Annotated in this window: 42 protein-coding genes and 1 riboswitch (1 of these 43 running past the window's edge); of the genes, 19 read left to right on the top strand and 23 right to left on the bottom strand. The window is 36.4% G+C overall.

All coding sequences use genetic code 11. The features are described from left to right. Both BC008_RS35860 and BC008_RS35855 read left to right on the top strand, forming a co-directional pair. Window positions 1–693, top strand: the 3' portion of a protein-coding gene (locus BC008_RS35860; protein ID WP_027844612.1) for a glycosyltransferase. It extends 447 nt beyond the left edge of the window; 693 of the gene's 1,140 nt are visible here — the last part of the coding sequence; its start codon lies off the left edge, out of view; the stop codon is at window positions 691–693. A 216-nt stretch (window positions 694–909) separates the two neighbouring features. Beyond that, window positions 910–3,072 carry an MHYT domain-containing protein gene (locus tag BC008_RS35855; protein WP_058184379.1) on the top strand — a complete coding sequence of 721 codons (2,163 nt, stop codon included), beginning with the start codon at window positions 910–912 and terminating at the stop codon, window positions 3,070–3,072. A gap of 754 nt (window positions 3,073–3,826) precedes the next feature. On the opposite strand, the gene BC008_RS35850 is transcribed toward BC008_RS35855, so the two are convergent. Next, the gene (locus BC008_RS35850; RefSeq protein ID WP_027842726.1) at window positions 3,827–4,861 is read right to left on the bottom strand and encodes a bifunctional heptose 7-phosphate kinase/heptose 1-phosphate adenyltransferase; all 1,035 of its coding nucleotides are present in this window, start codon (window positions 4,859–4,861) and stop codon (window positions 3,827–3,829) included. A gap of 326 nt (window positions 4,862–5,187) precedes the next feature. On the opposite strand from BC008_RS35850, the gene BC008_RS35845 reads away from it, so the two are divergent. Continuing rightward, a complete protein-coding gene (locus BC008_RS35845; protein ID WP_027842727.1) occupies window positions 5,188–6,012 on the top strand; it encodes a MerR family transcriptional regulator in 825 nt (274 codons plus the stop codon). Between the two features lie 125 nt (window positions 6,013–6,137). Here the strand turns inward: BC008_RS35845 and BC008_RS35840 are convergent, their stop codons facing one another. The 10 genes from BC008_RS35840 to BC008_RS35795 form a co-directional block, all read right to left on the bottom strand. Then, window positions 6,138–8,249, bottom strand: a complete 2,112-nt coding sequence (locus BC008_RS35840; RefSeq protein ID WP_058184376.1) for a GumC family protein — start codon at window positions 8,247–8,249, stop codon at window positions 6,138–6,140. Window positions 8,250–8,713: 464 nt separating this feature from the next. Further along, complete coding sequence (locus BC008_RS35835) at window positions 8,714–9,865, bottom strand: DegT/DnrJ/EryC1/StrS family aminotransferase (protein WP_027842728.1); 1,152 nt, start codon at window positions 9,863–9,865, stop codon at window positions 8,714–8,716. 112 nt (window positions 9,866–9,977) lie between these two features. Beyond that, complete coding sequence (locus tag BC008_RS35830) at window positions 9,978–10,655, bottom strand: PIG-L deacetylase family protein (RefSeq protein WP_027842729.1); 678 nt, start codon at window positions 10,653–10,655, stop codon at window positions 9,978–9,980. Window positions 10,656–10,712: 57 nt separating this feature from the next. Then, the gene (locus BC008_RS35825; RefSeq protein ID WP_058184374.1) at window positions 10,713–11,414 is read right to left on the bottom strand and encodes a WbqC family protein; all 702 of its coding nucleotides are present in this window, start codon (window positions 11,412–11,414) and stop codon (window positions 10,713–10,715) included. Between the two features lie 119 nt (window positions 11,415–11,533). Further along, complete coding sequence (locus tag BC008_RS35820) at window positions 11,534–12,172, bottom strand: sugar transferase (protein WP_027842731.1); 639 nt, start codon at window positions 12,170–12,172, stop codon at window positions 11,534–11,536. Window positions 12,173–12,264: 92 nt separating this feature from the next. Next, entirely contained in the window at window positions 12,265–12,969 is a 705-nt protein-coding gene (locus tag BC008_RS35815; RefSeq protein ID WP_027842732.1) for a class I SAM-dependent methyltransferase, read from the bottom strand. Window positions 12,970–13,081: 112 nt separating this feature from the next. Continuing rightward, window positions 13,082–14,236, bottom strand: coding sequence for a glycosyltransferase family 4 protein (locus tag BC008_RS35810; RefSeq protein WP_058184372.1), 1,155 nt, complete (start codon window positions 14,234–14,236; stop codon window positions 13,082–13,084). Between the two features lie 18 nt (window positions 14,237–14,254). Beyond that, complete coding sequence (locus tag BC008_RS35805) at window positions 14,255–15,490, bottom strand: O-antigen ligase family protein (RefSeq protein WP_027842733.1); 1,236 nt, start codon at window positions 15,488–15,490, stop codon at window positions 14,255–14,257. Window positions 15,491–15,519: 29 nt separating this feature from the next. Beyond that, entirely contained in the window at window positions 15,520–16,827 is a 1,308-nt protein-coding gene (locus tag BC008_RS35800; RefSeq protein ID WP_027842734.1) for a lipopolysaccharide biosynthesis protein, read from the bottom strand. A 578-nt stretch (window positions 16,828–17,405) separates the two neighbouring features. Further along, window positions 17,406–19,466: a polysaccharide biosynthesis protein gene (locus BC008_RS35795; protein ID WP_082650712.1), complete on the bottom strand. Its 2,061-nt coding sequence runs from the start codon at window positions 19,464–19,466 to the stop codon at window positions 17,406–17,408. Window positions 19,467–21,303: 1,837 nt separating this feature from the next. Between BC008_RS35795 and BC008_RS35790 the strand changes: the two genes are divergently transcribed. Beyond that, window positions 21,304–22,293, top strand: a complete 990-nt coding sequence (locus BC008_RS35790; protein ID WP_027842735.1) for an NAD-dependent epimerase — start codon at window positions 21,304–21,306, stop codon at window positions 22,291–22,293. Window positions 22,294–22,402: 109 nt separating this feature from the next. Here BC008_RS35790 and prmA read toward each other — a convergent pair whose 3' ends face one another. Further along, a complete protein-coding gene (gene prmA / locus BC008_RS35785) occupies window positions 22,403–23,320 on the bottom strand; it encodes a 50S ribosomal protein L11 methyltransferase (protein WP_027842736.1) in 918 nt (305 codons plus the stop codon). 314 nt (window positions 23,321–23,634) lie between these two features. On the opposite strand from prmA, the gene BC008_RS35780 reads away from it, so the two are divergent. The 4 genes from BC008_RS35780 (at window position 23,635) to BC008_RS35765 (ending at window position 26,845) form a co-directional block, all read left to right on the top strand. Next, window positions 23,635–23,973: a hypothetical protein gene (locus BC008_RS35780; protein ID WP_027842737.1), complete on the top strand. Its 339-nt coding sequence runs from the start codon at window positions 23,635–23,637 to the stop codon at window positions 23,971–23,973. A 67-nt stretch (window positions 23,974–24,040) separates the two neighbouring features. Continuing rightward, window positions 24,041–24,982, top strand: a complete 942-nt coding sequence (locus BC008_RS35775) for an ABC transporter substrate-binding protein (RefSeq protein WP_027842738.1) — start codon at window positions 24,041–24,043, stop codon at window positions 24,980–24,982. A gap of 5 nt (window positions 24,983–24,987) precedes the next feature. Then, the gene (gene tsaA, locus BC008_RS35770) at window positions 24,988–25,548 is read left to right on the top strand and encodes a tRNA (N6-threonylcarbamoyladenosine(37)-N6)-methyltransferase TrmO (RefSeq protein ID WP_027842739.1); all 561 of its coding nucleotides are present in this window, start codon (window positions 24,988–24,990) and stop codon (window positions 25,546–25,548) included. 736 nt (window positions 25,549–26,284) lie between these two features. Next, window positions 26,285–26,845 carry a YbjN domain-containing protein gene (locus BC008_RS35765; RefSeq protein WP_058184370.1) on the top strand — a complete coding sequence of 187 codons (561 nt, stop codon included), beginning with the start codon at window positions 26,285–26,287 and terminating at the stop codon, window positions 26,843–26,845. Between the two features lie 232 nt (window positions 26,846–27,077). On the opposite strand, the gene BC008_RS35760 is transcribed toward BC008_RS35765, so the two are convergent. The 3 genes from BC008_RS35760 to BC008_RS35750 form a co-directional block, all read right to left on the bottom strand. Then, entirely contained in the window at window positions 27,078–27,992 is a 915-nt protein-coding gene (locus tag BC008_RS35760; protein ID WP_027842741.1) for a branched-chain amino acid transaminase, read from the bottom strand. Between the two features lie 450 nt (window positions 27,993–28,442). After that, window positions 28,443–29,258, bottom strand: coding sequence for a hypothetical protein (locus BC008_RS35755; RefSeq protein WP_058184368.1), 816 nt, complete (start codon window positions 29,256–29,258; stop codon window positions 28,443–28,445). Then, complete coding sequence (locus tag BC008_RS35750; protein ID WP_027842742.1) at window positions 29,258–29,890, bottom strand: ParA family protein; 633 nt, start codon at window positions 29,888–29,890, stop codon at window positions 29,258–29,260. The genes BC008_RS35755 and BC008_RS35750 overlap by 1 nt, the downstream gene beginning before the upstream one ends. A 354-nt stretch (window positions 29,891–30,244) precedes the next feature. Between BC008_RS35750 and BC008_RS35745 the strand changes: the two genes are divergently transcribed. Next, complete coding sequence (locus tag BC008_RS35745) at window positions 30,245–31,627, top strand: cytochrome P450 (protein WP_027842743.1); 1,383 nt, start codon at window positions 30,245–30,247, stop codon at window positions 31,625–31,627. A gap of 227 nt (window positions 31,628–31,854) precedes the next feature. Here the strand turns inward: BC008_RS35745 and BC008_RS35740 are convergent, their stop codons facing one another. Then, window positions 31,855–33,330 (bottom strand): hybrid sensor histidine kinase/response regulator, encoded by a 1,476-nt coding sequence (locus BC008_RS35740; RefSeq protein ID WP_058184366.1) that lies wholly within the window; start codon window positions 33,328–33,330, stop codon window positions 31,855–31,857. Window positions 33,331–33,654: 324 nt separating this feature from the next. Between BC008_RS35740 and BC008_RS49950 the strand changes: the two genes are divergently transcribed. Next, window positions 33,655–33,867, top strand: coding sequence for a hypothetical protein (locus BC008_RS49950; RefSeq protein ID WP_036269011.1), 213 nt, complete (start codon window positions 33,655–33,657; stop codon window positions 33,865–33,867). A gap of 92 nt (window positions 33,868–33,959) precedes the next feature. Here BC008_RS49950 and BC008_RS35730 read toward each other — a convergent pair whose 3' ends face one another. The 4 genes from BC008_RS35730 to BC008_RS35715 form a co-directional block, all read right to left on the bottom strand. Further along, window positions 33,960–38,417, bottom strand: a complete 4,458-nt coding sequence (locus BC008_RS35730; protein WP_058184364.1) for a chemotaxis protein CheB — start codon at window positions 38,415–38,417, stop codon at window positions 33,960–33,962. A 327-nt stretch (window positions 38,418–38,744) separates the two neighbouring features. Then, complete coding sequence (locus BC008_RS35725; protein WP_058184362.1) at window positions 38,745–43,820, bottom strand: chemotaxis protein CheB; 5,076 nt, start codon at window positions 43,818–43,820, stop codon at window positions 38,745–38,747. Between the two features lie 353 nt (window positions 43,821–44,173). Then, window positions 44,174–44,779 carry a GDSL-type esterase/lipase family protein gene (locus BC008_RS35720; protein WP_036265867.1) on the bottom strand — a complete coding sequence of 202 codons (606 nt, stop codon included), beginning with the start codon at window positions 44,777–44,779 and terminating at the stop codon, window positions 44,174–44,176. A 2-nt stretch (window positions 44,780–44,781) separates the two neighbouring features. Further along, window positions 44,782–45,525, bottom strand: a complete 744-nt coding sequence (locus tag BC008_RS35715) for a class I SAM-dependent methyltransferase (RefSeq protein ID WP_027843969.1) — start codon at window positions 45,523–45,525, stop codon at window positions 44,782–44,784. A 191-nt stretch (window positions 45,526–45,716) separates the two neighbouring features. On the opposite strand from BC008_RS35715, the gene BC008_RS35710 reads away from it, so the two are divergent. Next, window positions 45,717–47,039, top strand: coding sequence for a CapA family protein (locus BC008_RS35710; protein ID WP_058184360.1), 1,323 nt, complete (start codon window positions 45,717–45,719; stop codon window positions 47,037–47,039). Between the two features lie 52 nt (window positions 47,040–47,091). Here the strand turns inward: BC008_RS35710 and BC008_RS35705 are convergent, their stop codons facing one another. Further along, window positions 47,092–48,462, bottom strand: coding sequence for a hypothetical protein (locus BC008_RS35705; RefSeq protein ID WP_027843971.1), 1,371 nt, complete (start codon window positions 48,460–48,462; stop codon window positions 47,092–47,094). A gap of 388 nt (window positions 48,463–48,850) precedes the next feature. After that, window positions 48,851–49,062, top strand: a riboswitch (cobalamin riboswitch). Between the two features lie 448 nt (window positions 49,063–49,510). Between BC008_RS35705 and BC008_RS35700 the strand changes: the two genes are divergently transcribed. From BC008_RS35700 to BC008_RS35680, 5 genes are all read left to right on the top strand, one after another. Continuing rightward, window positions 49,511–50,296, top strand: a complete 786-nt coding sequence (locus BC008_RS35700; RefSeq protein WP_027843972.1) for an energy-coupling factor ABC transporter permease — start codon at window positions 49,511–49,513, stop codon at window positions 50,294–50,296. Beyond that, entirely contained in the window at window positions 50,274–50,600 is a 327-nt protein-coding gene (locus BC008_RS35695) for an energy-coupling factor ABC transporter substrate-binding protein (protein WP_027843973.1), read from the top strand. Before BC008_RS35700 ends, BC008_RS35695 begins: the two co-directional genes overlap by 23 nt. A gap of 9 nt (window positions 50,601–50,609) precedes the next feature. Beyond that, entirely contained in the window at window positions 50,610–51,416 is an 807-nt protein-coding gene (cbiQ, locus tag BC008_RS35690; protein ID WP_058184358.1) for a cobalt ECF transporter T component CbiQ, read from the top strand. After that, complete coding sequence (locus tag BC008_RS35685; protein WP_027843974.1) at window positions 51,397–52,218, top strand: energy-coupling factor ABC transporter ATP-binding protein; 822 nt, start codon at window positions 51,397–51,399, stop codon at window positions 52,216–52,218. Before cbiQ ends, BC008_RS35685 begins: the two co-directional genes overlap by 20 nt. A gap of 210 nt (window positions 52,219–52,428) precedes the next feature. Next, entirely contained in the window at window positions 52,429–52,776 is a 348-nt protein-coding gene (locus BC008_RS35680; RefSeq protein ID WP_027843975.1) for a hypothetical protein, read from the top strand. A gap of 508 nt (window positions 52,777–53,284) precedes the next feature. On the opposite strand, the gene hpf is transcribed toward BC008_RS35680, so the two are convergent. Further along, window positions 53,285–53,956: a ribosome hibernation-promoting factor, HPF/YfiA family gene (gene hpf / locus BC008_RS35675; RefSeq protein ID WP_027843976.1), complete on the bottom strand. Its 672-nt coding sequence runs from the start codon at window positions 53,954–53,956 to the stop codon at window positions 53,285–53,287. Between the two features lie 628 nt (window positions 53,957–54,584). Here hpf and lipB point away from each other — a divergent pair. Together lipB and BC008_RS35665 are read left to right on the top strand one after the other, a co-directional pair. Beyond that, window positions 54,585–55,313, top strand: coding sequence for a lipoyl(octanoyl) transferase LipB (gene lipB / locus BC008_RS35670; protein ID WP_027843977.1), 729 nt, complete (start codon window positions 54,585–54,587; stop codon window positions 55,311–55,313). A gap of 589 nt (window positions 55,314–55,902) precedes the next feature. Continuing rightward, window positions 55,903–56,142 carry a hypothetical protein gene (locus BC008_RS35665; RefSeq protein ID WP_036269270.1) on the top strand — a complete coding sequence of 80 codons (240 nt, stop codon included), beginning with the start codon at window positions 55,903–55,905 and terminating at the stop codon, window positions 56,140–56,142. A gap of 15 nt (window positions 56,143–56,157) precedes the next feature. Here the strand turns inward: BC008_RS35665 and BC008_RS35660 are convergent, their stop codons facing one another. Beyond that, window positions 56,158–57,123, bottom strand: a complete 966-nt coding sequence (locus tag BC008_RS35660) for an MDR/zinc-dependent alcohol dehydrogenase-like family protein (RefSeq protein WP_027846993.1) — start codon at window positions 57,121–57,123, stop codon at window positions 56,158–56,160. Between the two features lie 320 nt (window positions 57,124–57,443). Between BC008_RS35660 and BC008_RS35655 the strand changes: the two genes are divergently transcribed. Next, a partial coding sequence (locus BC008_RS35655; RefSeq protein WP_153009509.1) for a DUF4277 domain-containing protein occupies window positions 57,444–57,671 on the top strand: 228 nt, incomplete at its 3' end.

The following is a 57,671-nucleotide window of genomic DNA, read 5'->3' as shown; positions in this document are numbered from 1 at the left end:
GAAATAAGAATAATTATTAGTATTCATGATATTATATCTCATTCTTTTTTAAGAAAATCTGTACATAATCCTTTATTGGGAATAGAATTAGCTAGAATATTTCACTACGAAAATAAATTATATTCCGCTGCAAGTAAATTATGGGTTCTATCTGAAAAAGACCGTAATATTCTTACTTCTTTATTTACAATTCCAGTTGATAAAATAATCGTTAATCCTCCCAAGTTAAGTAGTTTTCTTAGTAATATTCATCGGGAACCAGAAAAAATAGAACCAAGGACTTTACTTTTTTGGGCAGCCATGAATCGCCCAGAAAATGAAAGAGGAATTATTATCTTTGTCGAGAAATGCTTCCGGAAAATTTTAGAAAAATTTCCTGACTTCAAATTATATATTGTTGGTTATAAGCCTTCGAAAAAAATTTTGAAACTTGCAGATAAAAATATCATAGTTACTGGTTTTGTTGAAGACCCAAGACAATTCTTTGAAAAAGCAGAAATTGGTATTGTTCCATTATTAGAAGGAGCCGGAATTAAATTAAAAACTTTAGAAATGCTTCATGTTAACATGCCTGTAATTAGTACCAGTATCGGTGCAGAGGGGATAGATGTTAAAAATCAATATTTGCTAATAAATAATAATTTTGATGAATGGGTGAATTTAATCGGAAATATTACCTTGAGTAAATGCTAAGTGAATCGGTTATTACTCTTCTGAGCAGGTTAAAAATATTTTAAACAATTAAGTCAGAGTAAGAAAAAATACATTTAATCATTCTCGAATATTCTTCTGCCATAAGTATTTATTAAAGTAGAAGTAATATTGATTTGAAAAGTGGCATTATAAAGAATTAGGATAGAAGAATTAAGATGAGATTTTATAACTAAAATAAATTTAAACTTTAAAGCGATGAATTATCATTTAATTGACAGTTATAACCTCTATTTAGTAACAATTTCAGTTGTCATCGCTATTTTGGCATCTTATACCGTCCTGAAATTAGCAGGAAGAATAGCAGTCGCAAAGGGATGGTTGCGACGCTGTTGGCTAGTTGGTGGAGCTGTAGGAATGGGTTCAGGGATTTGGTCGATGCATTTTATAGGGATGCTTGCATTTAAGGCTCCGGTACCGATCGATTATGATTTTGTGTTGGTTTTGATTTCTACGTTGCCGGCAATTTTCGCATCTGGATTAGTGCTATTTATTGTTAGTAATCCTACGATCGGCTCTTTGGAGTTGATTGGCGGTAGTCTATGTATGGGAGGAGGAATCACCACTACCCATTACTTGGGGATGGCTGCGATGCAAACCCCAGCAATAATGCATTATGATTTGACCTTAGTGTTAATTTCAGTATTTATTGCGTTCTTGGTTTCCTCAATTGCACTTTTTCTCACTTTTCAACTCCGTTCTGAATCAATACCTAAACGTCGACTAAAGCAGGTTTTTGCAGCTATCATTATGGGCTTTGCAATTGCCAGCATGCATTACACCGGAATGTTAGCCCTAAGTTTTCAAGCGTCAAGTGATGTTGCATTAAGTACATTTTTATTAACAACAAAAGATGCGAACTTGTTAGCAACTGGGGTTACGATAGGGACCTTAATTATATTGGGTTTAGCCTTACTCACTACTTTATTCGACCGACAACTTTCCGCAAAAGAAGAAAGTCATCAACAATTAAAAACCATTCTTGAGGGAATTAAGGTTGGTGTTTTAGTCGTTGGTTCTGACTCAAAAATTTATATGAGCAACCAAGCAGTTTGCGATCTGTTGGGAAAGACTGAAATAGAGTTACGGAATCTTTGGGAAACCTTTTGTCAAAATTATCATATTCAAGAACTTGAAACTTTCAACCTCTCAAAAATTCAAACTTTATCAAAATATGATTGGGCTCTGCATGAAGTTTTTTGTGCAATTGTTTCATCCCAAACTGTTGACAACGCAGTGATGAGCCTAACGAGGACAGAACTTGAGAAGCAGAACTGGTTGTTAGTCAATATAGTTCCTCAATTAAATAGCGACAGTAAAATAGAGAAGGTTGTCTGTACTTTTAGCGATATCACCAATCTTAAGCACAAGGAAGAAGCTCTGCGAGCAAGTGAAGCTAAAAACCGTGTATTAGCTGAAGTTGCAACAGCCCAAGCCCAAGAATTAGAAAATACTTTAAACAAACTCAAATTAACCCAGACTCAACTTATTCAGCAGGAAAAAATGTCTAGTTTGGGACAAATGGTCGCAGGAATTGCCCATGAGGTTAATAATCCCATCAGTGTTATTTACGGCAATTTAACCCATGCAAAAAAATATACAAAAGACTTAGTTGAATTACTCCATATTTATCAAAATGAATATCCTCAAGGGAGCCCAAAAATTCAAGCCAAACTTGAAGAGGTAGAGTTTGACTATATTATTGAGGATTTAAATAAGTTATTCACATCAATGAAATTTGGTAGTGACAGAATGCGGAAAATAGTCTTATCTCTGCGGAATTTTTCTCGCTTAGATGAGGCAACAATGAAAAAAGTTGATATTCATGAAGGTTTGGATAATACTTTACTTTTGCTAGCACATAGATTAAAGCCAGAATATAATTTACCACAAATAATTATTTATAAACACTATGGTGAGTTACCCAGAATTAACTGTTATGCAGGACAGTTAAATCAAGTATTCAAAAATATCCTTGACAACGCCATTGATGCTCTGAGAGATTCTTTCGAATTTTATGATTGGACTATTGCAGAAAAAAAATATTTTGCTCCAGATAAAAATAATTTTTTGAATGGATACACAGAACAATTATTCAACTTACCTTCTATTTATATTTATACAAAATTGATTGATAAATCTAGAATTATAATTGATATTGCTAACAATGGTCCTAGTATTCCTGAATCTATTCGACTGAGAATTTTCGACCCGTTTTTCACTACGAAACCAGTTGGTCGTGGTACGGGTTTAGGCTTATCAATTAGTTATCAAATTATTCACAAACACTCTGGAATATTGGAGTGTATTTCTCAGCCAGGATGGGGAACAAAGTTTCGGATAGAACTGCCCATAATATAACGCTATATTGTAATTCAAAATTCATTAGCATCGCGTGTCCGTAGGACATAAGGAAAAAGTCAAAATTCAAAATATGACCTGCGGTCACGCAATACCTACGGTACGCTATCGCTAGCCGCTAACAAAATTCAAAATTGTATTACTCATAATTTCCAAGATTTATAAATCTCTTAAATTAATTAGAGTTACACATACTAAAATGTAATTATTTTATAGTTATTGATTCATWACCAATTACCAATTACCAATTACCAATTACCAATTACCAATTACCAATTACCAATTACCAATTACCAATTACCAATTACCAATTACCAATCATAAACAACTAATTTTCAGTTTTGTAATTCCTCTGATAATAATACTGATATTCTGGGGAAAGTAGAGGTTCCCACCATTCACGATAATTAGGGTACCACTGCACGGTTAAAAGTCCGCTTAATTAGTTCCCATATAACCCTATTGAAAAGACGGCGGTTATTACCTAATAATCCTTTTACTCATTACTCATTACTGTGCGCTGTGTACACTTACGTGTCCCGCTAGACCGCGCCGCGAGCGGCGAATGCTAACGCACCCCGCAATACCTTACGGTACGCTTGCGCTAGGCGCTAACATTACTCACTACTTATTACTTGTTACTCATTACTCATTACTCATTACTTCTACAGGATATAGCGATTAATAAAAAACTCAACCTATTAATTGATACAGATCGATGCAATTAGCAATTTATAACCTAAAAGTTTTACCTTTAATGATTCTTCTCCTGCAAAATTTTTTCTAGTTCTACTTTCATCTCTGTATTGCTTACATGTTTTGTTCCCAACTGTCGCATCATAACACCAGTTGATAAACTTGCTAGTATTGCAGCCTCCCAACTAGACGCACCAGTTGCTAAGCCTAAAGAAAATAAAGTTGTTAAAGTATCTTGAATGTCTGTAATATATAGTACTTTGTTCTGATTGAAACTAGGTATGTGATGTTTACTGCCATTACGTTCCAACAAAACCATTCCATTTGCAGTACCTGTAATTAAAATATGTTGTCCTTGGGTTAATGCAAATAAATCTTTGCCGGCTTCAGTTAATTTCTTTTCATTGTTGATAGTATATCCTACTGATTTCTCCGCTTCTCTTAAATTCAAAACAAATGCCCTTGCACCGCGATATCTTTCCAAATGCTTTTGGGTATTAACAATTGTTTGAGGAGCAGAAACTGCAGCGGAAATTACTGGTTTAGTCATAGTTCCATCTCCGCGATCGCAGCAAACAATTACATCCACTGATGCTATTTGTTGTTTGATATATTCTGCTAATTCTAATTGCGCGTCTGGTTGAGGAAATTCATCTGATTTGCGATCAATTGCAACTATTTGCTGCTTAAAAGATGGTTGAGAATAACTTAAAATCCTTGTTCTGGTAACTGTAACTCTACTTGGATCGCAGAAAATACCATCAATATTAATATTTTCGGTTTTTAATAAATTACGTAACGCTTTTCCTTCGTCATCCTTTCCTATTAAGCCTACAGCTTTAACTTGCGCGCCCAAATGAGCCAGTTTATATGCTATATTTCCAGCATTTCCTGGGGTTCTGGATGTTTCTTTGTGACGGAGAATTAATATTGGGGCTTCAGAAGAAATATCTTCTACTTTACCAATGAGGTATTCATCCAAGGTTAAATCTCCCATGATGAGAATTTTTGCTTGGGTGAAGTTATTTAACAAATGTAATAAACGCTCTTCGGAAATACGTAATTTGTGAAGAAAATCAGAGTCAAAAGGCATGATTGGGCAAATAATCTAGAATTCATAAATTAAATATCAGCATCAGATTCTACACTTACATATAAAAAGTAAGAGTGATCTAGAAAACATGAGTTTTTAAAACCTTCTTTTCCCCTACCCGATATATTTGTTTGTCAAACTGCTACTTAATACAGTACCAAAAAATCATGAGACATAAATTATACTCCTGTATCAGAATTTTCCCTACACCTCTCACACTTCTTCCCCTCCCCTCTCCCTCTCATTCTTAAAGGGTGCGATCTAGGGCTTGACTTTGTCCTTAGGGTAAAGTGTTCGATTAAATAGAAGCGATTTGAGGTTTTCCCATGCTTAGAATTAGTGACTTTGCTCAGCTTAGTCGTGTTTCGCCAAAGGCGTTACGTCTCTATGACCGCATGGGTTTACTCAAACCGATAAAAGTGGACAGCTTTACCGGTTATCGCTATTACTCAGCAATTCAATTACCCCGTCTTAACCGAATCCTGGTCTTTAAGGAATTGGGATTTTCTCTAGAACAAATAGCTAAATTACTAGATGAAAATATTCCTGCTGAAGAAATTAGAGGAATGTTACGTATTAAACATCTCGAAATTCAGCAGCGATTGTTAGAAGACCAAGTTCGGTTAGCGCGGGTAGAGATGCGGTTAAGTGAAATCGAACAGGAGAAAAAAATGCCAAACTATGAAGTTATTCTTAAGCCCGTGGAATCTCAACTTGTGGCTGTAACGGTTGGAGTTATTCCCAATTATCAAGATTGTGGACCAATATTTGAACGTCTATTTGGTGAAGCATACGCTTATGTATCTCGTCACAATCTAAAACAGTCTGGAAATGGTATTTCTATCTATCACGATACTAAATTGCGCGATCGCTATATTCCTGTTGAAGCTGCTGTACCAATATACGAAAAAATTCCCAGTAATGAAAAAGTTTTAGTTTATGAATTACCGGGGGTTGAAGATATGGCTTGTACAGTACATCAAGGGTCATTCGCTAGTTTAGGACAAGCATACAATATTTTACTCGAATGGGTAGAAAAAAATGGATATCGAATCATTGGTTCTACCCGAGAAATTTATTTGCAGTACGAACAAGGTGGGGATGAATCACAGTATGTAACAGAGGTTCAGATTCCTGTGGAGAAAATCTAGACATTTACATAAAAATGTGGAGACGTAAGTTCTTATATATCGTTTACCAACCGATATTACGTCTCTGCACCAAAAACTATTACACATTTAGTTTACTGGAAGAAGGTTAATTAACAGATGTTAAGTTAATTTTGAGGAACCACTCCATTAACTATTTGTCCGATCGCATTTTGACCGGATTGCTGCAAAAGTTCTCGAGTAATATTTGCGTTCACAGAATTAACAACTCCAGGTCGTACCAAGATTAATACCCCGTCAACCATCTGACCCAAGATAGCAGCATCAGCACCAACCGTTAGTGCAGGAGCATCAATAATTACAAATTCATATCCATCATTAAAACTTTTAATCAAAGCAGTCATACGCTTGGAATCAAGTAAAGAGGCTGAATTAGATGGTACAGTTCCAGATGTGAGTACATTTAAATTATCTGCGACTTTTGTAATTACTTGAGCGATGTCAGAATCTTCGAGAATTATGTTACTTAGCCCCTCATTATTGTCTAAATCCCAGATTTTATGTTGACATGGACTGCGTAGATTTCCATCTATCAGCAATACTTTAGTTCCCATTTGTGCCATTGTTAAAGCTAAATTTGCTGCTACAGTCGACTTACCTTCTCCACTTACAGAGCTAGTAATCGCAATTACTTTTAATTTTTTATCTGCAATTATGAAGCTTAAATTTGCCCGCAACATTCGGTAAGCTTCACTAATCGGGGAATGAGGAATATCCCTAAGAATAAGTCTTGAGGTGAATGATTCTGATTCTTTACGAGCGCGAATAATTTTTTTAGGCTTGCTAAACGAAGGAATAACCCCCAATAGAGTTAATCCCATTAATTCCTTTGCTTCATCTAAGGTTTTGATAGTTTTATCTCTTACTTCGAAAATATACATAGCCGCTAACGCAACTAGAACAGATACAAAGGCTCCAGCTAAGTAGTAAAACTTAGGAGATAAAACAGGCGAACGAGGGATTTGAGCTTCTGATATCTTGCTTGCATTACCTACTATCTGATTTTCTGCAATTCGACTCTCTTGTAATTTTTGTAGCAATAATGAATAAGTAGACCGAGCTGCTTGTACTTTACCTTCTAACTGGCGTTGTTTCTCCTCTAATCTAGGAATACTGCGGAGTCGTTGTTGGTAATTAGCCTCATAATTTGATGAATAAGCTAATTCGCTAACCAAACCAAGGCGAGTAGACTCTAGTTCTATCAGTTTAGCGGTTAGTTGTTGTTTGATCTGTCCCGGTTGCAAACTACTATTTATTTGGATTTGCGGACTATTTGAAAGCTTCTGAATCCGCCCCTGTAGTATATTTTTTAAGGAGCTTAGTTTACCTTGCAAATAAATAACTTCAGGATGGTTATCTTGAAAAGTAATCTGCTTATCTGCTAATTGAGCCTCAAGCTGCTGAATCTCTTTAAGAGTATCTTGAATGCCCGCAGACTGGCTTACAGAAGTTATTGCTAATGCTTGCTGAGGGTCCATACCCAATTGTTTGCTAATTAGTTCAGCTTGGGAACGATTATTTACAATCTTACCCTTTATATCACCAATTTTACTTTGCAGTTCTGTAATTTTTCTCACTGCTTCTTGTTTCTCATCTTGCAAAGAAACAATATTATTTTTTTCTCTAAAAATAGCTAAATTAGCTTCTGCTTTTTGAAGAAACGTTTCAGCTTTTGGTAATTGCTTTTCTAAAAACTGGCGAGCTACAGAAATTTCTTTCTTATGCAATGATTCATAATGTTCCAAGTAAACATCCATTAGCTTATTCACAACCACTGCGGCTCTCACAGGCTCTGGATCTCGGTAACTAACTGCAAGAATATCGGAACCCTCAATAGCTTTTACACTCAAGTTTTTGATAAATCCATCGATGGTCAGGGATTTACCTTTATTGTCTTTTAAGCCGAGTTGATTTATAGTTTTCTGAACAATAGAGACTGAACGGATAACTTCTGCTTCCGTATTTAAAGGACTTGTATCTTTACCTTGTAATGTTTCTAATTTACCAATTTGCGTTCCCACTCCTGTGAGAGAAGATATCGCGTTTGTTTTTTTTAAGAGTAACTTACCTTCGGCTTTATACAAAGGTTTTGTCAAAGAAGCAGCCAGAGTTATAAACAAGAATACTATAGTAAATACTCCTAAACCACTTATCCAGCGCTGCCTCAGGAATTGCCAGTATCGGTCGAGTGTAATATAAGATTTAGAAGAAGATTCCATAATTAAATTAATTTTCGTTTATAACTTTATGGCATTCTCGAGCGAAAGCATAAGGATCTTATATATAAGTAGAATTTCCTGCGAAATATCTACAAAATTAATTTGTATGCTTATACAGCCTCAAAAATAAGATTTTTACTGTTTAGGCATACAAGTAACTTGGCAATTTACTCAAAAATGTAAAAATTTTGAATTTTTGCGTTTAAGAATTCTCGACTTATTTGCTTAAGTAGATTTTTGACCTGAATCCTACATGCGTGTTTTTCTTGTTAGTAAATTTGCCAAAAAAGTTCTAAATCACTTATTGATTAATATTTTTTGCCTTGAAGCATCGTGCAAAAATCAAGTTACCGATAAAATTTATTTGAAAGCTTATTTATTCCGCTTTCCTATTGAAGCTAGGTACCCGGATTTCTGCGCAAGCTTCAGGACAAAGTCAAGTTAAAAAAATTAGGTTAGAAAAATTAAGTTAAAGTTTTTTTCACCGCCTCAATTACACGAGTTTGCTCTGCTGGGGTCATTTTTGTATAAATCGGTAGACTCACTATACGTTCGTAGGCATAGGAGGCGCAAGGAAAATCTTCTGAGCGTAGTTTATAAGTGTCACGCCAGTAGGGATGCAAGTGTAAGGGGATGTAATGGACACTACAACCAACTCCTTTAGCTGCTAGTTGCTCAATAAATGTGTTACGGCTCACTTTTGCTGAGTCATCTAAACGAATTACATAGAGATGCCATGATTGAATATCATCGTTGACTACTTTTGCTGGTAAGTGTAAAGGTAAACCTTTTAGTTCTGCGTCATATCTGTTAGCGATCGCAGCCCGTTTTTTCTGGAGCAACCAAGCTTTTTTCAATTGATGAATTCCCAGGGAAGCAGCGATATCGGTCATGTTATATTTAAAACCTGGTGCAACCACTTCATAGTGCCAAGATGGCTTAGTAGAAGTATAGCGGTCGAAGGCATCTCGGTTAATTCCGTGCAGTCGCATAATTCTTGCTCGTTTAGCAACTTCCGGATGACGGGTAACGATCATCCCACCTTCGCCAGTAGCAACAGTCTTAGTGGCATAAAAACTATAGACAGTTGCATCGCTACTAAGGTTCCCAATTAATTGGCCCTGATAAGTTGTAGGAATAGCATGGGCAGCATCTTCAACTACCTTTAAATTATACTTCTGAGCTACTTCTAAGATAGCCTGCATATCGCAGGCAAGTCCACCAAAATGTACCGGGACAATTGCTTTGGTGCGAGGGGTAATAGCTGCCTCGATTTTAGTAGTATCTATATTGAAAGTAGCTAAATTTATATCTACAAAAACTGGATCTGCGCCAAGATAGCGAACTACCTCTGCAGTAGCGGTGAAAGTATGAGTAGTGGTAATTACCTCATCTCCGGGACCAATTCCTAATGCTTCTAAAGCTAAATGCAATCCTGATGTTGCAGAATTGACGGCAATCGTTTCTATATCTTGACCGAGAAATTCGCTAAATTCCTTTTCGAAGCGTTTGGTTTTGGGACCGGTGGTAAGCCAGCCAGAAGACAAAGAATCAACTACTTCCCTAATTTCTTCTTCTCCGATATCAGGGAGAGCAAATGGTATAAATTTATTCATTTAAAATATATACTCCACTAACGATTTACAATTTTTTATTTTTTGGTGATACTATTTGCTAGTAGATTCTATAAACTTTTTTTGTTTCATTATCTAAGTTTTATACACTTGCCTATCGTTGAATTTCACGCACCAGCATAAATGGTTCTGCTGCTGCAACACCAATAATGCTACCCCAGTAACTTGCACGGATACGTAGAGACTCTAAGGAACGAGGATGGGGAAAGGGGCGTAGCTCAGTCGTATATGCTGACATAGCAATTAATTTATTTTCCAGATAAGCTGTAATATCCATATAAACATTGGGGATAAAGTTGTTTTCAAGATACGGTCCAGCCCACTCAGTTGCTGATGGTGTTTCGTAGCAAAGAATACGTTCAATAAAGGATGTACTATAGGGACGAGCAGCAGTTAAAGTTGCTTCATGAACAATTTGATGATCTTTGTTAATATCCCCCCGATGATGGGTATATATAATTTGTGGCTTAACCTCTTGTACTACTCGTTCGATCCATTGTGTAATTTTAAGAATGGGTAAAGTGTCTAGCACCTGATCGGCGAAGCCTGCAAATTTTATATTTGTTTCGGCAATTCCGATTTGATTGATAGCTTTAATCGCACAGCCTTTGACAAAATCTATCGTGTCATTTTTGTAACGCGCAGTACCACTGTCAGCAATGAATGCGATTACAATTTGGTCGCCTTGGCTAATGTGTCGAGCAATGGTACCTCCTATACCCAAGATTTCATCATCTGGGTGTGCAGCAATAACTAAAATCTGTTTTGACATTTTTGAATATCTCGTCTAAATATTTACTTTTTTCGCTTTTTGAGTAGTAAAATCCAATTAACTCAGTGAAGTAATTTTACCGCCAGCCATTACTTTTTCTGGCTCTAAACCAACGTTGAAGAGCATATCGAGATAGCTAAGAAATGTTACAAAATCGCCATAGGGTTGTTTATAAATCGGATATTCATATTCGTGAAATCTAACTTCAACTCCTTGGGTTAGAAATTCTTCCACATTGAGATACTTTTTGCCAAATCCACCAGAAAGGTATGTGTCTGAACCAAGATACTTACAAATATCTAATAATAGTTTAGGTCCCTTACCTGATACTGGGATTTCAGAAGCTAGGACAAATTTACAGTTAATTCCTAGCAGCTTTAATGCAGGTCCCCAAGACGCACGATCTAATTCAGTTAACCTTTCATAAGGTCTTTCCAAAATATTCAATATCTCGGGCTCGTAAGTTTTGTAATGTGGGGTTTTACCGTAAAGAGTTTTAAGGGTTCCTTTTATTTTAGACTGCCAGGATTGATTATTGTTGAGGTGCGTATCAATAATCAGTTGTTCTCTGTGAATTTTATGCATCGGTACAGTAAGCCACTGTGTCCCTTTGCTAGTCTTTATTTTTGCTCGGTTTTCCTCATGGCGTGGATTAAATTGAACGGTATCTAAAATAACAAATATATCTGCCATCATCATTCGATGAAGATAATGGATTCCAGGAAAGAAACGTGGTTGACTAATAACACAAACAGACATTAAACACCTTCTCTATCTAATTAAATTAGGAGTACGTTGAAATATCCAAATTTTCCTAAATCAGAGAGTCTCAGGAAATCCAATCGTTTTACAAAATTCACCTTAGACTCTAACTAATTTTAAGAAAGTGGCTGCTTTTTAGCTGGGAACCAAGAGTGAATTAATATGCAATAAAAAGTTTGAATAATTATTTTCAAATCAAGAAAAATGTTCTGTTGTTCTACATAACGCAGTCCTTCGTTCAACTGTACTGGAAGATGTTTTTCAAGATAGTGTTTTTGCATTGATACACCCTCAGGGGGTCGGTCGTGATACGTTAAGTCAGGATACCAACGTACTTCAACCGGTGAAGTTATACCCGGTCGAACTTTTAGTATGTGTCTTTGTTCCGGCGTATAATAGTTTTGGACTATATCGTAGTCTTCGGGACGGGGACCAACAATTGACATATCTCCCTTAAGTACATTCCAAAACTGAGGAAACTCATCTATCTTAAGTTTGCGTAACCATTTGCCCACAGGAGTAATGCGATCGTCTTCTGGGTCTGTAATTTTACGGTTTAAAGTATCTGTGTTGACATGCATTGTTCGCAGTTTGAACATATAAAATTCCTTACCTTCTAATCCAGCCCGTTTGGCTTTATAAAAAGCTGGTCCTGGAGAGGTTAAATTTACAACTAAGGCTCCCAGCAAGAATAATGGAGAAGTTATTAGTAGCACGCAGCTAGCAAAAACAATATCGAATAGACGCTTGACCATTTATGAACTCCTAATTAGAAGATAAATTTAATTAGTAGTATTTGGATTTATAGAGATTTGAGATAGGTTTCAATTATTGTTCTCGTTGAAAATTAAGGCTTTTGAATCCAACACAATACATGGGTACGCAAAAAATACATCAAATTAAATAAAATGTAGAGATTTGGATGAATTTTTGTGACTCTCCTACTGATGGGTGGTGCCAATATTAATTTCCATGTCTTAATATTCCCTTGGGGAAATAACTCATGAATGCGGCTAATTGGTACTCCTCTTATATCTGAATTACTAGGATTATTAAACACAAAATCGAACCAAAGTATACCTCCTCCCGGTCTGACCATTGACCACATGTGATTTGCTAACTTTTGCTGGAAACTATCATTTAAAATTGAAGTAAAAACAGTTGCCTGTAAAACAACATCAAAGGATTCCTTTGGTAAATTAAGCACTGAAGCATCCCCAACTAAAATCTGAGTTGCAGCTGGTAACAATCTTTGTGCATAAAAAGCTCGTTCTTCTAGAAGTTCGTTTCCTACTAAATTTTCCGGTTGGAAACCCAAGGTTAGAAGTTGAAGTAAATTATCCCCATAACCACATCCAATTTCCAAAACTCGTTTATTTCTAACAGGTTCTAATCCAGAATATTTAATCCAACGAATAAATGCACTCCTTTTATCTTGATATGCCATGTAACGATCTGGATTTAAAGGGTTATATAGGGAGAATTCTGGAATTTTCCTGCGTCGGTGATAACGTTGACGGATTTCCTCTAATTCATTTAACTCACTGTTCATAAAATTCTTTGATTTTGCTAATCATAATTAGTTTGGAGAGTTATATATTTGCGAAATCAACTTATGGTTGGAAGCTGCAAAAATTTCAATTTTAATTTTACTTTTCCATCGCTTAGGCGGCTTGTTGCAAAACCCGATAGTAGATTTCAGTATATCGATCTGCTACATGTTTGAGACTAAATTTCTCTCGTACGTGCAACTCACTCCTAGCACCCATAAGAGTTCTTGTATTTTTAGATCTCAGGAGTTGCATTATACTCCCAGATAAGGCTTGCGCATCTTTAGGAGGAACCAGTAAACCATTCCAACCATGTTTTACTGCCTCATTACAACCCGGCATATCAGTTGCAACTAAAGGAAGTTTCATGGCACCAGCTTCTAGCAAAACCCGTGGTACACCCTCACGGTAATAACTCGGCAAAACAAAGATATCGGTTAAATTTAATAGAGTTGGTATGTCACTACGAGGACCCAAGTACTTAACAACCCCAGCTTGTCTCTCAATTTCTTTTATTGATACTGCCTGTCTTCCCTCTGAAGATAAAGGACCAATCAAGAGAAATGTGACATTTTTCATTTCCCGACAAACGATACTAGCAGCCTGAAGATATTCTCTCACGCCTTTAGAAACCACAAGACGTGAAATCATTGTAACTACAAGCTGATTTTCTTCTATATTTAGCTCTCGTCGTATCTTAGTTATTTCCTCTGGAGTAGAGTAATTTTGAGTCAGTTGTTCTACCTCAACACCAGAACCCAATACTAAATCTTCATACCCCTCCTGTACCATCTTGTGAGTATAAAAATATTGGCGATCGTCCCGATTTTGAAATACTGTAATTCCTGCTGCTGTTGAAGCTTGTCCTTGGAGATAATTATATACAGGTCTGAGTGCAAGTGCTAATGGAGAGTTAGAGGAAAAAATATACCCCATTCCGGTAATTGTACACACTCGTCCAGGAATTCCTGCTTTCCTTGCCACAAGAGGCACTGCAATCGCTGGTTTAGTATCAAAACCATGAACAATATCTGGTTTGTACCTAGTAAATAAATCGAAAAGTTGCTTACAGCTACGTATATCACTCCACGGACCTATTCCCCGTTCTAGAGTATATGAAAAGTAAGGTATATTATGACCCACAAAGGCATTACCACTTGCAGAACCAACTGCTCCCACTTGAAAGCCTTTTTCTCTTAGTTTAAGCAGCAGAGGAATGCGCATATGAATATCCTCTCCCCCTACATGCCAAATATTGATTACAGACATTTGGTACCACCGTTTTCTTTACAAAACTTTTTTTGGCAATTTAATGGAATCCTTAGAGGAATCTGTAACTGAACTCAATGTAGCGATCGCGAATAAATCAAACCAAAAAATTGGCTGACGCAATACATAATGAAATAAACTATGTCCCATTAAAGATATGAAAGCTGCATTCATTACAATCGATCCACTACGCCAAGCTTTAGAAGTAATCCATACCAACAGAGCAATTAATGCAATCAAACCAATAATCCCAGAGGCACTTGCTAATTCTACGAATGTATTGTGACTCTCTATTGTCCCTAATGAATCTAGGGTTTCACCGGAATGAGGACCTGGACCAAGTCCAAATAATGGTGAGTGCAACATTGCAATAATCCCATTTGTCCATAGAGTCACGCGAAGGCTGCCTTGAGAATTTTTATTATATAATTCTCCAATAACCCCACTAACTTTTTCATATAATAGAAAAGCTATTAATAAAAGAACTATTATTACTAATAAAATCAAAGCTTGCTTCTTCGCAAAACGTACTATACTTATGTCTTTTTTACTAGATATGAAGTTTAGTAAAAACTTATATATACCCCAAGATGCTATCAATAATATTCCCATGAACCATCCTAAAAATAGTGAGTCGGAATCAGTTTCTATGCCCACTATAAAAATAGAAATAATTATTGAAGTATAAAATATCCTTTGTTGATGGTTATTGCTTTTAATTAGAAAATATAAAGCAAAGAAAGGAAATCCGCTTAATAACAGACCCAGTTGATTTGCATTCTCCGCCCAGCCTTTGAATCTTACCCCATATTGCCAAGGACTAAAAAATGGAAAAATAGCAGGTACGAGTAAGATGCTTAACAAAGTAAAAGCGGAAAATGAAATTAATAATATAACTGTTCTCTCAACATCTTCTTTAGAATATATGGAAGTTGTTAAAGCGATTCCCAAAATAAATGAAAATACGTAAGCCAATAGATCGTGTAAAAACTCAGGAGATGCAAAATCTATTGACAAAGCGATCCAAAATCCAAATCCCAAAGCGATAAAAATTGTCATCCAAAACAAGAAAAATGCTTTAGTAATTGGCGTGATAAAATGACGTTTAGTAATCGATATATTAAGTAATACAAATAATATCCAACTGACCAACATAGCTTCGCCTACTCCAATGGGAATGCTTCCAGGTCTTAATTGAGTGGCGGTTGTCAGTGCTATTCCCACTGCAATCCAGATTCTCTCCCTGTTATCCATGACTAACACATCCCTAAGACTTCCCAACCTTAAACACATGTTTTACTTTTATGGAGTTTGTATATTGCATTCGCGATAACTGCCGAACTAAAAATAACTTTTATAATAGCGGCTACAATTAAGGCAAAAGCTGCACCTTTAGTACCAAAGATGGGTATTAGCCACAGACAAGCGAAACAAAGAACTATCGTAGTTAATGTGAATAAAGGTATCTGAATCCATAAGGCTCTAGCTGCTGTCATCCCATAGTTAAGGAATGATGATACGTAGTCAATTGCTCCTGCAAACATGAGTAATACGAATAAGTCTGCTTCCTGTCCGTACTCAGGTTTATAAAGAAGAGTCAGGATATTCTCCCCGGCAAAAAGAGCTATTATCACGCCTACACTACCTAGAAGAATACCAACGATCGCTAATTGAAAAATTAGCTTGCGGAAAGCTTTGATATTATATGCTACGTAGTATTTTCCTAGCTTGGGAGACGCTGATTGACCCAGGGCTCTGACAACTATTTTCCCTGCGACCATAATATAGGCTATACCGGCAAAGACACCTACTTCTCTCACCCCGAGCAAACCTACGACAGCGTAACGGGGAATATTAGTATTGAGTGTGATTAACATGTTGGCAAAACCCAAAGGTAGAGCCAACCTCACCAGCTTTCTTAATGATTTCCAATGCCATCGTGAAGGTATTAGAATTGCTAATCTTAATTTTCCCAAAGCTGTGTTTAGTTGCGTTTCTAGATTACTGCATAACATCAAGCTTCCACTACGCACATCATAAGCAAGTAAAACCAGACTCCAAGCAATTACTAAACCAACTACTCCCCCTAATACACTACCTGAGAAATAAACGCCTGCGCCTAATAATAATAGCGACAAACAACCTTTTATCATCATTGACGTAGCAATACGATCCATTCGTTCGTGCTGCTGTAGCAGCCCATAGAATATATCGCTGATAGATTCTAATGCTTTGGCTAAACCAACTAATAAGATGACAAGAGTTGTTTCCCAAGGATATCCAATTAAGAAAGTTATTACTGAAATAAATATAAGAGCTACCCCTGTGGATATGATTCTCACTCCTAAGTAGTCATCGAAAATATATTGACGATCAGCATCTGTTGCTTGGACTGTTCGTAACTGAAGATTTGCAAATTCGATCACAGGTGCAGTAATTGCAGTCCCCAAAATAAATTTCCCTACCATCTCGGGACCACCAATTTTTGCTAATACTACTAGCATTCCCCACTGACAACCCACATAAACTATATTGCCGGCGAAAGTCCAAGAAAAATTACTGCGTAGTGTTAGTGGTTTATCCTGTAACATTTTATATTATGTATCATCTCAAAAGCAACAATATACCGATGAATTAGACAAATTTTCTCACAATCTACAGCAGAATAGTGCGCGGTAGCGCACCGCTTTGCGAACAGGACAGACCGCATCTTGACAGATGTAGACACTTAGCGGATCTGTAGGTAGTGCAGCACCTGGTCTGCTTAAGGGCGTTTTAGCTTTGCCTCACTTACTTATAATCTGCGATAAATTGCATCCCATAGGCTTTAGCGTGCGCTACTGATAGTTTGACACACAGACTGATTTGGTTTGGTGACTATAAACAGTAGAAGATAAAAACACAATAAACTGGTAACGTATGGCTATTTAGAATAGACAATTACTTATTAGTTTTATTATGCATTTTATACCTTTAATTATCAATGGAAAACTATGAAACAATAGTAAAAGTATCTATTTTTTTATAGACAAACTATGAAGTTAAATAAAATTTGATACTAGCATTCGATCTATTTGATATTGTTATTAGTGACTATCCAGCTCGTATTAATATCTTTACTGCTATGATTTTAACTCACATCATAATCATAGCCTTTGAGATATATTTTCTATGAACTCCTGGTGTTATTCCTTATAAACTTCTGGGACTTAAATCTCTGCGATTGGAGATATTTAAAATTAGTGTATTTATCTGCTGATGTCTGCTTCAAATCTTTATTTTTTGGGTATCTAGGTTTATATTCTGGTACTAGTTGCTCCAGTAAAAAGATGATTGATTTACTGTCATTTCCGTATGCAGCTTGGGAAATTGCTTCTAATTTGCGTTCAATATTTCCTACTACAAAATTGCTAGCATTCTGGACAATTAAAATCTTTTCGTGTTTGGTTTTTTGGTATTCTTCACCAGGGATAAATAATTCTTCAAATAATTTTTCTCCTGGTCTTAGACCTGTAAAGACAATATCAATATCTCCGCCCACTTCGTATCCTGAGAGGCAAATTAAGTCTTTTGCTAAATCAACAATTTTTACTGGTTGACCCATATCTAGCATGAAAATCTCACTACCACGACCGAGTACTGCAGCTTGTAAAACTAGTTGTACTGCTTCGGGAATCGTCATGAAATAACGACATATATCTGGGTGAGTAATAGTTACAGGACCACCTGCAATAATTTGCTTCCTAAAAGTAGGAACAACACTACCTCTACTACCAAGTACATTACCAAAGCGTACTACGGAGAACGCCTTACGGCTTTTTTGTGCGGCTCTTAACACTAACATCTCTGCAACTCTTTTACTAGCTCCCATGACATTGGTTGGATTCACTGCCTTATCCGTCGAGATCATGACAAAATGTTTTACATCATATACCAACGCCATATCTAATAGGTTTTTAGTTCCTATCACATTATTGGTCACCGCTTCTGGAGAGTTTAACTCCATCAAAGGTACATGCTTGTGAGCAGCAGCATGAAAAACTATTTCTGGCTGAAATATTTCAAAAGTATATTGGAGTCTATCTATAGATCTTAGGTCTGCAATCAATGTGACTATATTTGGTATAGTTCCTTGTTGTAGATTATCTTTCTGAGAAATTTGTGAAGCTCTGTGCAATTCTTGTTGGATACTAAATACAGAATTTTCTCCATGTCCCAATAAAATGATTTCGGCTGGTTGACATTTATAAATTTGCCGGCAAAGTTCGCTTCCTATTGACCCACCAGCACCTGTAATTAATACTTTTCTACCTTGGATGAGTTCAAAAACTTGCTCAATATCTGTTTGTATGGGTTCTCTTCTTAGTAAATCCTCAATTCTGACACTGCGAATACTATCTAGACGTACTCGATTATTGAGGAGTTCGTGTATGCCTGGTATTGTACTGGTTTTTATTCTATTGCTTTTGCATATCTTGAGAATTTCCCGAATCACTCTTCCTGTTACCATTGGCATAGCGATGATTACTTTATCAACTTTCAAAGATTTGCTAATTTCAGGGATTTGGAAGCGACCACCAATCACAGGAATTCCAAGAATTCGTAAGTTTAGTTTATGGGGATCGTCATCAATGAAAGCAACTGGATTGAACCCTAGTTGGGGGTTTCTTTGCATCTCTTTAACTAGAGAAACCCCTGCGCTACCAGCACCTACAACTAAGACATTTTCTCTGGCTTGAGATTCTGTCTGTTTGTGATAAATTCCCTCGAATGCTCTGACGCTAAAACGCAATCCTCCGATAGTAATAAAGGAAAGAAGACCATCAATTAACGGTAGTGATTTTGGTAATTGATATGTTGTGAAATTTGGTACGTAGGACATCGTATCAAATAGTAGAGTTTGGATGGCAATAGCTGCGATCGCTAACATCCCTATATATACGAGTTCTTCAATACTTGCATAGCGCCAATAACGTCGATAAAAACCACAAAACCAAAGTATAGTTATTTTGACTATTAAAAACAGAATTACTGTATAAACTATTTCATGCTTGTATATTTCTAAAGCAAGATTCCCATCATGACGCACAAGTAACGCCAAAAGTGGCGTGAATAAAAATGTAAATATATCAATAATAAACCAATGTTTATTCCTCAATTTTACTAATTTTTTTAGCACTAATTGCAATGATTGCTGTAAGTTTAATTTAAACATAAACAATATATTCATGCTTGAATCCTTTTCTATGTTTATAATTCCAAATTATATTCAATCATTTGTTGCTGATTTAATTTTTTCCAAATAGGTAGATATAGTAACGAGGAAAATTTATCCACATTGCTGTGGAGATAACTTCCAGTGCGAAGTTATCAAGTAAATAAAATTTATTTTCTTGATACACATATAAAAGTTTTATATAAAATAGAGTTGCGATCTATTTTCACTGATACACAAATCTTTCCAGCAGTTTAAGTTCAATGACAATGAATAACAAAAAACTATATTTTAGTACCAATTTCCTTTATTGCTATACTGCATTTACTAAAGGGAACGGAAAATAGATTCAGAGAATCGATGTATAGTAGTATCTTTTCAGATTGGTATAAGAAAAGTCTGAATTAGCTTTTTTCACATGGCTAGGATTTATGGATTAACAAGACAATCAAGCTATTATGTATCGTATTCATATATAAAGTAATGATTCAGATACGAAGTAATATTTTACACTTTATTGTCTCCCTTCAGTACAGATTATTTAAGAATTATACTTGTGACGGATTTCAAAATTACTATTAACGATCTTAACTGGAGTATTTCTATAAAATAGATTTTATACTAAATCCATAGTGTTTAAGTATATTCAAAGCAATAGTATTATTTGACTAAATTTTAACTACATAAATACGGGAGATATCAGATTTGCTTGTGACATATTTTTATTTATAGATCTCCAATAGGCTTATAAAGTAGGTATTCGAGAATTTATTCTTCCCATTCAATTTCCAAGGAATCATATCAGTAATCTCATTGACCCATTTACTGTAGCAGTACCAATTATTTTTATTTTGGCAAACATGCTGAGTCAGTATTTCGAAAAAATACTGAGCAGTATGATTTTATTTTTATATAAAAACTACATTGTCATTCGCGTTTAAAACCCAGTGAAAATAATATATGGTAATTTGGTATACGAAATCACTATTTCCAGAAAACTTTATCATAGGTTTACGTTCTAATTAAGCTTTATAGTAGGTTTCTATTAAACTCAGACATTGCGAAACAAGTAACTATTCGTAGTTCTATGTCCCCGAACTAAGAATAATTATTTTTAAGATAGTATATAAAAAGCTTGATTTATCTTTTTCTACACTTAATAAAGCTAAGTTTTGTTACACAGATTTTATTCGTGAATATAGGATTGTTTGCCAATATTTAAATTGACTACGGAGAAAATTTTTAAATTATTAATGTTCTATAAAATATATGTACTCTGTTACATTGCTATTAAACATATATTTAAAGCATTTTTTGACCAATATTTTTCGATATATTTATAATGCTTCGCAAAAATAGTATTTTAATACAAATGATTTTCCGTATACTTCTAACATGAAAAGTACTGTAGCATTAATTGTAAATAATTTTACATGCAATACTTTTTGCAACTTATTTATATAAACTTATAAAAGCACCTTGAATCTTGCTAAATACTTTACACCTTAAAGGGTAATTTATTTTACAATTTATTGAAGTGACCTATCATAAATTATGGGTTAGTACCAAGCAGAAAACTATAATTTCGAGGAATATAGATAGTATCTCGATTATTATTTACAGTTTTTTAATAAGCAATTAAGTGGGGATTTAAATTATTTAATTAATACTAATTTCAAAGAATACGCTACACATCGATTTTTTGAACCTGCTCCCCATTCTCTACCCTCTACTTTTTTAGAAAGGAAGTGTAGCGTTCTTAAAGATACTTGGTTAAACATACTAATTCTGATTCTATATCTTCTAAATGTACGGAATTTATTCAAAAATTAAGATAGGATTGCAATAAATTATGAGAACAATATTAATCACGGGTGCAGCAGGTTTTATTGGCTTTCATCTAACTCAAAAATTACTGTTAAATGATAATAATATTATTGGTATTGATAACTTAAACGATTATTATGACACTAGTTTGAAGAAAGCACGATTAGGACAACTATCTGATAATCCTAATTTTCAGTTTTTTCAATTGGATATCGCAAATAGGGATAAAATTGCCGATCTTTTTGCTAATTACAAACCAGAAGTAGTTGTTAATCTTGCTGCTCAAGCAGGTGTTCGCTATTCTCTGACTCATCCCCATGCATATATTGATAGTAACTTAGTGGGATTCACAAATATTTTAGAAGGATGTCGTCATGCTGGGGTAGAACATTTGGTATATGCTTCCTCCAGTTCGGTTTATGGTGCAAATACCAAAATTCCCTTTGCTGTTGGCGATCGCGTCGAACATCCAGTAAGTTTGTATGCAGCAACTAAAAGAGCCAATGAACTAATGGCTTATACTTACAGTCACCTATACGATATACCAACAACAGGTCTGAGATTTTTTACAGTCTATGGTCCTTGGGGTAGACCTGACATGGCATATTTTTCCTTTACAAACTTAATTTTAAATAGAAAACCAATAAAAGTGTTTAATTATGGTAAGATGCGCCGTGATTTTACTTATATTGATGACATTGTGGAAGGAATAATTCGAGTCATTAATCAAAAGCCCCAAAGCAGCTTAATGGTAAATAATAAATTATTACCTTACAAAATTTATAATATTGGTAATAATCAACCAGTAAATCTCATTGACTTTATTGAAATTTTAGAAAAGCATATTGGTATCGTTGCAAAGAAAGAATTACTTCCCCTACAAGCAGGAGATGTTGAGGAAACATATGCTGATATTGATAATTTAGTAGAGGATACGGGTTTTAAACCCAATACACCAATTGATGTCGGTTTAAAATATTTTATTGATTGGTACCGTCACTATTACTGTATCTAAAGCTGATGTAAGAATAGTACTTCAATATTAGTTTTTTATCCCAACCTAAACTGTTAATAGTGAATTGATAACACTACTAAATATTTACGTTAAAGTTTTGTAATACCATTTAGGAACGCCGCACATTTAAACAGCACCATTGTTGACGCTTCCAAAGTGTCGCAACCTTCCAACCATGTTTTTCTAACACATCGCTAACTGCGTTAGATTGCTCCAATAAAATACCGCTAAAAATAGCCCAAGTTGTAGGTTTGACGATTTTACTCATTCCTGGGATTAGATCCATAATGACATCAGCCAAAATATTACAAACAATTCCATCTACCTCTTGAACTAAATTACTTACAGTTTCTACACTTCCCTGCTCTACGACTAATTTCTCTGGTGCAATTTGATTTAACTCTCGGTTTTCATTGGTTGCTTTAATTGTTATAGGGTCCGTATCGACAGCATAAATTTTCTTTGCACCCAGCAATAATGCTCCAATTGAAAGTATTCCTGAACCACAACCAATATCAGCAATCACCACATCATTATTTGCTGTTTGTTCTCCAACAAAAGATGTTTGACCTCCACCCAATCTCATTTCTAATGACTCCAAACATAATTGGGTAGTAGCATGGGCTCCAGTACCAAAAGCGACTCCTGGGTCTAATCTAATAATTAAGCGATCGCTATTTTCTGGAATGGGTAACCATGCAGGATTAATTAAAAAGCGGTCGCCAATTTCTTGGGGTTTCCAATATTGTTTCCAACTGCTTGACCAATCTTCTTCATCAATTAAATGCCATTGTACTTGGGGTGGAGATAGTTCCATGGACAAAGCATCTTGACGTAATTGTAGCGATAATGCCGACAAGTCTAATAATTCGGCTTGAATTTGGGGCAAGTAAGCTTTTACCCAACGTCGATTATCTTTGGTTTCGCTAACTGTACCGCGACAGCCAAAATTTCCCAATCGCCAAAAAATAGTTTCTTCTAAATCTGGCTCGCATAATATTTGTATTTCCCACCAGCTATTTGCCATAGTTACACCAAATCACTCATCCATTTTAAGGCTTATGCTATGCACTGGTGAGAAAAACAAGAGATTGAAGTGCTAAATTTTATACCCTTCCATTATCAGAATACAGCAAAATCAATATTTTTGCGAAATAATACCGAAAAAAGAATTTTGTTACTTGTAGTAGTTGTTGTTCTCCCCGAACGGTTGCTGTTTCATTTTGATTAACGCCAGTTAACTTGGGTTTTAACTGCGATTAAGTCAATAACCATAGGAAACTCTTATCACAGCAAAATTTTATTAGTAAACAGATTAATTAGGACTTTTAGAAAAATAGAATGCTGACATCTACGAAAAAAATCACGACATCGTCTCAAATACTACAGATAAAAGACTATGAAGAAGAGCGAATTAATGATGTTCTTCTCATACTAGAAAATGTAGTAACTCGTGAAGAATCAAACATCAAGCTAATTTTAGATTGTCTTTACGATGTGGGAATGGCTAACCTCATCGACCGAAAATTTAATCACGGAACTCTTAAAGGAAGTTTAAAAATTATTGCCAAAATATCTAAACCAGCTTGCAAAGAAATTGCTTGGCGTTGGTTGAGAAAAAAAATTCCCCCGTTAATAACTAATTTGTTACACGAAGAAGTTTGTTTCAAAGACAATTAATATTCATCGATATGGAAAACTTGATTAGTAGATAATTGATATCATACAAATAAACTTAGGTTAAAGTATGTTAGCTTCTATTCGTATTTTTCTATCTAGCTTATTAATAGTATTATTTGTAACTGGCTGCACGACGACTACTGATAAGCCAAATTCAACAATTACTAGCGATCCCGAGGTTGCTCTTACCAAATCATCACAAACAACAAATTCTCCCGTTCAAAGAGTCGTATCACTTTCTCCTTTAGTTGCTGATATTATTTACCAACTAGATAGTACAAAACTAGTAGGTATCCCTGGTTCTAGTCTCCTGAAAAAAAATTCTGCACTTGATAATGTTACCCGCGTGAGTCAAGGTACAACTCCACCAGATCTAGAAAAGATTGTTTCTCTCAAACCCGATTTGGTAATTGGTGCGGAAGGTTTTTCTAACCAAACAACTACAAAACTGGAAAAATTGGGTATAGCAACTTTACTGACAAAAGTTAATACTTGGGAATCCTTAGAAGAATTAACGAAAAATCTTGCTCAAACTATAGGTGCAGACCCTAAACCGTTACTTAAGCGCTATCAAACTTTCTTACCAGAAAACAATCAAGGTAATAAACTTCAAGGGGAAAAAGTATCTGGTCTCGTACTAGTGAGCACGCAACCAATTTTAAGCCCAAATAAAAATAGTTGGGCAGGCGATCTACTGACAAAATTTCAAGTGAAAAATGTAGCAGCAGATTTACAAAGTAAAAGTCCAATCGCTGGTTACGTAACCCTCTCAGCGGAAAAAATCCTGCAACAGAACCCGGATACATTATTTATTATTAATCCGCCATCAGGACAAGATGAAACAGAACTGCTAAAATCTTTTCAAAAACAATCTTTCTGGAGTGAATTACAAGCAACTCAGAATAAGCGCGTTTACATTTTTGATTACCATGGTTTAATCAATCCTGGAAGTATTGATTCAATTGAAGCAGCTTGTGAAAAATTAAAGCAAGCAGTCAATTCAAAATAGTATTTATGCCCAAACTACCCCCAAAAGACTACGTTCAATCTATTTCCTTCCCCGAAGATATTACTTTGCGCCCCATCGGTGTAGTACATTCTCCCTACAAAGAAAGATACGGTACACCACGACAATCGGAGCTTAGATCTGCACCATCTAATTATCAGCCAGCGATCGCACAAATTGAAATGTTTCCCGATGTTATACCTTCGATCGCATTGAAAGATATGGATGGTTTTGAACGTATTTGGGTAATTTCATGGTTACACCTCAATAAACACTGGAACCCGACCGTTTTACCTCCGCGCGGTCCAAGAATTCGCCGAGGAACTTTGGCTACTCGAGCTCCACATCGTCCTAATCCCATTGGGATTAGCGCACCTAAACTTATCAAGGTAGAAGGTTTGGTCTTACATGTGGAAGGAATCGATCTACTGGACCAAACACCCGTATTAGATATTAAGCCCTATGTAACATATTGCGATTCTTTTGCTGATGTGAAATGTGGTTATGTAAATGACATGGAAGACGCTTTAGAACATGAAGTTGATGTGTTTGGAAAAACAGAACGTTGACGAAAAATAAATGATAAAAACACTCCTTGACAAGGAATAATTTAAATCAAAGCAAAATGCAATACAGCAATATATTGCAAATCAAGGATAAATTGGTAAACAGGGAATAGTGCTTGGAAAAGTAAGAGCCGAATATTTAATTGTAAGTAAGTAATTGATTGTTTTCTTATTGTACAAAAAATAGAAATTAGGCTTAAGCTGTTACGCATCTAATTTGTACATTATTCTATTCGATAGCAAAGTCTCAAACTTTCTTCACTTTTGACTTTTGATTTTTGACTTTTGACTTGCTGTTGTGCATTCAAAATGCACAACAGCTTATTCCCTATCTTTATCGAAAGATAGAATATTCCTTGTTTTATAGGAAGGATATCAATTTATGTAAGTTTGATTCATGGATATAAATTAATATATCCCATAAAAATTCTGATACCGGTCAATTAATTTTTCTATCCAATTATCGTATTCTAAAATTCAATGTATTGAAAGTATGTTGTGAGTTGCAATTCTTACCTTTACTCAATCAAGGGTATTACGAACGTTAAAAAATAAAAGTCTACTACTAACTATATTAGTCATTCATTTTAAGTAATTATGCAAAATTAATTTGATATTTTTCTATCAAAAATTATATCTAAATAATTTTGCTCGACCAATTAATACTTGACAAATTACTAACTTTTGGCATCTGACTTTTTGGTATTGTTCCCAATCAACACCACCAATATTCATCAATATGAGTACTGAACAAACAGTCAATCAAATAGTTGATTTATCCGAACAACTGGAAAATACTCAGACAAGTATCTCCGAACAGCAAGAAAGTCGAAATGCGCCAATATTTAATATAATTACTAGTTTTCTGCAAGCCAATAATTTACAATTTGCAAAAGCAGAAGATGTTACTATTTTGTGGTTCCGAGTAAAAGGAACTAATGGGGAATGGACCTGTTATGCTTACAGTAAAGAAATAGAACGTCAACTTGTTTTGTATTCCGTTTTTCCCTACAAAGTCAAATCTTATAAACTTCCAGCTATTGCTGAATTTATTGCCAGAGTGAATTATGATATGATGCTGGGCAATTTTGAGTTAAACTTTGATACTGGAGAAATACGTTATAAAACAAGCGTTAATTTGGGAATACATATTTTTGAGCATACTATGCTTCAGGGTTTAATGGAGGCTAATTTTGCTTCTATGGATACGTATTTTGAAGGTTTCATGAAAATTGTTTACAGTAACATTTCTCCTGAAGAAGTTGTAACAGCCATAGAATGCGAGTTAGATGCTTGTTAAAAAAGCTTAATTAACAGTTTCCAGGCTTTTATATAAATTGCGAGAATCATAACCAATTAACTGAGTAAGTAGGCGAGAAAAATGAAACTATGTAAATAAATATAAAATATCTGTATTTGTCTCGTAGTAGCGCTTTAGCGCTAAAGCGCTATTACAAACAAGTTATGATTTTTCTTACTAACCTACTCAACTAATTAACCGAACTTGATATGATAACTGACAGGTAGAAAAATTAAGCAATTGAAATTGGGAATACCCAATCTTTGTATTTTGGCTCACGATTTTCGGTAATTGCAGTTAGTTTTTCACGCAATTTTTCAGTGATTGGTCGTTGCTGCGATAATTTGTAATTTTCTATTCTATTAACTGGACTGATTTTAGCTGCCGTTCCGCTGAGAAATACCTCATCAGCAATTAAAAGTTCCGATTTATCAATTGGTCTTTCTACTACTTCTATTCCCAAATCATTTGCAATAATTAAAATACTATCTCTGGTAATTCCTTCCAGAATATCTTGGTCGAATCCAGGTGTAAAAATTTTTCCATTTCTAACAATAAAAATATTCATTCCCGAAGCTTCACTAACTTTTCCTTGGGAATTCATCAAAATTGCTTCATCAAAACCCGATTCCACTGCTTCTGTTTTAGCAAGTGAAGAAGTAATATAAGCACCCGATATCTTACCACGTAAAGGGAAACTTGCATCTGCTTGTCGTTGCCAAGAACTAATTCTACAACTTACTCCCTCTGGTGATAAATAATCTCCTAATTCAATCCCATAAATTGCAAAGTCTTTTTCTACATTATGCAGTCTTGGAGAAATTCCTAAATCAGAAGTATAGATAAAAGGACGAATATAAAAAGATTTATTAGGTTGATTTTTCTTCACAAAATCAATGATTACACTTTCAATTTTTGTTGCTGGTAAATCGTAGTGTAATAGCTTTGCGCTTTGACTTAATCTTTGACAATGACGGTCTAATCTAAACAGCAGGATTTGCGTTGCATCTTGTGGATTGGGGATACCGCGCAATCCCCCAAATGCACCTGTCCCATAATGTAAAGCATGGGTCGCAATAGAAACTTGTGCGTCAACAAACTGTGCGAATTGATTTTTAAAATAAGCAACAGGCAAAAAATTGTACATGAGCGATGAAAACTTTAAGTTTAAAATTTCAAGTCTAACCGATAATATAATCCTGCTGTCGATAGCTGTTTAGTAAATAGATAAATACAAAGCAGATATATGTTTTGTAATTGTACGTATTTTACAACTGACAAAATAGACGTTTGGGATTTTCCAGATTTTAATATATATATCAGTTATTCAGTTATTCAGTTACCAGTTTATGGCTGACGCTACGCACACCCTTACGGGCTACAGTTAATGAGCAATACTTACAGTACGCTTACGCTAGACCGCCCACGCTTTGCTAACAGTTACAGTTACCAGTTTATGGCTGACGCCACGCCCTTACGGGCTACAGTTATCAGTTACCATAAGTTACCGGTTTAAAGTTATATGGTCTGTGTTACCTGTTCCCTTTTCCCTGTTCCCTACTCACTGATAACTGTTCACTGTTAACTGATAACTGACTTAGTCAAGTAACCACATTTGGGAAGAGTTATCGGAAGAATCCTCAGAAGAAGGACCGCTAGGTTTTGGCGATCGCGTAACAGGTCTAGTATCTCTTACTAGGTGGGATTTACGATAGTGTTGAGGTCTCAAATCTGCTGGTCTTGATGGTTGAATTGCTGACTTTTGTTTTTGTTGTGTTTGTTGTGGTTTTGGTTGTTGGTAAGTCTTACTCTGTTTGGGAGGATTAATCTGTTCTTTTAAGGCAGAATTGATCTCTGCAAGTTTCACCGCATCTTGTTTCGCTTGCTGTAGGTCTTTTTTCAACCTCTCCATTAATTCATCTTTAGCTGCGATCGCAGTTCTTAAATCGTTAATTCGCTGCTCCAAAAGTTTTTCGTTGTGCTGTGCTTGTTCTAATTTTTGTTGGAGTTCTTGAACTGTAACTTCTAAATCAGCTGATTTTTTGGTTGCTTGAAGTTCTTGTTTTAACTCAGAAGCTAATCCCTCTTGCTGGGATAATGCAGATTCCAAATCGTTAATTTTATGTTCGAAAGTTGCTTCATTTTCATGAGCTTGCTCGAGAGTTGCTTTTAGTTCCTTGATGGTAGCTTCTAAATCAGCCTGATTTGTATTTGTGTTTTTAGTATTTTTTGAATGGGAATTTTTTGAGTTAGTACTTTTTGAACTACTTACTGGAGTATTTGCTTTTTTCTCCTCTTCTACTGCAGAAGCATCAACGGGGGTAGCTTTAACATCAATTGCAGCAGCATCTTCAATTTGAGTAACTTTTTTAGTTTCTTCTTGTAGCAAGTCCGAAAGACGTTTCCTAGCCATTATTTTCTCCAATCACGCTGTAATTCATCAGCCACGCGACGGTAATCAGATTCCGCCTCGCAAGCATTTTTTCCTCGCCATTGAGTAATCGCGACACCTTCAAGCGCTGCGCGTTCGTGAGCTTTATAAATCCGGACAAAGGCTTTGCAGGAGGAAATTCCCAACTGCATCAGAGTATTTTGGGCTTCTAGTGCTTCCTTTAAACTTCGCATGTCTACTTTAGTTAAAAGCACTCGATGAAGTACTCCTGCAGGAGTAACAGCTTGGCTAATTGTTTCAATTAGAACTGTTAAATCCATCGGTGCTGGAGGTGTAGGCAAAACTAGGTAATCTGCACTTTTCACTACCGCTGTTAATGCTTCCGATTGCAGTGCCGGAGGCGTATCGACTACTACTAAATCGTAACCTTTTATTTTACGTAAACGACCTAATAATTGGGGATTGGTCTCTTGGGATAAGTCAAAACTCATACCATTCTCACTCCGCTCGACCCACCAAGTGGCAGAAGCTTGAATGTCTGCATCTACTAAAAGTACTTTTGTTTTCTCTGCAAATATTGCAGCCAAATTAACTGAGGTCGTTGTTTTGCCTACCCCACCCTTTCCATTCAGGATCGCGATTACTTTTGGCACTGGTTAATTTTAATGCTCTATGGTTGAATATATCGCGTTACGGGTGACCAAATACTTAGTAATTACTAATTTATTAATTACTGATTACTAATATGTCCTTACTTATTTAGGACTTACGCAATTGTCACAATACACCGGTGGTACGTAATACTAAAAAATTTATTATTAATACTTTCGAGTTCACTTCAAGTATCATGCGCCCTACAAGAAAAATGTGCCGGTTGCGTGAGTCCTATTATTATTTTAAGCCCAATAGAGCATCCAAGAAAAAAATTGCCACAATAGATAAAGCTAGAATCACTAATTCTGAATCGAATCCTATTCTCACTCCAATTTCTCATTCAAATATTTATTATGAAACCAAGCAACAGCCTACCTGATGGACCAAATATGCCGAAGCTATTACGGCGATTTAAGTTTGTGTTTCAACCAATTAAATATGTAGAAGATTTTGCCAAAGTTTACGGGGATACATTCGCAATTAGGGGATTTTACAACGATACTGCTGTCATCTACATTAGTCATCCGGAAGCTTTGGAGCAGCTATTCACTACAAATCCTAACAATCTTAGAAGTGCAAGTAGAATCTTGAGATTTCTTTTGGGCGATCGCTCTATTATTTTGCTTGATGGGGAAGAGCATCGTCGTCAACGTCAATTGCTAGCTCCTCCCTTCCATGGTGAAAGAATGCGGGCTTATGGGGAAACTATCCGTGATGTTGTCGAACAAGTCAGCAATCAATGGGAAATGGGTAAACCTTTTAAGATTAGGGGTTCAATGCAAGAAATTGCTTTGCAGGTTATTTTAAGGGTTGTATTTGGTTTGGATGAGGGAAAACGTTCCCAAAAGTTGGCTAAATTATTGAATTCTGTCCTGGAGTCGATTGGATCGCCTTTACTTTCTGCTGGTTTATTTTTTAGTTTTTTGCAAAAAGAATTTGGTGGTTTGAGTCCTTGGGGACAAATGAAGCGCAAATTACAACAAATAGATGAGTTAATTTACGAGTTAATTCAAGAACGTCGAGTAGAATCTGATCGAGACCGCCAAGATATTCTCAGCTTAATGATGTCTGCTCGTGATGAAGATGGTCAACCGATGTCAGACCAGGATTTACACGACGAGTTGATGACTTTATTAATTGCAGGACATGAAACCACTGCTTCAGCTTTATCCTGGGCATTTTACTGGATTGATTATTTACCAGATGTGCAAGGGAAATTACTTAAAGAATTAGCTGAACAGGGGGATAATTTAGACCCAAATATTATTAGCAAGTTGCCTTATCTTACTGCGGTTTGCCAAGAAACTTTACGCATTCACCCGATAGTAATGAGCGGAGTTTTACGTTTTGTCACATCTCCAATTGAAATTATGGGTTATAAGTTACCCGTAGGGACAGGAATTATTCCTAGTATTTATATGGCTCACCACCGCGAAGAAGTTTACCCAGAACCGAAGAAATTTAAACCAGAAAGATTTTTAGAAAGACAATTTTCACCCTACGAATTTTTACCTTTTGGTGGTGGTAATCGTCGCTGTATCGGAATGGCTTTTGCTTTATATGAAATGAAAATTGCGATCGCTACTATTTTGTCAAATTATGTAGTTTCACGTCGCGATAGCCGTCCGGTTGCTCCAGTACGTCGCGGTTTCACTTCAGCTGCACCCGCAGGAATGAAAATGATTGCTACACCTGTAAGTAAATCTGCAAAAAATCTTAATTACAAAATGATTTAAGAGTCGAATAGATTTCCATCATATCATTTCCGGATAAATAATTGTCATTACGTTAGCGGATCCGTAAGGTAGCGCAGCTATAGCGTGTGCATAGCACATACGCAGCGTTTTTATACCCAAGGGGCTATTAGCGGAGTGTTAGCGCGGGGTAGTCCGTGTCCCCTGTTCCCTACCCCCAGCAAAGGAATTTTTTAACAGTAAGCCCTATTTATTATCTGATAAGCTTTCTAGAGATTGGTCTCCCGGAGGGTCTCAGAAGAGGAATATGATAAAGGTAATCGAATCAGTACTTCTGTTTCTTGAGTGGGTTTGGAACAAAACTTTAACTCACCATGATGTTTTTCGACAACGATCAAGTAGCTTAACGATAAACCCAGTCCAGCTTTTTTTTCAGATTTTTTGGTAGTAAAAAAAGGTTCAAATACTTGATTTTGATATTTTGCTGGAACACCAATTCCATTATCAGTAATGCAAATCTCTACTACTTTATCAGATAATTTTTGTGAGTTACATTGATGAATTTTCGCTTTTGTAAATTTGGTACTAATGTTAATTATGGGAACAAATTTATCATCAGCAATTTCTAGCTTTTCTTCCAGAGCATCAATAGAATTGTCTAAGATTTTCATGAACACCTGATTTAATTGAGTCTTACAACCTTGAATTAAGGGAACATTATTGTAGTTGTGTCTCACTTGAATTGCTTTTCGGTTTGTTTGAGCATTCAAGCGACTTTGTAAAATTGTCAAAATGCTATCTATCCCCTGGTGAATATCTACCTGATTAAATTCGCCTTTATTGCAGCGGGAAAAATATAGCATTGAGGAAACAATTTTATCAATTTTTTTTGCTCCTTTTGTCATGGAATTAAGGACTTGAGAGTAATCATCTAGGATAAAATTTAGCTCGTGATTTTGTATGACTTTAAGAGTTTCTTTATTTGTAGAATAACAACTTTCTTTTTGACAACTTTTTGTATAAATATCAATAATATTTTTCAAAGATTTACCGTAGTCATAAACATATTTTATATTCCTATAAATAGAATTTAGAGGATTGTTAATTTCATGTGCTAATTGGGTAGCTAATTCTCCCAAACTTGACATTTTTTCACTTTGAATTAATTGCCATTGAGTCTTTTCAAGATTGCTCAGTGCTGTTTGTAATTCTTGATTTCTTACATTTAGTTGAGCTTGAGAACGTCGTAGTTCTGTTTCTGTTTGCTCGCGAATATAAATTTCTGAACGTAAGCGACTATTTTGTAACTTGAGTTCCTGATTTTTTCTCTCTAACTGAGTTTGTAGTTTACGAATCGTAAGTTGATGTTCAACTCTTGCTAAAACTTCTTCAATTTGAAAGGGCTTAGTGATAAAGTCTACTGCACCGACGCTAAATCCTTTTGCTTTGTCATTTCCCATACCTAAAGCGCTGAAGAAAATGATAGGTATGTTAAAGGTAGTGGAGTTGCTTTTTAATTGTTGACAAACTTGATAACCATCAATTTCTGGCATCAGAATATCGAGTAAAATTAGGTCTGGTAGTTGCAAATTTGCTGTTCTAATACCAGTATCTCCATTGGTCGCCTGCCTGACTTGATACCCGGAAGATTCAAGAATTGTAGATAAAACTCGTAGATTATCTAGTTCATCATCAATGATAAGAATGTCGCCCTTAAACCCTGGCTCCTGCGACTTCTGTTCCATAACTTACTTTGAATTAAAGTCCTAGGGCTTTAGATTATAATAATTAGCTTCAAAAATGAAGTGTATTTAATAACAGTAGTACGAGATATTATTGTTTGATTTACCTAAGTGCAGATGAGGTGATGGATAGTTAAATGAGTTATGAATTATGAGTGATGAAGCATGTGATATATTTCCCGTTTACTTTGGAATGTTCTAAAAGGTGATTTAAAAAGTTCTGCGCCTATGTGCGTGCAAAATATACAATTTCGATGTTAATGGATTTGATACAATTGTGCCCAGGGTAAAGTAATACTAAGTCCGGGTTAATTACCCCTTTTTAGAATGAGAGAGGGAAGTGTGGGAGGTGTGGGAAGTGTGGGGAGAAATCCCAAAAAATATAAAGGGGTTTTAAAAATCGGATTTGGTATAATGACTAGCTGTTTGGATCGTGGACTCCTTGCTCTTTTTAAATGGCACATTTTAAAGCCTTATACAGCAAAGATTTTAGCCGAAGTCATAAAATATTTTAGTTTCATTAGTTGGGAGGGGTTTTAATTAATTTTGACTTTTGTTGTGCTCCAGCACCCCATCGCATTAACCTGCATAAGGACGGTTTCGATTTTGACCCTCCTGGGGCGCTTTCCTACTCATTTACTTACATTTTCGCTGGTAGGAATTTTGGTTAGACCAACAATTGTATCAAATTGAAAATCATATGCTAGTTTAAAAAGTCGCTGTTTGAGGGGATTGTGGGTTTCAGGAATTTCGGAGAGGGTTTGCATGACTGCATTTTGATTGCAGGTACTGGCAAATTGATTAAGTTTATTGCGCCATTCCTTCGACATTACAGTAAGGGAGTCAGAAGTTAAGGGGACTGAAGTATTTTCTGGGGAAGCAGATCGATTTAAGTCTGATTGGTAAATGAAGTTAATTCCTAAATGAATACCTATTTTTTCTAAAATAACTTGTTCTTGAAATGGTTTGTGGATGAAGTCATTACACCCTAGGGAGAGCATAAACTTTCTCTCTTCATTAAAAGCGCTGGCTGTCTGAGCAATAATAATTGTGGTATTCTTGCCTTTGTCGCTTGATTTAATATATTTGGTAGCTTGATAGCCGTCCATCACAGGCATACGCATATCCATGAGAATGAGAGCAGGATCGTGTTGCTCCCATTTTTCCACCGCTTCTTTACCATCGCTGGCGGTAATAACTAAAAATCCGACATCTGATAAGATTTGGAATAGCAGTTGACGATTTTCCCAGTTATCTTCCACTACAAGGATAAGTGGTTTGGGTTGGTCTGGTGCTAAACCAACAATACGACCTTTGGGTAGAGATTGAGTAAATTCTTCTTTAGGTATGGAAGTAACAGTGAGATCGAAATCGACTTTTGTTCCTCGACCTAAGGTACTTTGAATGTGAATTTCACCACCCATTAATTCGACAAAGCGTTTGCTAATTGCTAAGCCCAAACCGGTTCCTTCAAATGTTTGATAACTTGTTCCAGATTGAACAAAAGCTTCAAATACCCGATTTAATTCTTCCGGTGGAATCCCTTTCCCTGTATCTTCAACTTCAAAATTAATTGTTGATTTTTGAAGTTTTATTTCTTCTAATTTTATTTCTTCTGATTTTATTTCTTCCGATCTCAATAGTAAATTTTCAGCAATTTTTATATGTAGATTTACACTACCAGACTTGGTAAACTTAATGGCATTCCCTAGGAGATTAATTAATATCTGGCGTAATTTAGCTTCGTCTGCATTGATGTACTGGGGAACATCGCGATCAATTCGAATATTGAACTGCAAACCTTTGCTAGAAGCTCTATTATGTAACATTTGTTCCAGAGAATCGATCATACCGTACAGATCGAAACCGCTGATGCGCAATTCAGACATTCCTGCTTCAATTTTGGAGATGTCTAAAATATCGTTGATTAAATCCAGTAAATGTTTACCGCTACGTAAAACAGTATCTAAATATTTATGCTGTTGTTTGTTGAAATTATCTTGACGGTGCAAAATTTGCGTAAAACCCAGAATTGCATTGAGGGGAGTTCTTAATTCATGGGTCATTTTGGCTAGAAACTCACTTTTAGCCTTATTTGCTGCTTCTGCACCTTCTTTTGCTTTTGCTAATTGTGTATTTGCTTGACGCAGTTCGGCTTCGATCTGCTTGATATGAGAAATATCGGTTGATATACCACATATTGCATATGCGATTCCCGAATCAGGATCTTTCAACGGAGCTTTGACGGAAATATAAGTGTGAAGTTTGTCTTTGATAAGCAGTTGTTCCTCAAATTCTAAAGCTTTTCCCTTATCTAAGACTTCTTGATCGTTTGCGTAGAACACATCAGCGAATTGAGGGGGAAATAATTCGCCGTCGGTTTTTCCTATTACTTCCTCTTCTGATAAATCAATGACCTCAAATAAATACTTGTTTCCTAATATGTAACGTCCCTGAATATCTTTAAGATAGATGATTGATTTGGTATTGGATAAAATCGCCCCTAACTGTTGTTCCCTTTCCTGGAGTGCGTCGTTAGCATCGCTAAGTTTTTGTTGAACTTTTTTGATTTCGTTAATATCAACAAATGTTATTACAACTCCATCAGCTAGTTCGTTTTCTTGTTGATAGGGATTTATCCGCATGAGCAGATTTATTCCACTACTATTTATCTTGACTTCCCGTTCTTGGGGTTCTTGAGTCGCAATTACTTGCTTGAGCAATTCCATCAAGTCGGAGCAATGGAAGTTGTAGGATAAATGAGCAAGGGGACGACCGATATCGGTACCTACGAGATTAATTGCTTGGGTTGCAGCGCGAGTAAACTTACGAATTTTCAGGTCTTGGTCTAAAAACACCACACCAATGTTTGTGCTCCCGAGCAAGTTATGAACATCACTGTTAAGCTCGGTAAGTTCCTGAATTTTTGATTGGTGTTCGGTATTTACGCTAAAAAGTTCCTCATTAACAGAATGCAGTTCTTCGTTAGTGCTCTGCAATTCTTCGTTGGAAGCAATTAATTCTTCGTTAGTTGCTTGCTGTTCTTCGTTACTAGTTTCTAATTCTTCGATCGTAGCTTGGAGGTTTTCTCGGGTTTGTTGGAGTTCGTGTTCGAGTTGGATAATTCGCTCTTGAGATTCGCTATCAGCTTCAAAGCGATCACCAACGGGGATTGATTGTGACGGCGTTTGTGCTGACATCACCACCATCAATAAATCTCCAGCCAGTTTTTTCCCTTGATAATAACTAACTTTGAGGTTAACGCTTTGCTCGCAGTCGTCTTTACACAGATTAATACCTATATATGAAACAGGACCTTTTTCCCGTTTGGCGCGGTGAAGTGCGGTATTCAGAGGTAATTGCAAGCTTGGGAGCACTAATTTGGTAATATCCATAGTGGGGTTACCTGTAGGTAGTTTAAGCACCCCTAACAAATCTTCAAATATATGCAATACTTGATAATCTCTATCGACCAACAAACAAGTTGTTTTATTCTCCGCTAAAAAACCAGTAAACGCTAGTTCGAGCATCTGTTCTTTACGAGAATTATTTAGTGGGAAAGCAGATTGTTGAGTCTTGAAATTCCGAGAAATCTTTTCTATACCTCTGACCGGCAAAGGTAGTCTAACATCCCGTCGCTTTTGATAAATTTTCCACTTTTCGTGCACTGTGGAAAATTCATGTTGGTATTCACCAACCGTTTCCGCTTCTCCCAAAAATAAAATACCCTGCAATGATAAAGAAAAATGAAGATTGCGTAATACCTGCTGCTGCAACTGTGTTTGCATATAAATTAGGACGTTGCGACAAGTAATTAGATGTATTCGGGTAAAACCAGCATCTTTAGCAAGGTCATGGGGAGCAAAAATCAACATTTCTCGCAGTTTCCGCGTGACTTGAAAACATTGGTCTTTGTGGATAAAGTATTTTTCCAAGCGCTCTGGAGAAATATCGTTAGCAATCGTTTCTGGATAAATACCGTTTGCAGCTTTTTCTAGTGCTAGTTTGTCAATATCAGTCGCAAAAATCTTCACTTTTACCGACTTACCCAAGTTATCAATTGCTTCATCCAGTAATATTCCCAGGGAGTAAGCCTCTTCCCCTGTTGCGCAAGCACTTACCCAAACACGTAATTCTTCTCCAGCTTTAATCGTTTCTAGCAAGTTGGGAATAACGTTAATTTTCAAATATTCCCAAGCTGAAAAGTCTCGAAAGAAACTGGTAACGCTAATGAGTAAATCGTTACGTAGAGACTCTCTTTCCTCCGGAAAAACTTCTAGGAGATCGATATAATCCTCAAGATTTTTACAACCGACGATTAAGCAGCGACGGTGAATGCGTCGGCATAAGGTGCTAGGTTTATAATGGGAAAAATCAACTTGATCGTGGCGGGCTAGAATATTACTAATTCGCTGAATTTTCTCTGAGTTTAAACCAAATTCTGAATCCGACGATATGCATTCAGTAGTTGTGCTGGGCGATTTTAGACACTTATATATTATTTCAGCCAGTTCTGGTGGCGATAATACTTGTTCAATAACTCCTGTTGCGATCGCACTAGTCGGCATTCCATCAAATTCTGCCGTTTGAGGATCTTGCGCCATTGCTAAACCGCCAGCTTCATGAATCGCCCTAACTCCGTGGGTACCGTCGCTACCCGTCCCTGAAAGCACCAATGCAATGGCTCTTTCCGGACAATCTTGAGCTAGGGATTTAAAAAATATATCTATGGAAAAATTTGGTCTTTGATTGTTACGATTTTGCTTTTGTAAGCGTAAGTATTTATTTTCTATAACTAAATTTTTACCCGGTGGAATCAGGTAGATAGAATTTGGCTTGAGTCGCATACCATCTTCTACCCGATAAATCTCCATCTTGGTTTTCCGTCCTAGCAATTCTTTCATCAGACTTTTAAAATCTGGTGAGAGATGCTGAACAATCACAAATGCTGCTCCACTATCAGTGGGTATATGTTCAAAAAATTCTTCTATTGGACGAAGTCCACCAGCTGATGCACCAATTCCAACAACAAAAAAATCTTTTGTTTGAGAGGAATTATTTTGTTGTTCGCCAGATTCTGAAGATTGCATGGTGTCTTATTTTTCTTGTCCTATCTTTTTGAACTTTCCGCAGGCACTTAGGTGATGTAATCTAATTTATCCTAGATATACGTTTAATAAATATAAATAAAGCAAATTTTAAGGTATTGAAAATTTAATAATTATGTAAATTTATTACTGAACTAGCAGTAGTCTATCAGATTGATAATGATGGATTGTAGAGACGTTACATGTAATTTCTCTACATGGTTTTGATGATGATAAACGAATCTGTGATTTTTTTGGTGAAGTAGACTATAGTTGTATCTTATACAAGAGATTTGATTAATTTAATTTAATTAATTTAATTTAGTTAAGTTAATTTTTAGTTAAATTAGCAATAGTATCGAACTGAAATTTATCAATTAAATTAAAAAGTTCCTCCTTGAGAATATGGTGTTCTTCGGGAATATCCGCTAACAGTCGCAAAAGAGTTTTTTGACTGCATTCCCGAGCCGCAATATTTACTTTACGACACCATTCGGCAGACATTAATTCAAAATTTTGAGGAGTCAAAGAATTTTGACGAGATTCCTGGGAAACCTTATTAGATAATTGCTCTCCATCATAAAGGTATTCTAAATTTAAGTGATGAGCGATCGTTTCTAAAAGAACTTCTTCTTCAAAAGGTTTGCGAATAAATTCGTCGCAACCAGCTGCGAGTACGAGTTTTCTGTCTTCATCAAATGCTGTCGCTGTTAATGCAATAATTTTAGTTTTTTGACCCTGGGGAGAACTTTTGATCTGTCGAGTAGCTTGGTAACCATCCATTACCGGCATGCGCATATCCATAATAATTAATTGTGGTTGGTGTTTTTTCCACAATTCGACAGCTTCACGACCGTTAACAGCTTCGATGACTTTAAATCCAACTGGTGAAAGTATCTGTACGAGTAGTTGACGGTTTTCTTCTTGATCTTCTGCTATCAGGATAAGATTTTGGGATTGATTGGGTGCTAAACGTTGAATGTTTCCTTGGGAAATCAAATCTTCATTATTTTGTGGTAGTGATGTGGTGACAAGGATATCAAAATCAACTGTTGTTCCTTGGTTGAGCTTACTAGTTACGTGAATATCTCCACCCATTAACTCAATGTATCGTTTGCTAATGGTTAAACCCAAACCAGTTCCTTCATCGGGAGAATAGCGATCTTTTTTTGTTTGCACAAAAGTATCAAAAATATGATCTAGTTCTTCGCTTGCAATACCCCTACCGGTATCTTCTACTTGGAATAATAAACGTAAATTTGGAAGAAGATTTGTATAAGCTTCAGTTTTACTTGTTTGTATTTTGATTTGTTTATCCCGAATGTGATTTTCAGGATCGGATATTTCTATATTTTTGGTATCTGCTGTTACTTGCAAAGTTACATTACCAGAATTAGTAAACTTGATTGCATTACCTAAGATATTAATTAAAATTTGACGTAGCTTACCCTCATCAGCGATCACCTGTTGGGTTATTTTTAGGTCAACCTCAAAATTCAGTTGCAAACCTTTTTCCTCAGCTTTGACTTGAAACATTTGTTTTAAAGACTCAAGACAATTATGTAAATCAAAGCTAACAGGATTAAGTTCCGCCATTCCGGCTTCAATCTTGGAAATATCTAAAATTTCGTTAATTAATGAGAGCAGATGTTGACCGCTGCGAAGAATAGTATCTAAATGCTTGCGCTGATTGCTATTTAATTTAGGGTCGCGGTTTAAGATTTGAGTAAAACCAAGAATTGCAGTTAAAGGAGTCCGTAATTCGTGGGTCATTTTCGCCAGAAAGTCACTTTTAGCCAGATTTGCGGACTCAGCATTTTCTTTAGCTGTAATTAATTCTGTATTTACTTTACGTAATGCGGCTTCAATTCTTTTCAACTGTGTAATATCACTGATAGAACCAGACATTCGCACTGGGTTACCAGCTTTATCCCAAATAGCTTGACCTCGACTGCGAATCCAAATGTATTCTCCGGCTTTATTTTGTAAACGACATTCCACTTCAAAAGGTGCACCTTGCTGTAAATGACTTGCAACAGCTTGACGTACCCACTCATTGTCATCGGGATGTAAACGGTCAAAGAAGAGATCTGGGTGTCCTTCTAATTCATCCTCCTCGTAACCAAGTATTTTCTTCCATCTTGGAGAAACATAAGCTTGGTTATTCTTAATATCCCAATCCCAAAGACCATCTCCTGAACCTTTAACTGCTAGTTCGTAACGTTCTGTAATTTCTTGCAAAGCTTCAGAAGTACGGTTGAGAGATGCTTCTGCTTCCTTGCGAATAGAAATATCTTGAACGACAGCAACAAAATATTTTGCTTCTTGGGTACCTTCATCTATGACCAGAGAAACTGTCAAATTGATCCAAACTAAAGAACTGTTTTTGCAGATGTAGCGCTTCTCCATTGAGTAATTTTCAATCTCACCCGCGAGGATTTTCCGGACATATTCCAAATCCGCATCTAAATCTTCAGGATAGGTAATATCTTGAAAAGTGCACCGTAATAATTCTGCTTCGGAGTAACCAACAATATCACAAAGCCTCTGATTTACTCGCAACCAACGTCCATCCGGTGCAAGTTGGGCGATACCGACTGCTGCTTGTTCAAAAGTAGCTCGAAAACGTTCTTCACTTTCGTGTAAATTTTGTCTGTTTTCCCGCAAGGAATTTTCTACCTGTTTGCGGACGTTTATTTCTCGGGTTAATTCTTCATTGGTTGTTTGCAATGCTACGGTACGGTCTTTAACCCGTTGTTCTAATTCTTGATTGAGTTGACGTAGCTTATGCTCTGACTCCTGTAGCGCTTCATTAACTTGGTAGATTTCTTCTTGCGCTCTCTTGAGTTCGCCAATATCTACAAAACTTATTACTACACCATCAACAATTCCATCTTCTTGGCGATAGGGATGAATCCGCATGAGCATGTAAGTACCATCATCATTGCACAGCTGAACCTCTTTTTCCCGAGCTTGCTTACTAGTAATTACTTGATTGAGAAGTTCGAGCAAATTCGGACAGTCAATTTTATAAGAAAGGTCACTCAACGCACGACCAACATCTGTTGTCATCATACTGATCGCAATAGTTGCAGCTTGAGTAAATTTACGGATTTTTAAGTCTTTGTCTAAGAAAATTACGCCAATTTCCGTAGTCTGGAGCAAATTTTCTACATCATTATTCAGTTCGGTTAACTGTTGAATTTTTGCTTGGTACTCTGCATTCACAGTGTAAAGTTCTTCGTTAACTGAATGCAATTCCTCATTAGTACTTTGCAATTCTTCATTAGAAGCAATTAATTCCTCATTAGTCGCTTGCTGTTCCTCATTAATTGTCTCTAATTCTTCAATCGTTGCTTGGAGATTTTCGCGAGTTTCTTGAAGTTCATACTCCATCTCCATCAAACGCGCTTGAGCTTCGCTACTGGCTTCAAACTCATCACTTTTTGGTGCGGGTACAGGTAACCCATCTTCTTCAATTAACACCATCAAAAAATCCGCCGTCATTTTATTTGCTTGGTGGTAAGCAACTTTTAAATTTATTTGACGGGGTTCATCTTCATCTTCTTCTTTAAGTTTAATTCCAGTGTACAAAACTGGACCTTGTTGTCGTATCGCTCGATGTAGTGCAGTATTGAGGGGTAATTGCAACGAAGGAGTAACTAACTTGGTAACATCTGCTGTCGGACTACCAGTAGGAAAGACTAATACTTTAGCTAAGTCTTGAAATAGGTGGAGCATTTGATTATTCTTACTTACCAGCATACAGGTAGATTTTTGCTCTCCCAAGAACATGTTTAAACTTGCTTCGAGCATTCGTTCTTTGAGAGAAACATTGACTTGTTTCACACCTAATTGTTGTTGGGAAATTTTGCTAACTCTGTCGAGTCCTTTCATCGGTAAACTTAAACGCACATCCCGTTGTTTTTGATAAATTTTCCCGGTTTTGTGCAGTTGCTCAAATTCACCCTCAAAATCTCCAACGGTTTCTGCTTCTCCCAAAACTAGAAAGCCCTTATGTACTAAAGAAAAATGGAGATTTCGCAGTATGTGCTGCTGCAACTGGGGCTGCATATAAATCAGCACATTACGACAGGTAATTAACTGCATGCGAGTGAAGCAAGCATCTTTGCTTAAATCGTTAGGAGCAAAAATCAGCATTTCTCGCAAACGCCGTGCTACCTGAAAAGATTGTTCTTTGCGAACAAAATATCTTTCTAATCGCTCCTGACTAATATCATTAGCAAGAGTTTCCGGATAAATACCCAAACCTGCTTTTTCTAAAGCTATTCGATCAATATCAGTAGCAAAAATCTTGATTTTGACCGATTTACCTAAATCAGTGACAGCTTCATCAAGTAACATCGCCAAAGAGTATGCTTCTTCCCCTGTTGCACAAGCAGTTACCCAAAAACGCAGTTCTTCTCCCGACTTAACATTTTCTAGTATTGAAGGGATGATACTATTTTCCAGAAATTGCCAAACTTGTTGATCGCGGAAAAAACGGGTAACGCTAATGAGTAAATCTTGATAAAGTGTTTTTCGCTCTGGGGATGATTCTTGTAAATGTTTAATATAAGTATTGAGATTATTGAATCCATTGAGTGAGCAACGGCGATGGATGCGACGTGATAAGGTACTTATTTTGTAATGAGAAAAATCAACTTGTTCGTATTCCCCAAGAATTTGAATAATCTTTTCTAATTTGGGGGAATCCCAAGATAACACCAGATTTGAAGTTACTGACTGTTGGCGATCGCCAGAAAAAACTGTATCATTCAGTCCTAACATTGGGGATTGGACAAAGCGATAGATCAGTTGTGCTAATTCCTTTGGAGATAGAATCCGGTCGATCGTCCCTGTAGCGATCGCGCTTTCAGGCATGCCATCAAACTCAGCAGTAGCCGGATCCTGCACCATTGTAACTCCACCGGCTTCATTTATCGCCTGCAAACCGTGAGTACCGTCACTTCCGGTCCCCGAAAGTACCACCCCAATAGCTCTTTCAGCATGATTCCTTCCTAAAGATTCAAAAAATAGATCGATGGGAAAATTTGGTTTATTCTGATTTCTGTGTTGCTTTTGTAGACGTAAATATCTACCTTCTATTACTAAATTTTTGCCCGGAGGAATTAAATATACAGAATTGGGCTTCAATTCCATCCCATCTTCTACCCGATATATTTCCAAGCGCGTTTTTCGCCCCAGTAATTCTTTCATCAGACTTTTAAAATCTGGTGATAGGTGCTGAATCACGACAAATGCTGCGCCACTATCCATAGGCATATTTCCGAAAAATTCTTCCAGAGGGCGCAGACCTCCAGCAGAAGCACCAATTCCCACCACAAAAAATTCGTTATCTTGTTCGGAAAGTGTTGGTTGCTGATTGGGTATGGATGGAGACATGAGAGGTTAGATTGCCAAATGATAGGTTTGTGGCTGAATACTACAGTACAGTAATTTTACTGATAGCTAAGTTATTAATTTATAGAATTAAGTTAATTTATTAAGGGAAAATGTAAAATAAATCACTAACTAAAAAAATATAATGATTGGGGACTGGGGATAGCACTGTGTGCCGCCGCTGAGAAGGCGCTGCGCGAACGTGGCATAGAGCCTGCTGCGTCGGCAGATCCGCAGGTGACGGCTCCGGATCCGTAGGTAGCGCAGCTATAGGTAGCGCAGCTATAGTCATAGCCTCTGGCGAATGGGGACTAGGAGAAAATTTACCCATTACCCATTATCATTTTCCAAAAGTATCACTCAAACCAATTCAACCAGGCTTCCCAATTTTGAACTATTTTTGCTAATTCAGTATATCCCGTGGCTCTTGGATGAGCGCCATCATAATTTTTTATTTCATCTATCCATGTATCAGAATTTATCAGTGTAGGGAAGGTATCCAAATAGGGTATATCCAGTTCGTAACAAATTTGCTGAAATTTTTGGGATAAATTAGCAATCCTCTGATTTTGTGCTTTATCTTCGATTGGTAGTGGTCCCAGCATCAAAATAGGATATAACTTTTTTGTTTCTATGAGAATTTCTCGGGTGTTAGCGATAGAATCTTTAATTGCAACGCGAGTTTTTCCATTTTCTATTGTTGTATCGTTTACACCAAAACAAAATACAACTCTGCCATCATATTGTTGTGGTAAACGATAGGATACTTCTGGCAAGCAACGCTGCTTTAATTCTGTACTAGTTTCTCGTCTTACTCCTAAATTATAGTAAGTGATTTCATGACCTTTTTTATTTGCATTAACACAAATTCTACCAGCCCAACCCAAGCATTCTGGATCGCCTACACCATTGACAAAGGATTCACCAACAAAGCAAATTCTGATTTCTTTTGCTGTTGTCATTTTTAAGCTTCCAATTGAATTTGCACAAACAGGTCAGTTGCATCTGGGAAAATATTATAAGGTATTGTTCTATAATTACAATTGGGTATTGTATCTAAAAATGAATGTAAAATTTCCCTATTCAGAGCAGTAGAATGTCCAACAGTATTTGGGTCTGAGTAGTTCCCAGAAGATAGATCGATATCAGAAATGATATTAAAGAGTACGTATTTTTTTGTACACCTAACCATTTTCTTGACAAAGTATTCGACAAAAAGATCGTAGTTTCGTACTCTTGTTACCAGAACTCCTAAAGCTATAACAATATCGAACTGTTTCTCTGGGAAAAACGAAGGGTCGATAAAATTAACAACTTCAAACTTTCTTTCTTCAAACTTTCTTTCTTCAAACTTTCTTTCTTCAAACTTTCTTGAGGAAAATTTTTGTTTCGCTAACTTCACAAATTCAGTTACAACATCTACCCCCAAATAATTGCAATCGCGAACATCAGAAAAACGCAGCGAAAAGTAATCAATAAGTTCGCCTTTACCACAACCCACATCAAGAATTGAATCTTTGGAAGAAAGCGAAACTTGCTCAAATAGACAATCGAAAAATCTCCAATTCCTGCTTTTTTTTCTTTCTCCCAGACTTTTAGCTGAATCCAATCCCTCCTGGGAAATCAGTCCTACATAGTTTTCTTTTACACGCTCTCCGTCTTCTAACCACATCTCTATTAATTGCTCAGGTGGCTTCATTGCGTTCATGGAGTTGCTTACAGTTATTAGTTTACCGCTTAAATTTTTCTTATATTTTATTTTTCTTACATTTTAGATTAATTACAGCAATTTAGAGCAAAGAAGCATTGCTATTGACCAAGAGCTTGTATAAATTATATTTGACTGCTAAACCAATTATAGTTATTTTCTCCTGTTAAATTAGTTACTGTTATTTATATATGGATAGATTGAGAGAGAAATTTTTAAAAGTAGTTTTGTGGATATACATTGGAACTATCATTATAATTTTTATATTCTATCGCCAAGATAAAAAGGTTGAAATCATCAAAAAGCATAATCAAATTTCAGAAATTAAATTAGGTGGATTTAAACTGCAAAATAATAAATCTAAAATTGATGAGCTTAAAATCAATAAACCTAAAATTACTGCTATCAGTAAATTGGGTGCGAAATTACAATTTGAAGAAGAATGCAAATTAAAATCAATTACAAAGGCTGATATCAAGAAAGTATCTATTGCAGCCGTTGGTGATGTACTCGCTCACAAAGTTTTGCAGAATCAAGCTCGAGGTCACAGTCAAGGCTTCAAGAATATTTGGTCTCAAGCAATCCCATATCTGAGAAAAGCTGATATTGCTTACGCTAACCTGGAAGGAACTGTAGCAACAGGTATGGGCTATACGGGATGGCCGAATTTTAACTATCCTCCAAGTATCTTAGATGACCTCAAAGATAGTGGTATCGACATTTTATCCACCGCCAACAACCATTCCCTTGATCGCGGTTCTAAAGGTGTAAATCTTACTATCGAAGCTCTACGAGATAGAGATATTAGCTACACAGGTACCAAAAATACAGATTTCAAAAATGTTCCCTGGTATACCCTAACTCGGGTTAATGGGATGACGATAGCTTGGATTGCTTGCACTCACCATGCGAATTTTATTGATAAATCTGGACGTCGTGACCCCTACAATCAAGTTCTTTATTGTGGTTCTAAAGCAGCCTGGAATCCAAGCAAACTTAACCCGGTCCTGGAAGAAGAAATTAAAGCTCTTGCAGGTAGCAAAAATATAGATGCAATAATAGTAACGCCACACTGGGGTATTGAGAATGAGAATAAACCGCGAAAAGAACAAAAACAGATGGCGCAAGCAATGGCAAATGCCGGTGCTACTGCTATTATCGGCACACATCCCCATGTAATTCAGCCTTGGCAAATGCTTGCAACTGAAGATGGTAGAAAAGTTTTGGTGAATTATTCTCTAGGAAACTTTATTACCAGAGCGGAAAGGGCTTCCAAAAACTGGCGCAATGCTATGCTGTTGATTGTAAATCTTAGCCAACATGGATCGGAAAAAGCACGGGTTAGTGGTGTCGGTGTCGTACCAATGGAAATGACCTACTCCCGTGGCGTACATCGTCTCACAGTTAACACCAAAAGCGCAAAAAATCACGCCGCAAGATTCCTTTCGCGAAAGAACTTCGTTAATATAGATCAATATTTTAGTAAACTTGGTGGCTGTGAAAGCAAATATTAACCCTCTTTACACTACTATGAGCTATGAGCTTCATATAATTTGAAATTATCAGTTATTCATCTGATTTTTTTGAAGCTGAAGGAAAGCCTCCTAAAGTTTCTTCAGCTCGCAAAACTACGTCTTCTGCTAGTCTTTCACTAAATCCAGTGATGAATGCTATAGCCATATAAAAATAAACTGTTCGATTAATGCCGTTTCTATTTTCGGTATTTGTCATTTTGTCGCGGTTCATATTGTCAGAGGTACTGGAGATACCAAAAAAGATACCAGATTCGATCAATGCTACCGCGAAAATAGCAAAAGACATTCCAACAATTGGACGGAAAAATCCCGTAAAAAATAAGTCTACTTGTCCTTCCTTAGATTGTTCAATAAATTTATTAGCACGTACAATGACGCTGACTGCGCTTCCCAAAGCACCCATTGATATAGCTAGAGATATAAAGAATAAATCCTGTTTAACAAACCAATCTGTGAATAAAATTAATTCACTTACTCCATCGGATCGATCTAATTCCCCTGAAGCATCCTTATTGTTTGGATTTTGATTTGCTGAGCTTTTAGCATCTTGATTCAGAACCACGGGATTAATCTTAGTGGAGAAATTTAATCCTCTTTCTTTTTTTGTAGCAGATTTTAATTCTTGTTCAATTTCATTTTGGAGCGTCTTAAGTGTATTAGTCTGACCATCTTGTTCGTTACTACTACCAGCCACTAATGGTTTTAACTCATCATCAACTTTAGTGAGCCGGGATCTAAAAGCATTGTTAATTTCATTCGTTCTTTCGAGTTCCTCCCGTTTATAATCCAAGTTTTTCTGAAGTTGTTCAATATTTTCTTTTTCAACAATTTCTCTAGCACTAAAAATATTTGAAATAGTAAATATCAACCCAACTCCGAGAAAGGGAGAAACTACAAATATCATAAAAAACCAACTTAAGCCAGAAATCATTCGATTGTAAGCACCTCCATTACCTTTAATAATAGCGCTCAAAGGATTGGGATACTCTCGCGACTGAAGCGCTATTTGTCGTCGTGCTTCTTGAATAAAAACTAGGTTCCGAGAATGTTTACTTGATGCTTTATTTAGTAAATTTGAATTTTTAAGACTTTTAGTCGTATCTTCTTTTTTTTCTAGGAGAACAGAGATAGCTAAATCTAAAATATCGACTTGTTGAGGACTACGGTAATCTAAGCGAGACATCAAACTCAGCAATCGAGCAAGTTCTCTTTGCATTTCAATATTTAACTCTTGCTGCTGTAGACCAGTTTTAATTTGAATTAGCAAACTTTGAATCTTTTCTTGTGTTTTGCTGTCTATAGTTTCATTCTCAGCAATATTAGAAACTTGTTCGACTTTTGCTTGTAGATCGCAAGAAAGTTCGTCATTTTGCTGCTCATTTTTTAATAATTGTTTTTTCACGGTTTTCCACACTTTGTAACAATAGAAATTAATTATTTTAAGTAATCAGCATTACTCCCGAAGTTATTACAATATAGTTGTGGGAGTCAAACGCAACCAGCTGCGCTGAATTAAGTTAAAACTCCTACAAGATAATCAGTAAACCTTTCTGAAACTTCAGAGTGCAATCGAGCCTAACAATATTTCTTTTCAGTTCTTGTATCTTTTAATATACAAACTTGATAGAGCATTTCGTTGTATTTTATGTCACATTAAAGTCGAGGCTATCAAAACATGATACGGTAACTTTTCGGTTTTAATATGGTAGAGTTTCAGCCTTCCTGAGATGACTTGCGTTACGCTAAGTTGATATTTGAATTGCCAATAACTTAAGCTACTAAAATATTGGTGGTATAATTTTTCAATCGGTTCCGAAGGGGAGCAGCCTTCAGACGTAAGGGGGAAAGTATTCGGTGTAAGTCCGGCACTGTCCCGCAGCTGTAATCTCAAATTTGTAATTCACAATCTGTAATTTCAAAATTATAGTTTCAAAATCATAGTTTAAAAATTGTAATTTCAAATTGAGTAAGTCAGAATGCCCGCCGATAATTGCGTTTATTTTTATCAGCTCATCTGCGAGGTACGGATGCGTTACTGTTTAGTATTGTCACAATTATTTAATTTAGTCGCGCCAGCAACGCAACGAAAATCACTTGGCGTATATATAAAGTAGTAGTATCAAATCCTTAAGTGCATACATTACCCGAAATTAAGCTATTAATCCCCTAAATGATGCGATTTATCGCGGACATATACTCAGTACTCTTTTAGTTTTAAGAATAATTCTCAATAGATATCCTAGAACTGTTACAACTTTAGTCCGGATAAATTATTACTTACTGGTTAAGATTTAACATCTCCCGTTGAACAGTTTATGGCTGACAACTGTTAGCGGATCCGCAGGTAGCGCAGCTATAGCGTGCGCTCTAGCGTATTAACTGGTAACTGTAGCCCGTAAGGGCGTGGCGTTAGCCATAAACTGGTAACTGATAACTGATAATTGACAATTATGAAACAAAATCGAGTCAAACTTCACTTAGTTGGGCTAGCATTAGTAAGTTTATATTTTGTAATAACTTTACCAAAACCTGCTTATGCAATGCATATTATGGAAGGTTTTTTGCCAATTGGCTGGGCGGTTTTTTGGTGGGTTGTCTCCTTACCATTTTTTATTTTAGGATTGCGATCGCTAACCCGCATCACTAAAGAGAATCCACAATTAAAGCTTTTACTTGCTTTAGCTGGCGCTTTTACTTTTGTGTTGTCAGCATTGAAAATTCCTTCAGTAACTGGTAGTTCTTCTCACCCTACTGGTACAGGATTAGGTGCGGTATTGTTTGGTCCCTTAGCAATGTCAGTTTTGGGTACCTTAGTACTATTATTTCAAGCTGTGTTGATGGCACATGGTGGTTTAACAACATTGGGAGCAAATATGTTCTCAATGGCAATCGCCGGCCCATTTGCAGCATACTGGGTATATCGGCTAATTATGCAATCTAGCGGTAAGCAAAAGCTAGCAATATTTTTAGCCACTGCATTCGCAAATTTACTCACCTATATCATTACTTCTTTTCAGCTTGCTTTAGCTTTCCCTGCACCTGTTGGTGGTGTCATTGCTTCCCTAAGTAAATTTATTGCAATTTTTGCCTTTACTCAGGTTCCTCTAGCAATCAGTGAAGGACTATTAACTGTACTCGTGTGGAACTGGCTAATATCTTACAACTCTCAAGAATTAGAACTGTTGAAATTAATTAAGCAGGAGCCTCAAAGAAGTGAATCAATCAAATCAATCTGATACAAATCAATCTCATAAAGGATGGAATAACTGGCTATTAATCTTGGCAGTTATAAGTTTAGCAGTTTTACCATTGATATTTGTTCGTGGGGCCGAATTTGGTGGTGCAGATGGTGAAGCTGAAGAAGCAATAACTGAAGTTCAACCAGAATATAAACCTTGGTTTCAACCAGTTTTTGAACCACCAAGTGGGGAAGTAGAAAGTTTACTATTTTCGACCCAAGCAGCTTTGGGTGCTGGAATTATTGGCTATGCAATTGGTTTGTATCGCGGGCGTTCCCAAAAGCAAAAACGTGAAGAGTAAGCATTCCCCATGAGTTTGCAACTAGATACCTTAGCTTACACTAACCGTCTGCGAGAATTACCACCTGAACACAAGCTGATTTTTGCGATCGGGACTTTGGTGATTTCCCTATGCAGTCATCCGGTGGTACAAATCTTACTTACCCTGTGGATGAGTGTTTGGACTGTTTTTTATGCCAGAATCCCTCTAGGAATTTACCTACGAGTATTAATATTTGCTAGCTTTTTCTGGCTTACAAGTCTACCTGCATTAGTACTCAATGGTGTTTCTCTGAATGATTTTTCTCAAGTCCAAGGTGACTCTTGGCAGAGTTTAAGGCTACATTCTTATTATATTTATATTAGTCGTAGTGGAATTCACCAAGCGACGTTAATTTTTACCAGAGTGATCGCCTCTGTTTCTTGTCTATATTTTTTGATGTTAACTGTTCCATTTACGGAAATTTTGCATACTCTGCGCCGATTCAAATTTCCCGTACTTTTGACTGAATTATTGTTATTAATGTATCGATTTATTTTTATTCTGTTGTATACAGCCAATGAATTATTAAGGGCGCAAAAATCCCGTGGTGGTTATCGTACTTGGCGTGTCAGCATGAAAAGCTTAGCCCTATTGATTGGTCAATTGTTAAAGCGGACCCTCCAAAAATACAGCCAATTTTCCTTGGGATTAGAAACGCGGGGTTTTACAGGAGAATTTCGGGTATGGTCTCCCCGACGCTATCGTCCATCTAGACGGTATATCGTAGAAGCAATTTGTGGATGTCTAATACTAATTGGATTAGAATTGTGGCTAAATGCAAGAATATTTACTTGAATTCGAGCAGGTATATTATACTTATTCCGGCGCACAGCAATCTTCTCTAAATGGTCTCACACTCAAGATTCCATCTGGTAAAAAGTGTGCTCTTATAGGTCAAAATGGTTGTGGTAAGACAACTTTATTCTTACTCGCAAATGGTTTATACAAACCTAATGCTGGAACCATACGTTGGTGCGGGGAAATTTTACGCTACAACCACAATTATCTCAGTAAACTGCGACAAAAAGTCGGATTAGTATTTCAGGATCCCGAGCAGCAACTTGTTGCTTCCACCGTTGAGGAAGATATTTCCTATGGTTTGTGTAATTTAAATTTACCTAACAAAGAAATTCAGTCACGAGTCGAGCAAGCATTAACAGAGTTTGGCTTGGAAGATTTAGCTCAAAGACCAGTGCATCATCTCAGCTTGGGACAAAAAAAACGAATTTCTATCGCTGATATTATGGTGCTGCAACCCCAACTTTTACTGTTAGATGAACCAACTGCATATTTGGATGTCAAGCATACTCGTAAATTGATAAAAATTCTTAAAAGAATTCATGGGAATGGTACAACTTTGTTAATGGCTACCCACGATCTGGATCTAGTCGCTCGGTGGGCTGATTGGATTTTTGTAATGGATGAAGGAAAACTAGTCTTGGAAGGTACACCAGAAGATGTGTTTATGCAGTGCGACCTGCTAGAAAAATTAGATTTGGGATTGCCATTAATATATCAATTTTTATTTGATAAGAATTTATCCTCTGAAGAAAAAACCATTGTGGAAAAATTACGACGACGTTTCCTAAAATCTTGATCTCCGTTCAAATTTCTGAAGTTATCATTTTTCAGTGAAAATCTTGATAGCGGAATGCTAAGCTGATTAATTACTTCGCTAATACAAAAAAGTGTTGTCATACAGCAATCATTAGATTTCTGCATTAGCAATATATTTAGGAACATCAGATAGTTTTAAATTCTATGTTTACGGTTCACACTTGGTTGCAACTTCGAGGGACATACCATAATGGTTAAATTTGTGCTGTCATTTAATGCTGAAGATTTAGAATTGCTGCTAGTCGATCGTGGTGTACCAGCAGAAGAAGCTTTTGATGCGCGTGCAATCAAGGAAAGGTACATTCAAACTGAAGAAATGCCCAAAATAGGAGAAACTATTATGTATCCGATTTTTGGAATCTTGAATGATGAATTAAGATACTGGATACATCAGAACATTGGATTCAGAGTTACAAACATCATTCACAATCCTGTTGGGGTGGTGTCATTTTCCGGTACTCCCGAAAATGAAACAACCAAAAATGAAGTTCACACGGTTCTTATAGTCACACCATGTAGACTTCCCATACTCAAGTAAGAACAAATAATCCCCAAATAGCCCCGTTACTATCCCCAAAGTTAACGGGGTATTTGTTTGACTGTTTTCGCGTTGTTAGTTTGTATTGGCGATTCGAAAAATAGCAAAAATAAACTTAACAGAGAATAACCCCACACCTAACATGGCAGGGGCTTGAGTAGAGGAATGAGAGAATGGCTGATATTCTCGTAAATATGGTAGGCTTTAGAACAATCTCTGCAAAATAAACCTAAGATAAATCTCGCTCAAAAATGGGTATTGATAGAAAACTCGATAATCAATGGTTGACTAACCTTGATGCTAAAACTTGCGAAAACCATTAGTAATAAACATTTTCTGAAAGGTGATAACGTAGCCTGATAGATGATAGCGGCAGTTCTCGCTAATCGTATACCTACGGTACATTACACTAGCCGCTAACACCTTGCTTTATGAGATACTTAATTTGACAAACAATTTATGTCTGTCCCAAACTAACTATTCATACACCTTTCTACTTGCTTGTTCACTAATTTCTTTTGGGCATCACAACATTAGTATTAACATTTTGGCTGTGACCATTGGTATGACCGTTAGCATGAATTTTTCCATTACCGTTGGTATTAGTCTTACCACGAGGTTGAATTACTCCATAACCTCCATGATTGCGTTCGTAAATTACATTAATTTCGTTTGTTTCGATATTTAGGAACATATAAAAATCATGCCCCACCATTTGTAACTGCTCCAGTGCGTCTGTCACAGTCATTGGTGGCATAGCAAAATACTTCGTGCGCACAACTTCTGTTGGTAACTCCGGAGTACGATTCCCGATTAAATCTGTAATTACAGCTTCTTCGGTTATGTAAACTTCATTCGTGGAGGTACTGTTATTTTTCTTGCTCTGACGTCTTTCTTTATATTTACGTAATTGTCGAGTTATTTTATCTGCAACCAAGTCAATACTGGCATATAAATTCTCGCTACTTTCTTCTGCACGAATTACGTTGCCATTTGCAAAAACCGTTACTTCCGCCGACTGATTAGGATTTATTCGGGGATTGCGAGCTACGCTGAGGTGAATATCCACCTGATTTGTAATATTCTGAAAATGATTGACTGCCTTTTCTATCTTCTGATTGACGTACTCGCGAATTGCATCGGTAATTTCAATATTTTTCCCGTGGATGACAAGCTTCATGCAAACTCTCCCACTTTATTTACGTGTATTTTTTACTTATCGGAAGGAGTTGCGGCAATTCTTACTCTCTGCCGCTAAAATCAAGAACTTCTATTCGAATTCGTCTGTTTTTTGAATTCTTCGGTTGGAATTTGTCCTTATGAATTTAACTTGTTGTTAATGTGCATAACCAGATAATAACTCAACAAAACAAAAAATTATAAGTAAGCGTAACTCTTCGTAACTCAATATATATGCACTAGGTCGCGGTCAGAAGAAAACAGACTTTATGTACAACGATGCACATATTAAAAGCTCTCTCTCACAAGCAGAATGTTTTTTCTGACTCCTCAATGTTACCCCCAAAAATTTACGCTTCTTGACTTTTGTATTATGTATCAATAACTGATTATGAACTGTTGGGAAACAAATTAAATTATGTAATTTTTGCTACTACATTTTTACTCTACAGAGTATTCCTCCTGAAACCATCTAACTTATATCTTTAAGGTAGCACTATGTTACTTCTAAAACTAATTCCCTTGACTTTCCTTTAAAATCCTTTGCATTGCTTGACATTCTTTATTCACAAAAATGTAATAAACCTTACTAAATTTTGAAAATCATTTGCTAACCATTAATTAACCTTATGACTCAATTCCGGAATCAATGTTTCTTATATAACCAAGGAGTACTGTTTTATGCGGATGCTCATAAATGGCAGAAGGAACTTGTTGCCGCTCGTATTCAGGATCCTAGTTTAGACGATGTACTAATTTTGTTAGAGCACCCACCAGTTTATACTTTGGGACAGGGGGCTAGTTTAGACTTTCTCAAATTCGATCCGAGCAAAATTCAAGATAATACCCAACCTACATCTCAAGACGATTTAAAATATAATTCTCAACATAATTCTCATAGTATCTACCGGGTTGAACGTGGTGGTGAGGTTACATATCATTGTCCGGGTCAGTTAGTGGGGTATCCAATTTTAAATTTGCAACGACATCGTAAAGACCTCCACTGGTACTTACGACAACTGGAAGAAGTATTAATTCGCGTACTATCAGCCTACGGTTTACCAGCAGAACGTGTCCCTTCTTTAACTGGTGTGTGGGTAGATGGGTACAAAGTTGCAGCAATTGGAATTAAAGTTAGCCGTTGGATTACCATGCATGGTTTCGCTTTAAATGTATGTCCTGATCTGAATGGTTTTAAGCAAATTGTTCCCTGTGGAATTTCTGATAAACCTGTTGGTTCACTGGCTCAATGGATTCCTGACATTACAGTTTCCCAAGTACGTCCTCTTATTGCAAATATGTTTGCCCAAATATTTGATTTGGAAATAATTGAAATCGGAGCTAACGATAAAAGTTAATTGGGGTTTGCTGTTCTTGGCGCGTCTCAGCTGTAGTGTAGCGTTAGCTAAAAAAGTTTTTGGGACACTTTAGGAATCAGAAGACAAGAATCATAGTAAAAGGAATACCAATTTAGAAAAATAATGAGACAGATAGATTTATGTAGAGACGTTGCACGCAACGTCTCTACCGAAGAATCTGTTGCAATGATTTATTGAGTTGGTAGAATTTAAATTTCCGGTTAGATCTCGGTCTAGATCTAAATACTTCCGGTCTTAAGAAATTGAGCATGAAAAAATTTAATGGGTACGGTAGATCCTGTACTTACTTTAAATAGCGAATATATGACTTATTCATTCTAAGTTTTTCGTTTTAATAAAGTATCTACAGGTAGATCTTCCACTAACTTATGCTATTCATTTGCAGAATAGCTCAAATCACCTCTTGTATGGGAATTATATAAAAAGCACCTTTACTTAAAAATTATTAAAATTAGATTCCCAAGAATTCATATTTACCCAACATTAGCGATTATATTAAAACTCAAATTCAAATTCAAAATCAAATTAAAATTCAAATCATTTTACTTAAACGCCTGATTTAGACGCCGTGAGCAATGAAAGAGACTTAAAATTAAGTCAAATTATCTACAAAAATTCCCGCACAGAAGAGGTGCATGCTCCGCCGCTAATGCCTCTCAAAGAGCGTGACTTCAAAGCTTTGGCGACTTTATTCGACCAGTTAGATAGTGCTGAAATCGAAGCCGATATCAATAATACCTTGAGCTTAATGGTACCCGAACCTAGCTGGGATGAAGATCCCTATGAATTTTTACAAGAATATTTGTGATTGCTGGGTATGACATTACTTATTGTTACTGTCCATCTTGAGCAAAACCTTTAAAACACCTTTTGTTTGAGCTTTCTCAAAGGCTGCAAGTCCTTCTTCTATTGGATAATGGGCTTCTATTAATGGTTTGACATCGACTTTTTGTTGGGCTAATAATTCCAATGCAGGTAAAAATGGACCGCAACGAGAACCAATCAAAGTAATTTCATCCACTACTAAGGAAGAAGCATCCAAACTTAACTTACCCGCATATGTACTTTTGAGGACTAATGTTCCACGGGGTCGTAAAGCACGTCGAGCAATCTCAAATCCAGCACTATTACCAGTACATTCTACAGAAACATCAAAGTATCCATTTTTCACTACGTCCTTAAGACCTGTTTTAATTCCTCTAGCTTCTAAATTTGCAAGTTTTTTGCTGTGACGACCGACAACTAGAAGTTCACAACCAGTTAAAGCAATAGTTTGGGCGACTAACTGACCTAATTTCCCATCTCCAACTACCAATACTCGACGATCCGTTCCTAACGTTACCTGCTCTTGAATTTCTAGTGCTGCAGCTAGGGGTTCTGTGAAAGTTGCGACTTCTGTAGGTACGTGGTCGGGTACTGGATACAGATTTTTGATTGGCAAACAAAGATACTCTGCAAAAGCTCCATTGCGATTTACAATACCAAGTACGCTACGGTTTTCACAGTGAGTGGGTTGTGCGCTACGACAAAAGCGACATTCTCCACAAGCAGCATTAATCTCTCCAACCACACGCCGATTTACGAAATTTTCTGGACCTTGTTCGACTAAACCGACAAATTCATGTCCTAAAATACCGGTGTAAGGATAGTAACCCCTTATTAGTTCTAGATCGGTGTTACAGATACCAGCAGCTAAAACTTTTACTAAAGCTTCTCCCTGTGGTGGTTTGGGAATAGGAATATCAGTACGCAATTGCAGATGATTATTTTCCAGCCAGAGTCCTTTCATGGCGATCGCTTGATGGTAAAGAAGATAAATTAAATAACCAAAATATTTTACCGTTTGCTTACCAATATATCCCATCTTCCGCACCCTAACTGTCACACACCAAGGGGATGAGATTTTTTAGTACATATTTATTAAACAAGACTTAGATATTCATGAGACTAATGGGAAGTTATCTCATTAAATTTGGGATCTATCAAAAAGTATTTTGAGTTGAAGTCTTTGATGAGGCTAAAAAGATTCTTAAAAAAGTAAGAAAATATTTTTGCTCGAAATAATAATGTGAGAATTTAAACAGAATTGTGTTGTAAAATTCTGTTTTTATGTTTGATATAAAAGATGTTGAAATACAAAATATAGACCATTTAGGGATAGTAGCAGGAATCGTAGATTCCATTGGATTAGTAGAAATAATTAATGATTTATTAGGGTCAAAACCAGGAGAAAAAGTCAGTGCAGGACATGTTGTCAAAGCAATGATTTTAAACGGATTAGGATTTGTGTCTAAACCGTTATATATGTTCCCGAAGTTTTTTGAGCAAATAGCTTGT

Source organism: Mastigocoleus testarum BC008 (assembly GCF_001456025.1).
Taxonomy (GTDB): Bacteria; Cyanobacteriota; Cyanobacteriia; order Cyanobacteriales; family Nostocaceae; genus Mastigocoleus; species Mastigocoleus testarum.
Note: the sequence above shows the minus strand (reverse complement) of the source record. Positions and strands in the feature narration are given on the sequence as shown.

Bases quoted from the DNA above. Each gene is read 5' to 3' on its own strand.
- BC008_RS35855 (WP_058184379.1), top strand. From the start codon at position 910: ATGAATTATCATTTAATTGACAGTTATAACCTCTATTTAGTAACAATT.
- BC008_RS35850 (WP_027842726.1), bottom strand. From the start codon at position 4,861: ATGCCTTTTGACTCTGATTTTCTTCACAAATTACGTATTTCCGAAGAG.
- BC008_RS35845 (WP_027842727.1), top strand. From the start codon at position 5,188: ATGCTTAGAATTAGTGACTTTGCTCAGCTTAGTCGTGTTTCGCCAAAG.
- BC008_RS35840 (WP_058184376.1), bottom strand. From the start codon at position 8,249: ATGGAATCTTCTTCTAAATCTTATATTACACTCGACCGATACTGGCAA.
- BC008_RS35835 (WP_027842728.1), bottom strand. From the start codon at position 9,865: ATGAATAAATTTATACCATTTGCTCTCCCTGATATCGGAGAAGAAGAA.
- BC008_RS35830 (WP_027842729.1), bottom strand. From the start codon at position 10,655: ATGTCAAAACAGATTTTAGTTATTGCTGCACACCCAGATGATGAAATC.
- BC008_RS35825 (WP_058184374.1), bottom strand. From the start codon at position 11,414: ATGTCTGTTTGTGTTATTAGTCAACCACGTTTCTTTCCTGGAATCCAT.
- BC008_RS35820 (WP_027842731.1), bottom strand. From the start codon at position 12,172: ATGGTCAAGCGTCTATTCGATATTGTTTTTGCTAGCTGCGTGCTACTA.
- BC008_RS35815 (WP_027842732.1), bottom strand. From the start codon at position 12,969: ATGAACAGTGAGTTAAATGAATTAGAGGAAATCCGTCAACGTTATCAC.
- BC008_RS35810 (WP_058184372.1), bottom strand. From the start codon at position 14,236: ATGTCTGTAATCAATATTTGGCATGTAGGGGGAGAGGATATTCATATG.
- BC008_RS35805 (WP_027842733.1), bottom strand. From the start codon at position 15,490: ATGGATAACAGGGAGAGAATCTGGATTGCAGTGGGAATAGCACTGACA.
- BC008_RS35800 (WP_027842734.1), bottom strand. From the start codon at position 16,827: ATGTTACAGGATAAACCACTAACACTACGCAGTAATTTTTCTTGGACT.
- BC008_RS35795 (WP_082650712.1), bottom strand. From the start codon at position 19,466: ATGAATATATTGTTTATGTTTAAATTAAACTTACAGCAATCATTGCAA.
- BC008_RS35790 (WP_027842735.1), top strand. From the start codon at position 21,304: ATGAGAACAATATTAATCACGGGTGCAGCAGGTTTTATTGGCTTTCAT.
- prmA (WP_027842736.1), bottom strand. From the start codon at position 23,320: ATGGCAAATAGCTGGTGGGAAATACAAATATTATGCGAGCCAGATTTA.
- BC008_RS35780 (WP_027842737.1), top strand. From the start codon at position 23,635: ATGCTGACATCTACGAAAAAAATCACGACATCGTCTCAAATACTACAG.
- BC008_RS35775 (WP_027842738.1), top strand. From the start codon at position 24,041: ATGTTAGCTTCTATTCGTATTTTTCTATCTAGCTTATTAATAGTATTA.
- tsaA (WP_027842739.1), top strand. From the start codon at position 24,988: ATGCCCAAACTACCCCCAAAAGACTACGTTCAATCTATTTCCTTCCCC.
- BC008_RS35765 (WP_058184370.1), top strand. From the start codon at position 26,285: ATGAGTACTGAACAAACAGTCAATCAAATAGTTGATTTATCCGAACAA.
- BC008_RS35760 (WP_027842741.1), bottom strand. From the start codon at position 27,992: ATGTACAATTTTTTGCCTGTTGCTTATTTTAAAAATCAATTCGCACAG.
- BC008_RS35755 (WP_058184368.1), bottom strand. From the start codon at position 29,258: ATGGCTAGGAAACGTCTTTCGGACTTGCTACAAGAAGAAACTAAAAAA.
- BC008_RS35745 (WP_027842743.1), top strand. From the start codon at position 30,245: ATGAAACCAAGCAACAGCCTACCTGATGGACCAAATATGCCGAAGCTA.
- BC008_RS35740 (WP_058184366.1), bottom strand. From the start codon at position 33,330: ATGGAACAGAAGTCGCAGGAGCCAGGGTTTAAGGGCGACATTCTTATC.
- BC008_RS49950 (WP_036269011.1), top strand. From the start codon at position 33,655: ATGAGAGAGGGAAGTGTGGGAGGTGTGGGAAGTGTGGGGAGAAATCCC.
- BC008_RS35730 (WP_058184364.1), bottom strand. From the start codon at position 38,417: ATGCAATCTTCAGAATCTGGCGAACAACAAAATAATTCCTCTCAAACA.
- BC008_RS35725 (WP_058184362.1), bottom strand. From the start codon at position 43,820: ATGTCTCCATCCATACCCAATCAGCAACCAACACTTTCCGAACAAGAT.
- BC008_RS35720 (WP_036265867.1), bottom strand. From the start codon at position 44,779: ATGACAACAGCAAAAGAAATCAGAATTTGCTTTGTTGGTGAATCCTTT.
- BC008_RS35715 (WP_027843969.1), bottom strand. From the start codon at position 45,525: ATGAACGCAATGAAGCCACCTGAGCAATTAATAGAGATGTGGTTAGAA.
- BC008_RS35710 (WP_058184360.1), top strand. From the start codon at position 45,717: ATGGATAGATTGAGAGAGAAATTTTTAAAAGTAGTTTTGTGGATATAC.
- BC008_RS35700 (WP_027843972.1), top strand. From the start codon at position 49,511: ATGAAACAAAATCGAGTCAAACTTCACTTAGTTGGGCTAGCATTAGTA.
- cbiQ (WP_058184358.1), top strand. From the start codon at position 50,610: ATGAGTTTGCAACTAGATACCTTAGCTTACACTAACCGTCTGCGAGAA.
- BC008_RS35685 (WP_027843974.1), top strand. From the start codon at position 51,397: ATGCAAGAATATTTACTTGAATTCGAGCAGGTATATTATACTTATTCC.
- BC008_RS35680 (WP_027843975.1), top strand. From the start codon at position 52,429: ATGGTTAAATTTGTGCTGTCATTTAATGCTGAAGATTTAGAATTGCTG.
- hpf (WP_027843976.1), bottom strand. From the start codon at position 53,956: ATGAAGCTTGTCATCCACGGGAAAAATATTGAAATTACCGATGCAATT.
- lipB (WP_027843977.1), top strand. From the start codon at position 54,585: ATGACTCAATTCCGGAATCAATGTTTCTTATATAACCAAGGAGTACTG.
- BC008_RS35660 (WP_027846993.1), bottom strand. From the start codon at position 57,123: ATGAAAGGACTCTGGCTGGAAAATAATCATCTGCAATTGCGTACTGAT.